The 56894-nt window shown below is 73.0% G+C and carries 50 protein-coding genes and 1 tRNA gene (1 of these 51 cut by a window edge); 38 read left to right on the top strand and 13 right to left on the bottom strand.

From position 1 onward, the window contains the following. From ACFY0I_RS37285 to ACFY0I_RS37250, 8 genes are all read left to right on the top strand, one after another. A protein-coding gene (locus ACFY0I_RS37285; protein WP_388904095.1) for a phosphoribosylanthranilate isomerase crosses the window boundary here: on the top strand, positions 1–503 show its 3' portion. Its footprint begins 184 nt before the window's first position; only the last 503 of its 687 coding nucleotides appear in the window; the start codon falls outside the window, past its left edge; its stop codon occupies positions 501–503. Between the two features lie 107 nt (positions 504–610). Continuing rightward, the gene (gene upp / locus ACFY0I_RS37280) at positions 611–1279 is read left to right on the top strand and encodes a uracil phosphoribosyltransferase (RefSeq protein WP_388904094.1); all 669 of its coding nucleotides are present in this window, start codon (positions 611–613) and stop codon (positions 1277–1279) included. Then, positions 1276–2217, top strand: a complete 942-nt coding sequence (locus ACFY0I_RS37275) for an EamA family transporter (protein WP_388904093.1) — start codon at positions 1276–1278, stop codon at positions 2215–2217. Before upp ends, ACFY0I_RS37275 begins: the two co-directional genes overlap by 4 nt. Positions 2218–2355: 138 nt before the next feature. Further along, positions 2356–2589, top strand: coding sequence for a tautomerase family protein (locus tag ACFY0I_RS37270; RefSeq protein WP_388904091.1), 234 nt, complete (start codon positions 2356–2358; stop codon positions 2587–2589). A 10-nt stretch (positions 2590–2599) separates the two neighbouring features. Next, positions 2600–3544 (top strand): pseudouridine-5'-phosphate glycosidase, encoded by a 945-nt coding sequence (locus ACFY0I_RS37265; protein WP_388904090.1) that lies wholly within the window; start codon positions 2600–2602, stop codon positions 3542–3544. Positions 3545–3614: 70 nt separating this feature from the next. After that, complete coding sequence (locus ACFY0I_RS37260; RefSeq protein ID WP_388904089.1) at positions 3615–4697, top strand: alkene reductase; 1083 nt, start codon at positions 3615–3617, stop codon at positions 4695–4697. 14 nt (positions 4698–4711) lie between these two features. Beyond that, the gene (locus tag ACFY0I_RS37255; RefSeq protein ID WP_281210119.1) at positions 4712–5653 is read left to right on the top strand and encodes a ribose-phosphate diphosphokinase; all 942 of its coding nucleotides are present in this window, start codon (positions 4712–4714) and stop codon (positions 5651–5653) included. Between the two features lie 306 nt (positions 5654–5959). Further along, positions 5960–9805, top strand: a complete 3846-nt coding sequence (locus tag ACFY0I_RS37250) for an amino acid adenylation domain-containing protein (protein ID WP_388904088.1) — start codon at positions 5960–5962, stop codon at positions 9803–9805. A gap of 124 nt (positions 9806–9929) precedes the next feature. Here the strand turns inward: ACFY0I_RS37250 and ACFY0I_RS37245 are convergent, their stop codons facing one another. Continuing rightward, positions 9930–11060: a hydrolase gene (locus tag ACFY0I_RS37245; RefSeq protein ID WP_388904087.1), complete on the bottom strand. Its 1131-nt coding sequence runs from the start codon at positions 11058–11060 to the stop codon at positions 9930–9932. Between the two features lie 291 nt (positions 11061–11351). On the opposite strand from ACFY0I_RS37245, the gene ACFY0I_RS37240 reads away from it, so the two are divergent. Continuing rightward, complete coding sequence (locus ACFY0I_RS37240) at positions 11352–11945, top strand: anthrone oxygenase family protein (RefSeq protein WP_388904086.1); 594 nt, start codon at positions 11352–11354, stop codon at positions 11943–11945. A 44-nt stretch (positions 11946–11989) separates the two neighbouring features. Here ACFY0I_RS37240 and ACFY0I_RS37235 read toward each other — a convergent pair whose 3' ends face one another. Then, positions 11990–12484, bottom strand: a complete 495-nt coding sequence (locus tag ACFY0I_RS37235) for a DUF1772 domain-containing protein (RefSeq protein WP_388904085.1) — start codon at positions 12482–12484, stop codon at positions 11990–11992. A gap of 216 nt (positions 12485–12700) precedes the next feature. Between ACFY0I_RS37235 and gdhA the strand changes: the two genes are divergently transcribed. The 4 genes from gdhA (at position 12701) to ACFY0I_RS37215 (ending at position 17287) form a co-directional block, all read left to right on the top strand. After that, complete coding sequence (gene gdhA, locus ACFY0I_RS37230) at positions 12701–14050, top strand: NADP-specific glutamate dehydrogenase (protein ID WP_388904084.1); 1350 nt, start codon at positions 12701–12703, stop codon at positions 14048–14050. An 81-nt stretch (positions 14051–14131) separates the two neighbouring features. Beyond that, positions 14132–15484, top strand: a complete 1353-nt coding sequence (locus ACFY0I_RS37225; protein ID WP_388904083.1) for an AMP-binding protein — start codon at positions 14132–14134, stop codon at positions 15482–15484. Further along, positions 15481–16266: a thioesterase II family protein gene (locus ACFY0I_RS37220; RefSeq protein WP_388904081.1), complete on the top strand. Its 786-nt coding sequence runs from the start codon at positions 15481–15483 to the stop codon at positions 16264–16266. Before ACFY0I_RS37225 ends, ACFY0I_RS37220 begins: the two co-directional genes overlap by 4 nt. Positions 16267–16369: 103 nt before the next feature. After that, positions 16370–17287 (top strand): DMT family transporter, encoded by a 918-nt coding sequence (locus ACFY0I_RS37215; RefSeq protein WP_388904080.1) that lies wholly within the window; start codon positions 16370–16372, stop codon positions 17285–17287. Between the two features lie 45 nt (positions 17288–17332). Here the strand turns inward: ACFY0I_RS37215 and ACFY0I_RS37210 are convergent, their stop codons facing one another. Beyond that, positions 17333–18013: a TetR/AcrR family transcriptional regulator gene (locus tag ACFY0I_RS37210; protein ID WP_388904079.1), complete on the bottom strand. Its 681-nt coding sequence runs from the start codon at positions 18011–18013 to the stop codon at positions 17333–17335. A 144-nt stretch (positions 18014–18157) separates the two neighbouring features. Between ACFY0I_RS37210 and ACFY0I_RS37205 the strand changes: the two genes are divergently transcribed. Beyond that, positions 18158–18676 carry a hypothetical protein gene (locus ACFY0I_RS37205; protein WP_388904077.1) on the top strand — a complete coding sequence of 173 codons (519 nt, stop codon included), beginning with the start codon at positions 18158–18160 and terminating at the stop codon, positions 18674–18676. 60 nt (positions 18677–18736) lie between these two features. Here ACFY0I_RS37205 and ACFY0I_RS37200 read toward each other — a convergent pair whose 3' ends face one another. Next, complete coding sequence (locus tag ACFY0I_RS37200; protein WP_362881055.1) at positions 18737–19594, bottom strand: LuxR C-terminal-related transcriptional regulator; 858 nt, start codon at positions 19592–19594, stop codon at positions 18737–18739. A 255-nt stretch (positions 19595–19849) separates the two neighbouring features. Here ACFY0I_RS37200 and ACFY0I_RS37195 point away from each other — a divergent pair, with 255 nt between their 5' ends. The 20 genes from ACFY0I_RS37195 to ACFY0I_RS37100 all read left to right on the top strand — a co-directional run bounded on the left by ACFY0I_RS37195 (position 19850) and on the right by ACFY0I_RS37100 (position 45503). After that, positions 19850–20140, top strand: a complete 291-nt coding sequence (locus ACFY0I_RS37195; RefSeq protein ID WP_388904076.1) for a hypothetical protein — start codon at positions 19850–19852, stop codon at positions 20138–20140. 75 nt (positions 20141–20215) lie between these two features. Then, positions 20216–21025, top strand: coding sequence for a thioesterase II family protein (locus ACFY0I_RS37190; protein WP_388904074.1), 810 nt, complete (start codon positions 20216–20218; stop codon positions 21023–21025). A gap of 42 nt (positions 21026–21067) precedes the next feature. Next, a complete protein-coding gene (locus tag ACFY0I_RS37185; protein WP_388904073.1) occupies positions 21068–21976 on the top strand; it encodes an isocitrate lyase/phosphoenolpyruvate mutase family protein in 909 nt (302 codons plus the stop codon). After that, on the top strand, positions 21973–23130 hold the full coding sequence (locus tag ACFY0I_RS37180) for a 3-oxoacyl-ACP synthase (protein WP_388904071.1): 1158 nt from the start codon (positions 21973–21975) through the stop codon (positions 23128–23130). The genes ACFY0I_RS37185 and ACFY0I_RS37180 overlap by 4 nt, the downstream gene beginning before the upstream one ends. Before the next feature lies 1 nt (position 23131). After that, entirely contained in the window at positions 23132–25489 is a 2358-nt protein-coding gene (locus tag ACFY0I_RS37175; protein ID WP_388904070.1) for an iron-containing redox enzyme family protein, read from the top strand. An 11-nt stretch (positions 25490–25500) separates the two neighbouring features. After that, positions 25501–26691 (top strand): acyl-CoA dehydrogenase family protein, encoded by a 1191-nt coding sequence (locus ACFY0I_RS37170; RefSeq protein WP_388904068.1) that lies wholly within the window; start codon positions 25501–25503, stop codon positions 26689–26691. Between the two features lie 74 nt (positions 26692–26765). Further along, a complete protein-coding gene (locus ACFY0I_RS37165; RefSeq protein WP_388904067.1) occupies positions 26766–27974 on the top strand; it encodes a cytochrome P450 in 1209 nt (402 codons plus the stop codon). Positions 27975–28074: 100 nt separating this feature from the next. Further along, positions 28075–29151 (top strand): saccharopine dehydrogenase, encoded by a 1077-nt coding sequence (locus ACFY0I_RS37160; protein ID WP_388904066.1) that lies wholly within the window; start codon positions 28075–28077, stop codon positions 29149–29151. After that, the gene (locus tag ACFY0I_RS37155; RefSeq protein ID WP_388904065.1) at positions 29141–30343 is read left to right on the top strand and encodes a saccharopine dehydrogenase C-terminal domain-containing protein; all 1203 of its coding nucleotides are present in this window, start codon (positions 29141–29143) and stop codon (positions 30341–30343) included. The genes ACFY0I_RS37160 and ACFY0I_RS37155 overlap by 11 nt, the downstream gene beginning before the upstream one ends. Beyond that, entirely contained in the window at positions 30340–31692 is a 1353-nt protein-coding gene (locus ACFY0I_RS37150) for an acetyl-CoA carboxylase biotin carboxylase subunit family protein (RefSeq protein ID WP_388904063.1), read from the top strand. Before ACFY0I_RS37155 ends, ACFY0I_RS37150 begins: the two co-directional genes overlap by 4 nt. Further along, on the top strand, positions 31682–32935 hold the full coding sequence (locus ACFY0I_RS37145; RefSeq protein ID WP_388904062.1) for an MFS transporter: 1254 nt from the start codon (positions 31682–31684) through the stop codon (positions 32933–32935). Before ACFY0I_RS37150 ends, ACFY0I_RS37145 begins: the two co-directional genes overlap by 11 nt. A gap of 68 nt (positions 32936–33003) precedes the next feature. Then, positions 33004–34332: a lysine N(6)-hydroxylase/L-ornithine N(5)-oxygenase family protein gene (locus ACFY0I_RS37140; protein ID WP_388904061.1), complete on the top strand. Its 1329-nt coding sequence runs from the start codon at positions 33004–33006 to the stop codon at positions 34330–34332. After that, on the top strand, positions 34332–35525 hold the full coding sequence (locus tag ACFY0I_RS37135; RefSeq protein ID WP_388904060.1) for an NAD(P)/FAD-dependent oxidoreductase: 1194 nt from the start codon (positions 34332–34334) through the stop codon (positions 35523–35525). Before ACFY0I_RS37140 ends, ACFY0I_RS37135 begins: the two co-directional genes overlap by 1 nt. After that, positions 35522–37822, top strand: a complete 2301-nt coding sequence (locus ACFY0I_RS37130; protein WP_388904059.1) for a class I tRNA ligase family protein — start codon at positions 35522–35524, stop codon at positions 37820–37822. Before ACFY0I_RS37135 ends, ACFY0I_RS37130 begins: the two co-directional genes overlap by 4 nt. Then, on the top strand, positions 37819–41136 hold the full coding sequence (locus ACFY0I_RS37125) for an amino acid adenylation domain-containing protein (protein WP_388904058.1): 3318 nt from the start codon (positions 37819–37821) through the stop codon (positions 41134–41136). Before ACFY0I_RS37130 ends, ACFY0I_RS37125 begins: the two co-directional genes overlap by 4 nt. Continuing rightward, entirely contained in the window at positions 41133–42779 is a 1647-nt protein-coding gene (locus tag ACFY0I_RS37120; RefSeq protein ID WP_388904057.1) for an AMP-binding protein, read from the top strand. The genes ACFY0I_RS37125 and ACFY0I_RS37120 overlap by 4 nt, the downstream gene beginning before the upstream one ends. Then, positions 42772–43044 (top strand): acyl carrier protein, encoded by a 273-nt coding sequence (locus ACFY0I_RS37115; protein ID WP_388904056.1) that lies wholly within the window; start codon positions 42772–42774, stop codon positions 43042–43044. The genes ACFY0I_RS37120 and ACFY0I_RS37115 overlap by 8 nt, the downstream gene beginning before the upstream one ends. Positions 43045–43047: 3 nt before the next feature. Continuing rightward, entirely contained in the window at positions 43048–43671 is a 624-nt protein-coding gene (locus ACFY0I_RS37110) for a GNAT family N-acetyltransferase (RefSeq protein WP_388904055.1), read from the top strand. Continuing rightward, entirely contained in the window at positions 43668–44723 is a 1056-nt protein-coding gene (locus ACFY0I_RS37105) for a C45 family autoproteolytic acyltransferase/hydolase (protein ID WP_388904054.1), read from the top strand. Before ACFY0I_RS37110 ends, ACFY0I_RS37105 begins: the two co-directional genes overlap by 4 nt. Positions 44724–44768: 45 nt before the next feature. Continuing rightward, a complete protein-coding gene (locus ACFY0I_RS37100) occupies positions 44769–45503 on the top strand; it encodes a 4'-phosphopantetheinyl transferase family protein (protein WP_388904053.1) in 735 nt (244 codons plus the stop codon). Here ACFY0I_RS37100 and serS read toward each other — a convergent pair. The 5 genes from serS to ACFY0I_RS37075 form a co-directional block, all read right to left on the bottom strand. Continuing rightward, a complete protein-coding gene (gene serS, locus ACFY0I_RS37095) occupies positions 45487–46794 on the bottom strand; it encodes a serine--tRNA ligase (protein ID WP_388904052.1) in 1308 nt (435 codons plus the stop codon). The genes ACFY0I_RS37100 and serS overlap by 17 nt on opposite strands. Before the next feature lie 135 nt (positions 46795–46929). After that, on the bottom strand, positions 46930–47913 hold the full coding sequence (locus ACFY0I_RS37090; protein ID WP_388904051.1) for a VlmB-like protein: 984 nt from the start codon (positions 47911–47913) through the stop codon (positions 46930–46932). After that, on the bottom strand, positions 47910–48530 hold the full coding sequence (locus ACFY0I_RS37085) for a flavin reductase family protein (protein WP_388904050.1): 621 nt from the start codon (positions 48528–48530) through the stop codon (positions 47910–47912). The genes ACFY0I_RS37090 and ACFY0I_RS37085 overlap by 4 nt, the downstream gene beginning before the upstream one ends. Further along, entirely contained in the window at positions 48527–49054 is a 528-nt protein-coding gene (locus ACFY0I_RS37080; RefSeq protein ID WP_388904049.1) for a hypothetical protein, read from the bottom strand. The genes ACFY0I_RS37085 and ACFY0I_RS37080 overlap by 4 nt, the downstream gene beginning before the upstream one ends. A 58-nt stretch (positions 49055–49112) precedes the next feature. Further along, the gene (locus tag ACFY0I_RS37075; protein WP_388904048.1) at positions 49113–50267 is read right to left on the bottom strand and encodes an acyl-CoA dehydrogenase family protein; all 1155 of its coding nucleotides are present in this window, start codon (positions 50265–50267) and stop codon (positions 49113–49115) included. 249 nt (positions 50268–50516) lie between these two features. Between ACFY0I_RS37075 and ACFY0I_RS37070 the strand changes: the two genes are divergently transcribed. Together ACFY0I_RS37070 and ACFY0I_RS37065 are read left to right on the top strand one after the other, a co-directional pair. Beyond that, positions 50517–51530, top strand: coding sequence for a bifunctional lysylphosphatidylglycerol flippase/synthetase MprF (locus ACFY0I_RS37070; protein ID WP_388904047.1), 1014 nt, complete (start codon positions 50517–50519; stop codon positions 51528–51530). 15 nt (positions 51531–51545) lie between these two features. Then, positions 51546–51734, top strand: coding sequence for a hypothetical protein (locus tag ACFY0I_RS37065; protein ID WP_388904046.1), 189 nt, complete (start codon positions 51546–51548; stop codon positions 51732–51734). A 135-nt stretch (positions 51735–51869) separates the two neighbouring features. Here ACFY0I_RS37065 and ACFY0I_RS37060 read toward each other — a convergent pair whose 3' ends face one another. From ACFY0I_RS37060 to ACFY0I_RS37050, 3 genes are all read right to left on the bottom strand, one after another. Further along, positions 51870–52577: a 2OG-Fe dioxygenase family protein gene (locus tag ACFY0I_RS37060; protein ID WP_388904044.1), complete on the bottom strand. Its 708-nt coding sequence runs from the start codon at positions 52575–52577 to the stop codon at positions 51870–51872. A 5-nt stretch (positions 52578–52582) separates the two neighbouring features. Then, the gene (locus ACFY0I_RS37055) at positions 52583–53674 is read right to left on the bottom strand and encodes an iron-containing redox enzyme family protein (RefSeq protein WP_388904042.1); all 1092 of its coding nucleotides are present in this window, start codon (positions 53672–53674) and stop codon (positions 52583–52585) included. A 238-nt stretch (positions 53675–53912) separates the two neighbouring features. Beyond that, a tRNA-OTHER gene (locus ACFY0I_RS37050) sits at positions 53913–54002 on the bottom strand. Between the two features lie 157 nt (positions 54003–54159). On the opposite strand from ACFY0I_RS37050, the gene ACFY0I_RS37045 reads away from it, so the two are divergent. Beyond that, entirely contained in the window at positions 54160–54540 is a 381-nt protein-coding gene (locus tag ACFY0I_RS37045) for a hypothetical protein (RefSeq protein WP_281207571.1), read from the top strand. A gap of 154 nt (positions 54541–54694) precedes the next feature. Here the strand turns inward: ACFY0I_RS37045 and ACFY0I_RS37040 are convergent, their stop codons facing one another. Continuing rightward, complete coding sequence (locus ACFY0I_RS37040; protein WP_388904040.1) at positions 54695–55051, bottom strand: nuclear transport factor 2 family protein; 357 nt, start codon at positions 55049–55051, stop codon at positions 54695–54697. Between the two features lie 161 nt (positions 55052–55212). Between ACFY0I_RS37040 and ACFY0I_RS37035 the strand changes: the two genes are divergently transcribed. Then, on the top strand, positions 55213–56613 hold the full coding sequence (locus ACFY0I_RS37035) for a pyridoxal phosphate-dependent decarboxylase family protein (RefSeq protein ID WP_388904039.1): 1401 nt from the start codon (positions 55213–55215) through the stop codon (positions 56611–56613). Positions 56614–56894: the final 281 nt, after the last annotated feature.

Here is a 56894-nt window from a genome sequence, read left to right as displayed (position 1 = left end):
TCCTCATCAGCTACCTGACGGACGCGGACGAGATCAGCGCGTTCACCACCCAGCTCGGTGTCAAGGCCGTGCAGCTGCACGGTGACGTGGAGCCGGAGCAGCTGCGCAAGCTCAAGGCCAACCGCCCCGACCTGTACGTGCTCAAGAGCCTGGTCGTGAAGGAGGACAACGCCGAGGAGCTGCTCCAGCTCGTCGACGACGTCGCCGAGTGGGTCGACATGTTCATCACCGACACCTTCAACCCGGCCACGGGTGCCAAGGGCGCCACCGGCCTCACCCACGACTGGAACGTCAGCGCGGAGCTCGTCCGCCGCTCGCCCAAGCCCCTGATGATGGCGGGCGGTCTGAGCCCGGAGAACGTCGCCGACGCGATCCGCTTCGTCAAGCCCGCCGCCGTCGACGCCCACAGCCTCCTGGAGGGCACCGACCGCCGCAAGGACCGGGCGAAGGTCGCGAAGTTCGTGGCCGAGTCGCGCCGCGCCTTCGCCGAGATCGCTTCCTGATCCCGGCACTTCCCCACCACGTGGCTGTGGCGGCCCGGGGGCCCTTCGCGGGGCCCCCGGGGCCGGGCCGCAGCCCGTCTCCACCGACCGACGAGAAGCAGGTTCTCATGGCGACCGGCCACCACAATGTCCACCCGCTGCCGCAGACCAACCAGCTGCGGGCCATGCACACGATCGTCCGTGACCGCGGTGCGTCCCGCGCGGACTTCGTGTTCTACTCCCGCCGCATCATCCGCCTCCTCCTGGAATCGGCGCTCGACCAGCTGCCGTTCGACAAGCACGAGGCGATCACGCCGGTCGGCGAGACCTACGACGGACTGAAGTTCGGCGCGAAGCTGTGCGCGGTGCCCGTGATCCGGGCGGGCGACTCCATGCTGGACGAGCTGCGCACCGTCGTGCCCGACGTCCGCGTCGGCAAGATCCTCATCCAGCGGGACAAGACCACCAAGCTCCCGCACCTCTTCTACAAGAACCTGCCGGACGACATCGCCGACCGGCACATCCTGCTCCTGGAGCCGATGCTCGCCACCGGCGGCAGCGCCAACGCGGCCATCGAGGTGCTGCTGGAGGCGGGGGTGCGCGAGGAGAACATCGTCTTCGTGAACTTCATCGCCGCGCCCGAGGGGATCGAGGCCGTGCACCGCGTGCACCCGGCCGTCAAGATCGTCACCTCCTCGGTCGAACAGCGCCTGAACGAGAACGCGTTCATGATCCCGGGCATCGGTGACTTCGGCGACCGCTACTTCGGCACGACCGACTCGGCCGTGGTCCGATGAGGAGCAGCCGCACGCTGACCGACTCCGCGCTCACCGCGCTCGCGCCGGCGATCTGGGGTTCGACCTACCTGGTCACCACCGAGTTCCTGCCGGCCGACCGACCGCTGCTGGCGTCGCTGCTGCGCGCCCTGCCCGCGGGCCTGATCCTGGTGCTGATCGGACGGACCCTGCCGCGCGGCATCTGGTGGTGGCGGGCCCTGGTCCTGGGCGTCCTGAACATCGGCGCCTTCTTCTACCTCCTGTTCGTGGCGGCCTACAACCTGCCCGGCGGCGTCGCGGCGCTGGTGATGTCCATCCAGCCGATGCTGGTGCTGCTGCTGGGCGCCCTGCTGCTGAAGGACAAGATCAAGCCGGTCCACGTGGCCGCCTGCGCGCTCGGCGCGGCCGGCGTGGCCCTGCTCGTCCTCCAGCCGAACGCGGGCCTCAACACGACGGGCGTCGTGGCCGGTCTGCTGGGCGCCGTCAGCATGGCCTCCGGCATCGTGCTCACCAAGCGTTGGGGTCGCCCCGAGGGCGTCGGCCTGCTGCCCTTCACGGGCTGGCAGCTGACCGTCGGCGGTCTGGTCCTGCTCCCGATCGCCCTGATCGGCGAGGGACTGCCCGACGAGATCACCGCCGAGAACCTCTGGGGCTTCGCCTACCTCGGCATCATCGGGGCCCTGTTCGCCTACGCCATCTGGTTCCGCGGCGTGCAGCGGCTCCCGGCCCTCGCCGTCTCGTTCCTGAGCTTCGCCTCGCCCCTGGCGGCCACCCTGCTCGGCTACTTCGTCCTCGACCAGGCGCTGTCGCCGCTCCAGATCGCCGGCGCCCTGACCGTGGTCGCGGCCGTCATCCTGGCCCAGCCCCGCGGCGGCAGGAGCAAGCCGGACCCGGAGCCGGAGCCCGAGCCGGGCACCGATACCACCCCGACCAACCCGCGGGAATCCGTACAGGCCTGACCGGCCTGCTTCCCGCGCCCGAGCTCCGCATCCGGCCTGCCCCCCGGGCCAGGACGCGGAGTGGTGGTGGCACACCGCGGTCTCCCCCGTCCGCGGTGTGCCACCCACCCCACGACGACCCGTGAGAGGACCGAGTCCGTGCCCCACATCCACGTCAGGCACTACCCGAGGAACTTCACGGCCGAACAGCTCAAGGAGATCGACGAGGCGGTCACCGCCGCCGTGACGCGCACCTTCGCCACCGGCGAGGACACCGTCTCGATCTCCCTGGAGCCGGTCACACCGGAGGACTGGGACGTCCAGGTCCTCGACGACATAGCGGCCCGCCGGGACCTGCTCCTCAAGGCGCCCGGTTACTGGAACGAGAGTTGAGAGAGCCCCGATGAGCGCAAGCAACGGCATCCCCGTCGTCTACACCGAGGAGGTCCGCGAGGCCCTCCACGAAGGCCGGGCCGTCGTCGCCCTCGAGAGCAACGTCATCACGCACGGCCTGCCCTACCCGGACAACGCGGCCACCGCCCGCAAGGTCGAGGACGCCGTACGAGCCGGCGGCGCCGTCCCGGCGACGATCTGCATCGAGGCCGGTGAGATCCGGGTCGGCATGTCGGAGGCCGACGTCGAGCGGTTCGCCTCCCTGCCGGGCATCCCCAAGGTGTCCAGCCGGGACATGCCCGTCGTACTCGCGCAGGGCGGCCTGGGCGCCACCACGGTGGCGACCTCCGTCGTGGCGGCAGAGCTCGCGGGGATCCCCTTCTTCTCGTCCGCCGGGATCGGCGGCGTGCACCGGGGCGCCCAGGAGACCTGGGACGTTTCCTCGGACCTCATCCAGTTCACCCGCTCCAAGGTCGCCGTCGTCTGCGCGGGCGCGAAGATGATCCTCGACCTCGGCCTGACGCTGGAGTACCTGGAGACGCAGTGCGTCCCCGTCGTCGCCTACCGCTCGGACGACTTCCCCGCCTTCTACTGCCGTACGAGCGGCCACCGGGCGCCCCACCGCCTGGACGACGAGGAGCAGATCGCCCGCGCCATCGAGGCCCACTGGGCGCTCGGCAACAACAGTTCCTTCCTCATCACCACCCCGGTCCGCGAGGAGGACGCCATCGACTCGGTCGAGGTCGACACGGCCATCCGGGCCGCCGTCGCCGAGGCCACCCGCGACGGGGTCTCCGGCCAGGGCATCACCAAGTACCTGATGCGCGCCGTGGACGCCGCCACCGACGGCCGTTCCGCCCGCGCCAACATGGCGGTCCTCGCCACCTGCGCCGAAGCGGCGGGCCGCCTCGCCGTCGCGCACTCCCGCCACCTCGCCGAGCGGGCGGGCGGCTGATCCGCCCCGCCCTCGCGGCGTTCGTCGTTCCACCTCCGCACCACGCGTTGACCCGAATCTGGAGAGTCACATGTCCGAGAAGCTGTTCGAGCCGGTCACTCTGGGGAAGCTGGCCCTGAGCAACCGAGTGGTCATGGCACCCATGTCCCGCAACCGCGCCACCGCCGAGGGCCTGGCCACCGAACTGATGGCCACCTACTACGGCCAGCGCGCCGGCGCGGGCCTCATCGTCACCGAGGGCGTCCAGCCCAGCGTCGTCGGTCAGGGCTTCAGCAACAGCCCGGGCCTGCACTCCCAGGCCCAGGTCGAGTCCTGGAAGCCCGTCACCGACGCCGTGCACGCCGCCGGCGGCAAGATCGTCGCGCAGCTCATGCACGCCGGTCGCATCGGCCACCCGGACCTGTACCCGAGCGGCCACCAGTCCGTCGCCCCGTCCGCGGTCACCGCGGCCGGTCAGGCCTACGGTCCCGCGGGCCCGCTGGACTACCCGGAGCCGCGCGCGCTGACGGTCGAGGAGATCGCCGAGGTCGTCAAGGAGTTCGCGGACGCCGCGCAGAACGCCGTCGACGCCGGCTTCGACGGGGTCGAGGTCCACGCGGGCAACGGCTTCCTGCTCCACCAGTTCCTGGCCGAGAACTCGAACCGGCGCACCGACCAGTACGGCGGCCCGATCGAGAACCGCATCCGCTTCGCGATCGAGGTGATCGAGGCGGTGTCCGAGCGCATCGGCGCCGACCGCGTCGGCGTGCGCATCTCGCCCGCCAACCCGTACAACGACATCGTCGAGGGCGACACCCGCGCGATCTACGAGGCGCTCGTCGCGGCCCTGCCGCCCATCGCCTTCATCCACCTCCTGGAGGGCGGCGACCGCGACCACACCGCCGCCCTGCGCGCCCAGTGGACCGGCACGATCATCCTGTGCCCGCACCCGGAGAACGGCGTCGCGGTGTCCGCGGCGATCGCCACCGAGGCGCTGGAGACCGGCGTCGGCTGCGCCATCGCCTTCGGCTCGGCGTTCATCGCCAACCCCGACCTGGTCGAGCGCCTGCGCACCGGCGCCCCGCTGGCCCAGGACGACACGACCAAGTGGTACGGCGGCGACCACACCGGCTACACCGACTACCCGACGCACGTCGCGGCCGGCGCGGCGTGAGCGACTCCGGGCAGATGCTGCTCTTCTCGGGGCGGGCGCACCCCGGGCTCGCCGAGGCCATCTCGGCCGAGCTCGGTACGACGCTCGTCCCGACGAAGGCGATCGACTTCGCCAACGGCGAGATCTACATCCGCTACCACGCCTCCGTGCGCGGCGCCGACTGCTTCGTGGTCCAGAGCCACACGGCGCCGATCAACAAGTCGATCATGGAACAGCTCATCATGATCGACGCGCTGAAGCGGGCCTCCGCCCGCAGCATCACGGTCATCCTGCCGTTCTACGGATACGCGCGGCAGGACCGCAAGCACAGCGGCCGGGAGCCCATCTCGGCCCGCCTGGTGGCGGACCTGCTCAAGACCGCCGGCGCGGACCGGATCCTGACGGTCGACCTGCACGCGGACCAGATCCAGGGCTTCTTCGACGGCCCCGTCGACCACCTCTTCGCCATGCCGGTCCTCGCGGACTACATCGGCGCCAAGGTGGACCGCGAGTCCCTCACGGTGGTCTCGCCCGACGCCGGCCGCGTGCGCGTGGCGGACGGCTGGTGCGACCGGCTGGGGGCGCCGCTCGCCATCGTCCACAAGCGGCGCGACAAGGACGTGGCCCACCAGGTCACGGCCCACGAGGTGGTCGGTGACGTCCGCGACCGGGTCTGCGTCCTGGTCGACGACATGATCGACACCGGCGGCACGATCTGTGCCGCGGCCGACGCCCTGTTCGCGCAGGGCGCGCGGGACGTCATCGTGGCGGCCACCCACGGCGTGCTCTCCGGGCCCGCCGCGGACCGCCTGAAGAACTCGCGCGTCAGCGAGTTCGTCTTCACGGACACCCTTCCGGTGCCCGGGGCCCTCGGACTGGACAAGGTCACCGTCCTGTCGATCGCCCCGCTCATCGCGAGCGCGTCCCGTGAGGTGTTCGAGAACGGATCGGTGACCCGGCTGTTGCAGGGCCGGTGACCGCCCGGACGGACGGGCCGACGGGGGCCCGTCCGTCCGTACGGGGAAACAGGCGCACCCGCCTGCCGATCCGCTCCCACCGGGCGCCGCGGCCACCGCCCGGCGCCCTCGCTCTTCGGTTTCTCCTCGCCGAGTCGCCACCTCGGCTTCTGACGGTTCACCGCACCGCGGCGTCCGCCTCGTGCGGAGGTCCCCCCACGATCGGTGAGCCGTCGCACCACCGGGCCCGCCGCAACGCCGGAGCCCGGTGGGCGCGGGCGTCCGAGCACGCCCGCTGTTCCACAACGGAAAGTAAGGAAGCGGGAAATGACTCTTCAGGAGACCAGCGTGCTCGAGCCCACCCTTCGAGGGACCAAGACGTTGCCAGGCCTGCTCGCCGAGCGGGTCGCCGAGCACCCGGACGCGACCGCCGTCATCTACCGTGACGACAAGCTCACCTACCGGGAGCTGGCCGCCAGGAGCTCAGGACTGGCCGACTACCTCAGACACCTCGGCGTCTCGGCGGACGACTGCGTCGGTCTCTTCGTCGAGCCCTCGCTCGACCTGATGATCGGCGCCTGGGGCATCCTGTCCGCCGGCGGCGCCTACCTGCCGCTGTCCCCGGAGTACCCGGAGGACCGGCTGCGCTACATGATCGAGAACAGCCAGGCGAAGATCATCCTGGTCCAGCAGCGCCTGGTGTCCCGGCTGCGCGAGCTGGCCCCGAAGGACGTCACCGTCATCACGCTGCGCGAGTCCGAGGCGTTCGTCGTCCCCGACGGGCTCCCGACGGCCGAGGCGACGGGCGCGCGCCCGGACAGCCTGGCCTACGTCATCTACACCTCCGGCAGCACCGGCAAGCCCAAGGGCGTGATGATCGAGCACGACTCGATCGTCAGCCAGCTCGGCTGGCTCCGCGAGGCACACGGCATCGACCGCTCCAAGGTCGTCCTGCAGAAGACCCCGATGAGCTTCGACGCCGCGCAGTGGGAGATCCTCTCCCCGGCCAACGGCACCACCGTCGTCATGGGCGCCCCCGGCGTCTACGCCGACCCCGAGGGCCTCATCGAGACCATCGTCAAGCACGGCGTGACCTCCCTCCAGTGCGTCCCGACGCTGCTCCAGGGCCTCATCGACACCGAGAAGTTCCCCACCTGCACCTCGCTGCAGCAGATCTTCAGCGGCGGCGAAGCCCTCTCGCGCATCCTGGCGACCCAGGCCACGCAGGAGATGCCGGGCCGCGCCCTGATCAACCTGTACGGGCCGACCGAGTGCACCATCAACTCGTCCTCGTACACCGTCGACCCGGCCGCCCTGGACGAGGGACCGCAGTCCATCTCCATCGGCAGCCCCGTCAACGGCACCGAGTACCACATCCTCGACAAGGACCTGTCGCCCATCGGCGTCGGCGAGATCGGCGAGCTGTACATATCCGGCGTCCAGCTGGCGCGCGGCTACCTGCACCGCCCCGACCTGACCGCCGAGCGCTTCCTGGAGGTCGAACTCACCGAGGGCGCCCCGCCCGTCCGCCTGTACAAGACGGGCGACCTGGGCCAGTGGAACCCGGACGGCACCGTGCAGTTCGCCGGCCGCGCCGACAACCAGGTCAAGCTGCGCGGCTACCGCGTCGAGCTGGACGAGATCTCCCTGGCGATCGAGAACCACGACTGGGTCCGCAACGCCGCCGTCATCGTGAAGAACGACGGCCGCACCGGCTTCCAGAACCTGATCGCCTGCGTCGAGCTGAGCGAGAAGGAAGCCGCCCTGATGGACCAGGGCAACCACGGCTCCCACCACGCCTCGAAGAAGAGCAAGCTCCAGGTCAAGGCGCAGCTGTCCAACCCGGGCCTGCGCGACGACTCGGAGCTGGCGGGACGCGCCACGTACGACCTGCCCGGCGCCCAGGCGACCCCGGAGCAGCGCAGCCGGGTGTTCGCCCGCAAGACGTATCGTTTCTTCGAGGGCGGCGCGGTCTCCGAGGCGTCCCTGCTGGAGCTGCTCGGCGCGCAGGTCGCCTCGGCCTACTCGCGCAAGGCCGCCGACCTGGCACCCGCCGAACTGGGCCAGATCCTGCGCTGGTTCGGCCAGTACGTCAGCGAGGAGCGACTGCTCCCCAAGTACGGCTACGCCTCGCCGGGCGCGCTGTACGCGACGCAGATGTACTTCGAGCTGGAGGGCGTCGCCGGGCTGAAGCCCGGTTACTACTACTACCAGCCGGTGCGTCACCAGCTGGTCCTCATCAGCGAGAAGGCTCCGACCGGCCGGCCCACCGCCCACATCCACTTCATGGGCAAGAAGGGCGGCATCGAGCCGGTCTACAAGAACAACATCCAGGAAGTCCTGGAGATCGAGACCGGTCACATCGTCGGCCTGTTCGAGCAGGTGCTGCCCGCCTACGGCCTCGACATCCGGGACCTGGCGTACGAGCCCGCCGTCCGCGAGCGCCTCGACGTGCCGGAGGAGGACTTCTACCTGGGCACCTTCGAGCTCGTCCCGCACGCCGGGCAGCGCGAGGACCACGCCGAGGTCTACCTCCAGACGCACGGCGGCAAGGTCGCGGGCCTGCCCGCCGGCCAGTACCGCTACGCCGACGGCGCGCTGACCCGCTTCTCCGACGACGTCGTCCTCAAGAAGCACGTCATCGCGATCAACCAGTCGGTCTTCGAGGCCGCCAGCTTCGGCATCACGGTCGTCAGCCGGGCCCCCGAGGCGTGGATGCACTACGTCACCCTCGGCAAGAAGCTCCAGCACCTGATGATGAACGGCCTCGGCCTCGGCTTCATGTCCTCCGGCTACAGCTCCAAGACCGGCAACCCGCTGCCCGCGGCCCGCCGGATGGACACCGTCCTGACGGAGCGCGGCGTGCCGAGCGGCCCGTCGTACTTCTTCGTCGGCGGTCGCGTCAGCGACGAGCAGCTCGGTCACGAGGGCATGCGCGAGGACACCGTCCACATGCGCGGCCCGGCGGAGATGATCCGCGACGACCTCGTCAGCTTCCTGCCGGACTACATGATCCCGAACCGGGTCGTGGTCTTCGACCGGCTGCCGCTGTCGGCCAACGGCAAGATCGACGGGAAGGCGCTGGCCGCCTCCGACCAGGTCAACGCCGAGCTCGTGGAGCGTCCCTTCGTCGCCCCGCGCACCGAGACCGAGAAGGAGATCGCGGAGGTCTGGGCGAAGTCCCTGCGCCGCGAGAGCGTCTCGGTCCAGGACGACTTCTTCGAGTCCGGCGGCAACTCGCTGATCGCCGTCGGCCTGATCCGCGAGCTCAACTCGCGCCTGGGCGTCTCCCTGCCGCTGCAGAGCGTCCTGGAGTCCCCGACGGTCGAGAAGCTCGCCCGGCGCCTGGAGCGCGAGGTCGCGCAGGAGTCCTCGCGCCTGGTGCGGCTGCACCAGGAGGGCACCGGGCGGCCGGTGCTGTGCTGGCCCGGTCTGGGCGGCTACCCGATGAACCTGCGCACCCTGGCCGGCGAGATCGGCCTGGGCCGCTCGTTCTACGGCATCCAGGCGCACGGGATCAACGAGGGCGAGAGCCCGTACGCGAGCATCGGCGAGATGGCCGCGGCCGACATCGCGGCCATCAAGGAGCTCCAGCCGAGCGGCCCCTACACCCTGTGGGGCTATTCCTTCGGTGCCCGGGTCGCCTTCGAGACCGCCTACCAGCTGGAGCAGGCGGGCGAGACGGTCGAGAACCTCTTCCTGATCGCCCCGGGCTCGCCGGCGGTGCGCGCCGAGAACGGCGCCCAGTACGGCCGGGAGGCCTCGTACGCCAACAAGGCGTACACGACCATCCTCTTCTCCGTGTTCACCGGCAGCATCAGCGGCCCGGACCTGGAGAAGTGCCTGGAGGTCGGCAAGGACGAGCAGTCCTTCGCCGAGTTCATCGGTGAGCTCAAGGGCATCGACGTCGACCTCGCGAAGCGCATCATCGACGTCGTGGGCCAGACGTACGAGTTCGAGTACTCGTTCCACGAGCTGGCGGAGCGCACCCTCACCGCGCCCGTGACCATCTTCAAGGCCCGCGGTGACGACTACTCGTTCATCGAGAACAGCAGCGGCTACTCGGCCACCCCGCCGACGGTCATCGACCTCGACGCCGACCACTACAGCCTGCTGCGCACGCCCGACATCGGCGAACTGGTGAAGCACATCCGCTACCTGCTCGGAGAGTAGGAACGCGGCGGTACGAAGAAGCGGCCGCCCCGCCGGATCCATCCGGCGGGGCGGCCGCTTTCGCGTCTCCCCTTCCGCTTCCCCTTCCGCGACCGCGCGGCGCGGACGGGCCGGCGGGGACGGGTCAGGGAGAGCAGAGCCCGTCGACGGGGTCCGCGAGGAGCGCCCCGTAGGCGTCGCCGACCGGATCGAAAGCCAGCGCGACGTGCCCGGACAGGCTGTGCACGTCGCGCCAGATGCGTTGCAACGGATGCCCGGCGAGCTGCGTCGCGCTGCCGACGGCGCGCTGCAACCGCTCCACGACGTCGACCAACTGCTCCACCGCGTACGCGCAATCGGCCGGGGTGCGCGCCAGCTCCAGTTCCGTGGCCCGCGGGGCGTCCGCGACCCGGGCCGCCCGCGCCAACAGCAGCCCGGCCGCGTCGACGGCGATCACGGCCCGGGCGAGGGACAGGCACAGCCGGCGGTCGGCACCGTCCTCGGAGCCCCCCGTGTCCGCGGCCCGTACGCGCAGGGCGGCCCGGGCCGCGCCGAGCGCGGGGGCGCCGAAGAGCAGCCCGCTCAGGAGCCGCAGCGGGGCCGTGTGGCAGCGGGCGTCGGAACCGACGCTGCGCCCCTCGAGCATGTCCCGCCGGGCGAAGCCGCGGTGCCCGGGCACGAAGACGTTGTCGGCGAGCAGGGTGTCGCTGGCCGTGCCGCGCATCCCGAACGAGGACCAGGTGTCGGCCACCTGGTAGTCCCGGCGGGGAAGGGCGAAGAACCACGGCACCTGACCGCCACCGGCCTGCGGCAGCCGGGCGCACACCAGGGCCCACTCCGAGAAGCCGACCGCGCTGGTGAAGTCCCACTCGCCGGTCACCCGCCAGCCACCCTTGACGGCGGTCGCGCTGCCCCGCGGCATCAGCGCGCCCACCACGGGGGTGTCCGCGCCCCCGGCCCACAGCTCCCGCTGTCCCGCTTCGGGGAGGAAGGCACCCATCCGACCGGCGCCCGCGATGACCGACGCGCACCAGGCGGTCGAGGTACACCCCTGGGACAGCACGTCGAGCGCGCCCAGCAGGCCGGTGGCGGAACCGGCGTCACCGCCCCAGCGGGTGGGTACGAATAGGCGGGCGAACCCGGCGTCGACGATGCCCTCGGTCACCGCGGGCGGCAGCACGCGCTCGGCGTCGGCCCGGTCCGCGTACCGGACCGCCACGGAGGCCAACCGCTGCGCCCTCGTGTACAGGTCTGCGTCCGACGTCCGGCTCGGCATCAGTGCCACTTCCTTGTTTCTCCGGGTTTCGCGCCAGGCATGTGGCATGGCGCCCAACCCTCCCCCCGCCGGATCCAGCACCGTTGGAAGTCCGCTCGACACGGCCCGGCCGACACCCGGGTGCCCCCACCGCGGGCCGGAACCCGCGGGACCGGTACCGGCCCTTCCGTTGCTGCGGGGACGGTCGTGTCCGGTGGGACGCTCCGATGCCCTGACAGGCGGGCCGCGCGGATGTCACGATCGGCTCCGCGCGCGGGTACGGGGCCCGCCGAATGCAGGTGAGGACGCGTCATGAATCCGGACAGAGCGGTACCGGGGCAGGATCCACACGGCCGGGCGACCGGGGAACCGGCCGCCGGTGGCGGTGCGCGGGCGGCCGGGGGCGGTGCACGGGCCGCCGGGATGCTGCTCGGTGTGGCGACGGTGCTCGTCGGCCTGATGGCCGGCCTGTTCTTCGCCTTCGACGTCTCCGTGATGCCGGGGCTCGCCCGCCTCGACGACGCCGCGTACGTCGCCGCCATGGACCGCTTCAACGCGGCCATCGACGGCAACGGCCTCTTCGGAAGCGCCTTCGTCCTGGCCCTGCTCACCACCGCCGCCGCGGCGCTGGTCTCCCTGCGCACGGGCCACCGTACGATCGCGCTCTGGGCGGGCGCGGCGGCCGTCGCCTACCTCGCCGTCCTCGTGATCACCTTCGCGGTGAACATCCCGCTGAACGGCGAGCTCGCGGACGCGACCGGCGCGGCGCGGTCCGCCGCCCCGGTGGTGGAGAAGTTCAAGGGGACCTGGGTGACCACGAACATCCTCCGCACCCTGCTGTCCACGCTGGCGCTCGTCGCCCTCGTCAGGGCCCTGCTGCTGCACGGCCGCGCCACGGCACGCTGACCGGGCCGGGACGGCCCCCGCACGGCGGGGGCCGTCCGCGGGGATCAGGCGCCGCCGTGCAGGACCAGCGCCCAGGCCAGCAGGCCGGTCGCGGCCGTGCACAGCAGGGTGCGCCAGACGTTCGCCCGCACCCACGGGCCCTCGAAGGCCCGCCGGACGGCGCTCGGGTCGGCGAGGCCGTCGGCCGGACCGGCCTGCGCCAGCGCGTTGTTGAGCGGGATGTTCACCACGCCGGTCACCACCATCGCCAGCACGTAGCAGACGAACGCCCCGATCAGCGGCCCCAGCGCCGCCCGCCCGTCGGCCGGGACGTGCAGGCCCACGGCGAGCCCGGTGAACAGCAGCGCCCCCAGATAGCCCAGCATGAACCAGCCATTGAGGATCGCCACGTTGATCCGCTGCATCACCTCGACCACGGTCCGGTCGCCGGTGGCCCGCAGGCCGGGCATCACGGCCACCGAGAACCCGTAGAAAAGGCCGCTGACCAGGCCCATGGTGATCGTCGCCGCGATCAGTGACGCGAACCGTGCCGTTTCCATTTCGATCTCCCCCGTACGTAGTCGAAATCCGGTCATCGAGCTGACGGACGCGGCCGATCCTACGGGCGGAGATCCACCGCGTCCCGGGAAAACCGATGAGCCGGTACCACCCGGTTTCAACCGATGGACACCGTTCGGCGCGCACAGGGGCACGGGGTACCCTCCGCTTCCGCGGGCCCGCACGCCCGCCTGCGAAGCCTGGAGAGGAAACAGACCGTGACCGAACCGAAGCACCGGCTGGACGCATTGCGGGCCGACATCGAGCGCCGCAACCCCGCCCAGCCCGAGTTCCACCAAGCCGTGCGCGAGGTCCTGGACACCCTGGCCCCGGTGTTCGCCGCACGTCCCGAGTACGCGGAAGCGGGCCTGGTGGAGCGGCTGGTCGAGCCCGAGCGGCAGATCATCTTCCGGGTGCCGTGGACGGACGACCGCGGCCGGGTCCACGTCAACCGCGGCTACCGCGTGGAGTTCAACAGCGCGCTCGGCCCCTACAAGGGCGGCCTCCGCTTCCACCCGTCGGTCGACATCGGCGTGGTGAAGTTCCTCGGCTTCGAGCAGATCTTCAAGAACGCCCTCACGGGCCTGGGCATCGGCGGCGGCAAGGGCGGCAGCGACTTCGACCCGCACGGCAAGTCGGACGCGGAGGTCATGCGCTTCTGTCAGTCGTTCATGACGGAGCTGTACCGCCACATCGGCGAGCACACGGACGTTCCGGCCGGTGACATCGGCGTCGGCGGTCGCGAGATCGGCTACCTCTTCGGCCAGTACCGGCGCATCACCAACCGCTGGGAGGCCGGCGTCCTGACCGGCAAGGGCACCGGATGGGGCGGCTCCGCGATCCGTCCGCAGGCCACCGGCTACGGCAGCGTCCTGTTCGCCGCCGAGATGCTCGCCGTCCGCGGCGAGTCCCTCGACGGCCTCACCGCCGTCGTCTCCGGCTCCGGCAACGTCGCCCTGTACACCATCGAAAAGCTCCAACAGCTCGGCGCCAACCCGCTGACCTGCTCGGACTCCCAGGGCTACGTCATCGACGACAAGGGCATCGACCTCCCGCTGCTGCGGCAGATCAAGGAGGTCGAGCGCGGGCGCGTCAGCGAGTACGCGCAGCGCCGAGGCTCTTCCGCCCGCTTCGTGCCGGGCGGTCGGGTCTGGGAGGTCCCCGCGGAGGTGGCCTTCCCGTCGGCCACCCAGAACGAACTCGGCGCCGACGACGCCCGCGCGCTCATCGCCGCCGGGGTCAAGGCCGTTTCGGAGGGCGCCAACATGCCCACCACCCCCGAGGCCGTCCACCTCTTCCAGGAGGCCGGCGTCGCCTTCGGACCCGGCAAGGCCGCCAACGCGGGCGGGGTCGCCGTCAGCGCCCTGGAGATGGCCCAGAACGCCGGTCGCACGGCGTGGGGCGCGGACCGGGTCGAGGAGGAACTCGCGGGCATCATGCGCGACATCCACGCCGTGGCGCACGAGACGGCCGAGCGGTACGGCGCCCCGGGCGACTACGTCACCGGCGCCAACATCGCCGGCTTCGAGCGGGTCGCCGACGCGATGCTCGCCCAGGGCGTGATCTGACGCCGCAAGCCCGGGCACCCCGGCCCGGACACCGGGCCGGGGGCCGTAGCCTGGTCTCCCACCACTGACAGGGAGCCATCCGTGTTGAGCGCGCTTGACGGGACGTACGGCGACCGGAAGGACGCGCTGAGCGTCGCCGGACGTACCGCCTCGTACGAGGAGTTGCTGGGCGCCGCGAGCGCCGTCGCCGCCGACGTGGCGGGTACGGCGGCGTTCGCGGTGACGGCGACGGCCTCGCTGGAGACCGTCGCGGCCACCGTCGGCGCCCTGCTCGCCGGAGTGCCGCTCGTACCGCTGCCGCCGGACGCCGGACCCGCCGAGCGCGAGCACATCCTGCGGGACTCGGGCGCCGTCGAACTCGACGTCGACTTCGCCCGTCGGGCCCCCGCCCGGTCCCTGCCGACCGTGCCCACCGCCGACCCCGCGCTCATCCTGTACACCTCCGGCACCACCGGGCCGCCCAAGGGCGTCGTACTGAGCGGCGCCGCGATCACCGCCGACCTCGACGCGCTCGCCGACGCCTGGCAGTGGACCGCCGAGGACACCCTCGTCCACGGGCTCCCCCTGTTCCACGTGCACGGCCTGGTCCTCGGCGTGCTCGGCGCGCTGCGCACCGGCAGCCGGCTCGTGCACACCGGCCGACCGACCCCGAGGGCCTACGCGGAGGCGGGCGGCAGCCTCTACTTCGGGGTGCCCACCGTCTGGTCCCGCATCGCCGCCGAACCGGAGGCCGCGGCCGCCCTGTCCGGGGCCCGCCTCCTCGTCTCGGGCAGCGCCGCCCTGCCGGCCCCCGTCTTCCGCGACCTGGAACGACTCACGGGGCACCGACCGGTGGAGCGGTACGGGATGACGGAGACGCTGATCACCCTCAGCGGCCGGGCGGGCGGCGAGGTCCACCCGGGTACGGTCGGCACCCCGCTGCCCGGCATCCGGACCCGCATCGTGGCCGAACCGGGCGCGGAGATCGGCGAACTCCAGCTGACCGGGCCCACGTTGTTCTCCGGCTACCTGGGCCGCCCGGAGGCCACCGCCGCGGCGTACACCGAGGACGGGTGGTTCCGCACGGGCGACATCGCCGCCGTCGACGGGACCGACGGGGTCCACCGGATCGTCGGTCGGGCCTCCATCGACATGATCAAGTCCGGCGGGTACCGGATCGGCGCCGGCGAGATCGAGAACGCGCTGCTCGACCACCCCCGGGTGAGCGAGGCGGCCGTGGTGGGCGTTCCCGACGCCGACCTCGGACAGCGGATCGTCGCGTTCGTCGTCGCCGAAGGGGTCACGGGCGGCGAACTCACCGACTTCGTCGCCGCGCACCTGTCGGTCCACAAACGACCGCGCGAAGTCCGGTTCATCGCAGCCGTACCGCGCAACGCCATGGGCAAACCGCAGAAGAAGCTCCTGCTGACGGACGACACCGGGGACCACGCATGACCATCGCCAAGACCACCAAGGACGTCCGCGCCACCGGCAGCCGGTGGATCCGCCGCTTCCACACCGCGGTGCGACCGCAGGACGCGCCCGTCCTCGTCGTGCTCCCGCACGCCGGCGGCAACGCCTCCTTCTACTTTCCGCTCTCCCGGGACCTGGCCCCGCACGCCGAAGTGCTCACCGTCCAGTACCCCGGACGCCAGGACCGCTTCGGCGAGCCGAGCCCCGAGACGGTGACGGGACTCGTCGACGAGGTCGAGCGGGCGCTCCTGCCCTGGCGGGAGCGGCCCCTGGTGCTCTTCGGGCACAGCATGGGCGCCGTCCTCGCCTTCGAACTGACCCGCCGGCTGGAGCGGGCGGGCGCGGCCCCGCGCGGGCTCGTCCTGTCCGGCCGCCGCTCCCCGCTGCTGCCCGAGGAGGCGGCCGTCCACATCGAGGGCGACGCCGCCCTCCTCGCCCGGCTGGGCGAACTCTCCGGCACCGACCCGCAGTTGCTTGCGGATCCGGACTTCCGGGAGCTGATCCTGCCGTCGCTGCGCAGCGACTACAAGGCGATCGAGACGTACCGCTACGAGCCGGGACCGCCTCTGAGCACCCCCGTCAGCGTGCTCTGCGGGCAGTCCGACCCGCGGGCGAGCCTGGCCGGGGCGATGGACTGGCGCCGGCTGACCGGAGCCGCCTTCACCTTCCGGTCGTTCCCCGGCGGGCACTTCTACCTCGCGGAGCAGCACGACGCGGTGGTCCGGGCCCTCACCGAGGACCTTTCGGTCTTCGCCGGCGCCTGACGGGCCGCGGCCGGGCCGACCGCGGCCCGGCGGCGGGCCCGGCCGGCCGGATCCCGCCGGAGATCATCTAGGCAGGGCCGGGGGGCGTCGGTACGTTGCTCGCATGGACCAAACGGCTGGCGATCCCAGAACCGATCATCGCGCCCTCATCGCGGCTTCCGTCACGGTCGTGCTGTGGGCCTCCGCATTCGTCTCCATCCGCGCCGCGGCCGAGCACTACGGGCCCGGGGCGCTCGCGCTGGGGCGGCTGCTGACAGCCTCGGTCGCGCTGGGCGTCGTACTCCTGATCAAGCGGGTGCCGCTGCCGCCGCGTCAGGCCTGGCCGGGGATCCTCGTCTCCGGCGTGCTCTGGTTCGGGTTGTACATGGTGACGCTGAACTGGGGCGAGCAGGAGGTCGACGCCGGCACCGCGGCGATGGTCGTCAACATCGGCCCCATCGTCATCGCCCTGCTCAGCGGCTGGCTGCTGAAGGAGGGTTTCCCGCCGATGCTGCTGGCCGGCATGGGCGTCTCCTTCGTCGGCGCGGCCGTCGTCGGCGTGTCCACCTCCAACGGCGGCTCCTCCTCGGTCCTCGGCGTGCTGCTCTGCCTGGTCGCCGCGCTCGCCTACGGGGCCGGGGTCGTCTCGCAGAAACCCGCGCTGCGCCACGCCACTCCGCTCCAGGTGACGACGTACGGCTGCTTCGTCGGGACGGTGTGCACCCTGCCCTTCGCCTGGCAGCTGATCTCCCAACTCCCCGAGGCGCCGCTCAGCGCCACCCTGAACATGGTCTACCTGGGCCTGTTCCCGACCGCCCTCGCCTTCACCACCTGGACGTACGCGCTGTCGCGCACCACCGCCGGGAAGATGGGCGCCACCACGTACGCGGTGCCCGCCGTGGTGGTGGTCATCGCCTGGTTCGCCCTGGACGAGGTCCCCGGCTGGCTGACCCTGCTGGGCGGGGCGATCTGCCTCGGCGGCGTCGCGGTCTCCCGCAGGCGGCCCGAGCCCGCCACCACGGAGGTCCCCGCGGGGAAGTGATTCCCTTGGTCCGGGCGGTCGTTCGGAGCGGGCGGCCGTCCGGTCTCAGTCGCGTCCGGTGAATTCGGCCTCCAGCCCGGCCAGCAGGATCCGGAGGCCGAACTCGAAGGTCTGCTCGGGCGCCGCCGCGTACGCGGTCGCCGCCGGGCCGTCGACGCGCGTGCGCAGCCGGGGGAACCGCATGGCGACCTCGGTCGCCTTGGCCACGGTCTCCCGGATCAACTCCTGCGGGTCGCCGCCGTCGCGCCCCAATCGCCGGGTCAGCGAGGCTTCCGCGGAAGCGCCGAGGGCGCTGCCGAGCACGTACGTGAAGACGGTGCCCGCCGCCCGGTCCGCCTCGGGGCCGGTGAACCCGGCCGCTTCGTAGACGGCGAGGCTCAGGTCGTCGTACCGGGCCTTGCCGGGGCCGTGGAAGAGGTACGAGCCGAAGGCCGGGACCAGCCACGCGTGCCGGCCCAGCATCGCGTGCAGGCCCAGCGCCATCGAGCCGGCCGCGGCGCGCCAGCCGACCGCCTCCGGGTCCGGCAGCTCGATCTCGTGCCACACGTGGTCGCCGGCGAGCAGGACCAGGTTGTCCTTGTTCTTGACGTGCCAGTAGACGGCCGTGGCCGCGGTGCCCAGGCGCTTGCCCAGGCTCCGCATGTTCAGGCCCTCCAGTCCCTCCTCGTCGAGCAGCTCGATCGCGGTCAGGACGATGTGCTCCTGCGTGAGCGTGTCGCGTGCCATGGCGCTCACGATAGGTCGCCGCCCCCGACTTGCACAAAGTTCAGCCCCAGTCTTGCACTTAGTTCAAGTCTCGACCTACAGTCTCCTTGAACTTAGTAAAAGTCGAACGCGGCGCCACCCGGCGCCGCTTGAGGGGGACTCACCATGAACGCGCTCGTCGCCACGCTCCAGCTGCTCGTCGCCGCCGCCTTCCTGAGCATCCCGGTCGTCCGGGCCCGCTACGGGGCGACCGCCATGGGGGCCGCGGAGGCGGAGCTGCGCCGCCAGGGCGTACGGCCGAGCGTCCTCACCGAGAACGGCATGCGCTTCGACGCCGGCGGCCACGAGACCTGGGCCCCCGTCTCCTTCGCCGCGATGATGGCGGCCGCGGCCGGGGTCAACCTCGGGGACCTCTCCTGGGCGCCGGTCCTGACCTACGTCCTCCAGTCGCTGATCCTGCTGGTCAACTGCGTGATCCTGTACAGCAACCTGACCGCCGTGCCCTCCGTGACGGCCGCCTTCGCCCGCAAGGGCGACGAGGAGCTGGCCCGCGTCGACGTCGCGGCCCTGCTCGAGGCCGCCGAGGACGGGTTCCCCGCCTGGGTGTGGGTCCTGCAGAACGCCCGCCACGTGGTCGTGTTCGGCGCCTCTATCGCGGCGATCGTCATCACCGCCCTGGTCTGAGGCCCCTACGGGCCGCGTCCCGGCCCGGCCCGCTGTGACCCGCCCCCGCCCGGGGGCGGGTCACAGCACGTACGTGGCCTCGTTGCGCCCCAGCAGGTAGCCGAGCTGCAACCGGTTGAGGGCGCCCATCTCCTGCTTGATGGCCGCGATGTGGGCCTGGAGGGAGCGCTCGCTGATCCCGATGCGGCGGGCGATCGCCTTGTCCGCGTAGCCCTCCACGAGCAGCCTGCTGATCGACTCCCGGATTGCCGGAACCACTTCGTCCGCCGCTTTCGCGGCGTGCAGCGGCACGAAGGGAAAGGGTTTCGCCCGGTCCCAGGCCTTGTCGAACGTGTCGCGGAGAAATCGTACGATCGTCGGTTCGGTAATGGAGATCGCCGTGGTACGGTCCTCGTTCGCCGAAATGAAGGCGATGTCGTCCACAATGATCAGCCGGTCGAAGAATTCCTCCAATGTGCGAACCTGGGCTCCGTATTCGGTAACCGCGCGGACATATTCCTTCGTCGCCTCGTCGAATCGCGTGGTGTGCTGATAGAGCGTCCGCATCGCGATCCCCGCCGAGATGTGCCGGCGCACGGATTCCAGCGCCTCCTTCAGCACCGCGCTCGGCCGCGCCCCGTCGGGCTGCGCGGTGAGGATGTCCCGCCGGACCGCGCCGAGGGCGTCGTTGATCGCGGTGGAGATGCTGCCCAGGCCGTGCAAGTAGCGGACCCCGGGGCCCACCACCACCTCGTCCGCGCCGGCCTCCACCGCCGCCGCGACGGCCGGTCGCGCGGCCTGCTGCGCGGCTTCCTGAGCCAACAGCCCGAGGTGCGTTGCGAGTTCCCGCAAGAACGCCTGCGGTTCCCCCGCCGCGGCCGCACACAGCGCTTCAGGTGCACCGCTCTGTGCGGTTTCGACGTATTTGACTACGTCCACGTGCCACCCCTGTCTGTCCGGTATGCAGCTGTTTGTAGCGGTCTGGACCCCGTCGGTTCCCGCAATGCGTAAACCGGAGCCATCGTAGGTCTACCTCGTCGTGACCCGGCAGGGGAGATTTGGTCTCACCGCAGGAACGAACACGCAGAAGGCGCCCGACGATCACCACCGCCGGAAACCGCCTCGGTTTGGCGTTCCTGGAATCGCCGAACACGAAACGACTTGAGGGGACTGGGCAAAATGGGGAAGAACCACATGGTGACTCGTCGGACCGGCCGCGTTTCGGGAATCCGTGGTCGCGTCGCACTCGCCGCCGCGGGCGTCGCCTTCGGCGTCGGCACGGTCGTCACCGGGATCGCCCAGGGCGCCCTCACCACCGACTCCGGTAGCCACCTGCGGCTCGGCGACGTCGGCTGGAACAACACGAACCCGCACGTGGTCGCCGGTGACGTGGGCTGGAACAACCCGCAGCCCGGCACGACCCCCCCGGCGCCGGCCACCACCACCCCGGCTCCCGGCCCCACCAACGACGTTGGCTGGAACTGACCGTCCGCCGCCGCCCCGTCCTGCACTGCGTCCCCTCCCGCCCCTGACCGACCGGCAAGAGAATGGCTGATCCTCGTGGTTGCCCCCTCCCCCTGGTTCCTGACCTCCGAGACCGCCGCCGCCGACGGTGCCACGGCCGCCACCCGCGTCTACTGCTTCCCGCACGCCGGCGGCAACCCCCGGACCTTCCTGGACTGGCAGGCCGACCTGGGAACGGACGCGCGGATCCTCGCCGTCTGCCCGCCCGGCCGGGGCCACCGCTTCCGTGAGCCGGCCCTCACCTCCGTCGCCGACCTCGCCGACGGCGCCGCCGCCGCCATCGCCCTCGCCCACGCCACCACCGACCGGCCCTTCCTGCTCTTCGGCCACAGCTTCGGCGCCGCCCTCGCCTTCGAGGTGGCCCGCCGGTTGGACGGCGTACGCGGCCTCGCCGGCCTCGTCGTCTCCGGATGCAGCGCCCCCAGCCTGCTGCCGACCCGCCGCGTCGTCGAAACCGCCCGCCTGGAGGGTCGGGCCTTCACCGAGGCCGTCGGCTTCTTCGGCGGACTGCCGCCCGAGGTCGTCGAGGACGAGGCCGTCCAGGAACTGCTCCTCCCGCCCCTGAAGGCCGACTTCCGGCTCGTCGCCGGCTACCGCTACCGGCCCGCCGCCCCGCTCGACGTCCCGGTCACCCTGCTCAACGGAACCGAGGACCCGCACGTCGACGCGGGCGCCCTGGACGCCTGGGCCCGCGAGTGCGCCACGCCGCCGCGACGGCACTGGGCCGACGGCGGCCACTTCTACTTCGAGGGCCGGCCGGACGCCGTCACCCGCGTACTGCGCCCGCTGGCCCGTGCGGCCGCGACCGCGACACCCGTCGGGGATGGGTACGTTGAGCTGATCTGAACCCGGCCGACGCACCCCGACAGCTCACCAGCGAGGACCCCCATGAACCACGCGGCTCCCTTCGACGCGCCCCTTTCCGAATCCCCGGCCGCCGCCCGGCTGCGGCGTGCCATCGCCTTCCGGGACCTGCACGAGGGCCCGCACCCCTTCGTCGTCCCCAACCCCTGGGACGCGGGATCCGCCCGCATCCTGGCCTCCTTCGGCTTCGCCGCGCTCGCCACCACCGGAGCCGGCCTCGCCCACAGCCTCGGCCGCCCCGACGGGGCGAACCGCGTCGGCCGCGCCGAGCTCCTCGCCAACGCCGCCGCGATCATCGAGGCCACCGACCTGCCCGTCACCGCCGACCTGGAGAGCGGCTTCGGCGAACGCCCCGAGGACGTCGCCGAGACCATCCGCCTCGCCGCCGCCGCCGGCCTCGTCGGCGGCTCCGTCGAGGACTCCACCGGCCGCGACGAGGACCCCGTACGCCCCCTGGAGGAGGCCGTCGAGCGCGTCGCCGCCGCCGTGGAGGCGGCGAAGGGGCTCGACTTCCCCTTCACCGTCACCGCCCGCGCCGAGAACTTCTTCCAGGGCCGCCCCGACCTCGACGACACCATCCGCCGCCTGCGGGCCTACGAGGCCGCCGGCGCCCACGTCCTCTACGCCCCGGCCCTGCCCGACGCGGACGCCATCCGCGCCGTCTGCTCGGCCGTCGACCGGCCCGTCAACGTCCTGATGGGCGGCGCCCTGCCGCTGTCCGTCGCCGAACTCGGCGCCCTCGGCGTACGCCGCGTCAGCACCGGCTCCGCACTGTCGCGCGCCGCCCTCGGCGCCCTCACCCGGGCCGCCCGCGAGATCAGCGAGCTCGGCACCTTCGGCTTCGGCGCGGACGCCCTCCCGTACGCCGAGGCCAACCAACTCCTGGCCGACCCCGCCCCGTCCGCCGACCGAGAGAGCGAACCGGCACCGTGAGCCTTCCGCACGCGTTACCCGCCCCCGTCACCGCCGGCACGGCGCCCGAGGCGCCCCCCGCCGCGCCCGCCGTCCACCTGTCCGCGCCCCGCTACGTGCTCGGCGAACTCCACGACGACCACACCTCCATCGAGGGACTCGCCGAGCGCGCCCGCCGGTTCGGCATGCCGCCCCGTGCCGAACTCTGGGGCTGGGGGAGCGTCCACCGCACCGCCAAGTGCCTGGAGACCCTGGCCGCGGAGACCGTCCGGGCCACCCTCGACGCGGCCCGCGTCGCCCCGTCGGACGTCGACTGCCTCATCCTGTGCTCCACCCGCTTCCCCGGCGGACCGCGCACCCACGGCACCTTCGTGGAGAACGTGCTGGCCGCCACGGGCCTCGGCGCCGCCGCCTTCATCGGACTCACCCTCGGCCGCTGCGCCAACCTCCTGGCGGGCATCCGCACGGCCCAAGCCTACGTCGCCGCGGGCATGTACCGCCGGGTCGTCGTCGTCACCGCCGACCGGGTCACCGACGAGTCCGTCCGCATGGACAACTTCGCCCTGTTCAGCGACGGCGCCGCGTCCTGCCTGGTCGCCGCCGCCCCGATCGGCCCGGACGCGTACGAGATCGTCGCCGGGGCCGGCGCGCAGGACCCGGCCGGCCTCGACTGGTCCAACGAGATCAGCTCCGACCTCGCCCGTGAGGTCAACGACCGGATCCTCGACGACGCCGGCATGAAGATCGGCGACATCCACGGGGTCCTGCACCCCAACCTCTACAAGCCGCTCGTCGTCCTCAAGGAACGCCAGGCCGGCTTCGGCCGCGACCAGCTCTTCCTCGACAACATCCCGCGCGTCGGCCACTGCTTCGCCGCCGACCCGCTGATCAACCTCGTCGACCGGGCCGCGGCCGGCGCCCTCAAGCCCCACGGGCACTACCTGCTGGCGTCCAGCGTCCCCGGCGTCCGCATCGGCGTCCTGCTGCGCCGGATGCCGCCGCCCGCCGGCGCCGCCCCTGCGCACGCCACCGCCCCTGCCCGCGCCGCCGCCCCTGCGCACGCCACCGCCCCTGCCCACGCCGCCACCGCCCCTGCCCGCGCCACCGCCCCTGCCCACGCCACCGCCGCCCCTGCCCGCGCCACCGCCATCTCCGCCCGACGGGAGGGCCGCTGACATGACCGCCGACACCACGGCCGACGCGACCACCGGCAGGGCCGCCCTCGCCGACACCGGGAGCGCCCCCGCCGACGACAGCTTCCTCGACCTGGCCCGCAGCTCCTTCGCGCCCGCCTTCCCGCTGCCCGACCTCACCACCTCGCTGCCCGCCGGCCCCTTCGAGGCCTCCCCGGCCGGCGCCGCCGAAGCGGCCCTCATCGCCGCCGCCCCGCCCGCCGACCTCTTCCGCCGGCTGCTCGCCGACCAGGAGGGCGAGGCCGCCCTGCTCGCCGCCCGTCGCGTCCTCGCCGCGTTCCTCGCCCCCGAGGGCGACCCCGCGGCCGACGACCCCCTCCCCGAGCCGGCCGACGCCGACGCGGTCGCCGCGTACGTCGGCGCCGCCCGCGCCGAACTCGCCGCCGTACTGGCCCCGTTGCGCGAGCACCCCGACCCCGAGGTCCGCGCCGCCGTGCTGCGCCAGCGCGCCCCGCTCACCCTGATCGGCGGCTGCTGGCTCGACACCGTCTCGCAGGCCGCGACCCAGCCCGCCGAGATCGTCGGCCGCCTCTTCGGCCAGCACTGGCTGCTCCAGGGCGAGGGCACCGCCGAGGCCGGCCTGCTGGGCCGCCGCCGGCGGGCGCTCGCCGGGCACGGGGTGTTCCTGCCCGCCGTCGAGGCCGCCGCCTTCCTCGACGCGGCCGGGGCGCGTCCCCTCACCGCCCTGCACGCGGCCTTCCACGTGGCCCTGTCCCGACTGCCCGCCTCCTTCCTCCCCGAGGTCGTCGGCGTGCACTACGCCACCCACGCCCTGGGCCTCGACGAACTCCTGATCGGCGGCGAGCCGATGCTCGCCGAGAGCGACGTACGCCCCGTCCTCGCCGAGTACCTGGCCCTCGCCGCGCAGTCGCCGACCGGCGCCGAGGACCGCCGCCGCGCCCTCGCGGCCGTACGCCTCGTCGTCCGCCTGGAACGCGAGCACACCGCGGCCCTCGCCGAGCTCGCCGCCTGGCACGAAGGGCTCTCCCTCGACGCCAAGGTGGCCCTGATCGTGCAGCGGCACGCCCCGCACGCGGGCCGCCAGCACCGCGCCGTCCGCCTCGGCACCCGCAAGCTGACCGACTGGCTCGACGACGGGCAGCTCGACCCGGCCGCCTTCGTCCGGGAGTTCCGCACCGCCCGCCAGTTGCGGCCCGGCCGCGACGGCGGACCCTGCCGGTTCCTGAAGTCCATCAAGTTCGGCGGCCCCATGTTCGGCATCTTCGACGAGCGCGAAGCGGCCGTCTTCGCGGCCTGGGCCCGGTCCGTCGCCGCCGGCGAACCCGCGGGCGCCGACCTCGTACCGCTCACCGCCGGGGACGAGCCCGCCCGCGCCTGGAGCGGACGCCTGGCCTCGGTCGAACCCGCCGACCTGGTGGTGCGCGAGCCCGACCCCACCCACGACCACCGCCGCTTCTTCCACCGCCTCGTCAACTTCGAGCGCCACCCGAACGTGCTGCCGGCCGCCCGGGCCCGCGCCGAGGCCGGACTCACCGACGCCGAGCTGCTGTTCGCGCACGGCGCCGGGGGAGTGCTCACCGACGCCTCGTACTTCGACTACACGCCCGAAGCCCTGATGGAGCGGGTCGAACGGATCTACCGGGACAAGCTCGTGGACCCGTACGAGCCGCTCACCGAGATCCCCCCGCGCGACGAGGTCGTCTTCGAGCAGTCCACGTACGCCCTGGGCAGCCTCATCGACGGCACCTGGGCCCACCGCGTCGGCAACCTCGGCCGCCGGCACCGGCGCGGCGACGACATGCTCTTCTCCATCTACGCCGACGAGATGGGTCGCGGCGACATGGCGAAGAACCACATCACGATCATCCACAAGGTGCTGGCCAGCATGGACATGGACCTGCCGCACATCCGGCAGGAAGCCTTCCTCCAGCAGGGGGACCTGCCGGACCACCTGTACGGCTTCTCGATCCACCAGATCTGCCTGTCGCTGTTCCCCGACACCCTCTACCACGAGATCCTCGGCTACAACCTGGGCATCGAGATGTTCGGCCTCGGCGCGATGCGGCTGCACGAGATCCAGAAACTGCGCCGGCACGGCCTCGACATCTCCTACGAAGAGGCCCACCTGTCCATCGACAACTTCTCGGCCGGCCACGCCCGCCAGTCCGCCGAGATCATCGTGGCCTTCCTCGACGACGTGCGCACCGCCTCCGGGGAGGAGGCCGTCCAGGGCGCGTGGCGCCGGATCTGGCGGGGCTACGCCTCCTTCGCGCACTTCGTCGAGCACGGCCTGGTGAAGCGCGTCCGCGCCGAGGCGACCACCGCAGCCGCTGCCGCAGCCGAGAACACCGCCCGGACCCCCGCCGACCTGGTCATCTGAGGAGCCTCGCCATGGAACTGACGACGAGTTTCGACCCCGAGGTCCTCGCCCTGCCCTTCTACGAGGACTCCCACCGCCGGCTCGCCGAGTCGGCCGGAGCCTGGTGCGACAGCAACCGGGTGCTGTGGGAGGAGATCCGCGCCCTGGACCCCGACGCCGCCGGACGCCGCCTCGTGCGCGCCCTCGGCGCGGCCGGTTGGCTCTCCGAGCTGGACCCGCGCGGCGCCCCCGTCAACGACTTCCGCGCGGTGTGCCTGCGCCGCGAGGCCCTCGCCTACGCCGAGGACCTCGCCGACTTCGCCTTCTCCATCCAGGCGCTCGCCGCGACCCCGCTGCTGCGCTTCGGCAGCGAGGCGCAGCGCCGCCGCTACCTGCCCGGGATGGCCGACGGCACCCTGATCGGGGCGTTCGCGGTCTCCGAGAAGGAAGCGGGCTCGGACGTCGCCTCGGTCGGACTGGAGGCGGTGCGCGCCGAGGACGGCTCGTACGTGCTCGACGGCCGCAAGGCGTGGATCGCCAACGGGACCATCGCCGACGTGTTCGTGGTCATCGCCCGCACCGGGCAGGGACCCGGACCACTGGGACTGTCCGCCTTCCTGGTGCCCGCGGACACCCCCGGGCTACGGGTCGAACGGATCGACGCCATCGCCCCGAGATCCTTCGCCCACCTCTCCTTCGAGCAGTGCCGGTTGCCCGCCGACGCGCTCCTGGGCCGGCCGGGCAAGGGCTTCGTGATCGCGGTGGACCTGCTGGAGCGGTTCCGCACCACCGTCGGCGCGGCGGCCCTCGGCTTCGCCCGGCGGGCCTTCGACACCGCCCTCGCCCACGTGCTGGGCCGGGAGGCGTACGGGGCCACCCTCTTCGACCTCCAGTTGGTCAAGGCCTCGCTCGCCGACATGGAGGTGCAGCTGAACGCGGCCGCGCTGCTGGTGGCGCGCGCCGCGTGGGAGACCGACCGGGGCAGCCGCCGGTTCGCCCGGCACTCCAACATCGCCAAGGTGCACGCCACCGAGGCCGCCCAGGGCGTCGTCGACTCCGCCGTGCAACTGCTCGGCGCGGCGGGCATCGTGCAGGGCGGCGTCACCGAGCGGCTCTACCGGCAGGTCCGGTCGCTGCGCATCTACGAGGGCACCTCCGAGGTGCTGAGGATGGCCATCGCGGGCTCCCTCGACATGCGTCGGGCGGCCCGCGCCGCCGCCTGACCCGGTGCCCGCTCCGGCGGCGCCGTCCGTACCAACCGCCTGACCCGTACCACCCGTTCAGCAAGGAGTCGGCAGTGAGCACCACGAGCCCCCGGGCCAGTACCGCCCGTCCCGTCAGCCCCGCCCGTCCCGTCAGCCCGGTCGAAGCGGTGAGCCTCCCGGACCCCTACCCCTTCTACGCGCACCTGGTGGCCGAGCGTCCCTTCGCCCGCGACGAGGCGCTCGGGGCCTGGGTCGCCGCCGACGCGGCCGCGGTGCGGGCGGTGTTGGGCAGCGAGGCGCTGCGGGTCCGGCCGCCGGCCGAGCCGGTCCCCGCCGGGATCGTCGGGACTCCCGCCGGCGAGGTCTTCGGGGACCTGGTGCGCATGACGGACGGTCCGGTCGCGGCCCGCCTGAAGGCGGTGGTGGCCGAGGCGCTGGCCCGCGCCGACACCGCCCGCGCGGCCCGATCGGCGGCCCGACACACCCGCGAGGTGCTGGCGGCGGGCGGCGAAGTCCCGTACGAGGAGCTGATGTTCGGGGTCCCGGCCCGGGTGGTCGCCGAGCTCGCCGGGCTGACGGAGGGGGCGGGTCGGGAGGCGGCCCGCGCGATCGGCGACTTCGTCCAGTGCATCCCCGCCTCCGCGACCCCCGCCCAGCAGCGGGCCGCCGCCACGGCTGCCGCCCGGCTGCGCGAACTGCTCACCCCGCCGCTGGAGGGGGCCCGCGCCGGCCGGTCGGCGCGGGCGGGCGACGCCCCCGCGTCCGGGTTGCTGTTCGAGCTGGTGAACGCCGCCGACCGGCACTCCTGGCCGCACCTTGCACCCCTGCTCTCCAACGCCGTCGGCTTCCTGTCGCAGACCTACGACGCCACCGCCGGCCTGATCGGCAACACCCTGGTCGCCCTGGCCCGGGGCGCCGCCGCGCCGGACACCCCGGGGGCCGTCGAAGCGCTCGTGCGCGAGGTGGTCCGGCACGACGCCCCGATCCAGAACACCCGCCGGTTCGCCGCCCGATCCTTCGTCCACGCCGGGTCCGAAGTGGAGCCCGGACAGCAGGTGCTGGTGGTGCTGGCAGCCGCCAACCGGGACCCGGCGGTCAACCCGGACCCCGACGCCCTGTCGCCCGGCCGGGTGAATCCGGCGGTCTTCACCTTCGGCGCGGCGGCCCACCGCTGCCCGGGGGAGGAGCTCGCCGTGGCCCTCGCCGGCGCGGTCGTCACCGAACTCCGCACGGCAGGCTTGAGCACCACCGCGACCCCCGCCTACCGCCCTCTGGCGAACGCCCGGATCCCGCTCCTCTAGCGCGCAGGTACTCCTCCCCCCAGGACGACGCCGCCCCCGTGACCGCGATCAAGGCCGGGAGTCGGTCACCTCCATGCCTTCAGACAGGACAAACAGCAACATGTCGGACACCATTCACCTCTGGATGCGGCACGAGGCCCGTGCCACCGAACGCCGCGCCCCCCTCACCCCCGAGGACGCCGGCCGCCTGGTGGCCGAGGGCATCCGCATCACCGTCGAGGAGTCGGACCAGCGGGTGTTCCCGCTCGCCGACTACGCCGCCGCCGGCTGCGCCACCGCCCCGACCGCCTCCTGGCACGAGCAGGCCCCCGACGACGCCTACGTCCTCGGCCTCAAGGAACTGCCCGCCGGACCCGACGCGCCCGCCCTGCGCCACCGGCACATCTACTTCGGCCACGCCTACAAGGGCCAGTCCGGAGCCCGCGAACTGCTCGCCCGCTTCACCGCCGGCGGCGGCGCCCTCCTCGACATGGAGTACCTCACCGACGGAGCCGGCCGCCGCGTGGCCGCGTTCGGCTACTGGGCCGGGTACGTCGGCGCCGCCCTCGCCGTCCTGCACCACCGCGGCGCCCTCACGACCCCGCTGCGCCCGACGGACCGGCCCGCCCTGGACGCCCTGCTCGCCTCCGGAGCCACCCCCGGCGACCCCACCACCGCCCTCGTGATCGGCGCGCTCGGCCGCAGCGGCCGCGGCGCGTGCGACGCGCTGACCACCGCCGGCCTGGACCCGACCCGCTGGGACCTGGCCGAGACCCACGACCTCGACCGCGCCGCCCTCCTCGGCCACGACCTGATGGTCAACACCGTCCTGACCACCACGCCCGTACCGCCGTTCCTGACCAAGGCCGACCTCGACGACCCCCGCCGCCGGCTCTCCCTCGTCTCCGACGTCACCTGCGACGTCACCTCCGACTGCAACGTCCTGCCGGTCTACGACGAGACCACCACCTGGACGGAGCCCGTCCGCGCCCTGCGCGCCGGCCCGGAGCGGCCCCTCGACCTGATCGCCATCGACAACCTGCCCTCGCTCCTGCCCGTCGAGGCCGCCACCGCGTTCTCCGCCGAACTCGCCCCCCAGCTCCTGCGCCTGGCCGCCCCGGCCGACGACGTCTGGGAGCGCGCCCTGCACACCTACCGGACGGCCGTCCGAGCCCAGGAGGATCCCCTTGTCCGCTGACCAACCCGCGACCGCCGCGCCCGCCGCGGCCGCGGCGTCCGGCACCGTCCACTGGATAGGCACCGGCCTGTCCACCGGCCGCTCCGGCCTCTCCCTCGTCTGCGAACGCGCCCGACGGGTGGTCCTGTGGGACCGCACCGCCGAGCGCGGCGCCGCCCGCCTCGCCGCCCTCGGCCTGGCGGGCCGCGCCGAGGTCCGCGCGTTCACCCCGGCCGCCCTGGCGGCCGGGGTGGGCCCCGGCGACGTCCTCGTCTCCATGCTCCCGGCCGGTGAACACGCCGAGCTGCTGCGCCTCGCCACCGACAAGGCCGCCCACTTCGCCTGCACCAGCTACGTCTCCCCGGAACTCGCCGCACTGGCCGGGGAGGCCGCCGACCGCACCCGTACCGTCGTGCTCACCGAGGCCGGACTCGACCCCGGCATCGACCACCTGCTGGCCCACGACCTGGTGGCACGGGGCCGCGCGGCCCTCGGGGAGATACCCGCGACCGCCGTGTTCACCTCCTACTGCGGAGGCGTACCGGCGGTCCCCAACCCCTTCCGCTACCGCTTCAGCTGGGCCCCGTACGGGGTCCTCGCCGCCCTCGGGTCCCCGGCCCGGCACATCGAGGCCGGCGCCGAGAGCACCGTCCCGCGGCCCTGGGAGGCCACCCGCTCCCTGACCCTGGCGGGCGAGGAGTTCGAGGCCTACCCGAACCGCGACAGCCTCCCCTTCGTCGCCCAGTACGGCATGCCGGACCACTGGCGGCTCGACACCTTCGTCCGCGGCACCCTGCGCAACGCCGGGTGGCACACCGCCTGGAAGGAGGTCTTCGACACCGTCTCCACCGGGGACCAGCGGGCCGTCCGGGCCCTGGCCGGCTCGCTCGCCGCCCGGTACCCCACCACCCCCGCCGACCGCGACCGCGTCGTGCTGTCCGTCGCACTCGAACTGCGCACCCCGGCGGGCCCGTCCTGGCGCGGCTCCCACCTGCTCGACCTGACCGGCGACGCCGAGGAATCCGCGATGGCCCGCTGCGTCTGCCTCCCCGTGGCCTACGGCGTCACCCGGATCCTGGCCGGCGCCCTCCCCGCCGGACTCAACCGCGCCGCCGCGCCCGGCGACACCGGCCGCTGGCTCGCCTTCCTCGGCGCCCACGGCCTGGGCGGCGCCCTCGAAGAAACCACCACCCCGTCAGGAGTCCCGGCATGACGCAGCCCGTCCGCCTCCCCGAAACCCCCGCACTGCCCGAGGCGTTCGTCCTCACCGGAGCCTTCCGCGTCGTCTGCCGCAACCCCCGCTACCTGGAGGAACTCGCCGCCCGCGGCCTGCGGATCCTGCTCATCACCCCCGACACCAACCGCGACGCCGTCCGTCGGGCCCGCAAGGACCCCGAGCACCCGGCGTCCCTGATCGACGAGATCGCCTACGTCGACGGCTCCCTCGACCTCGACGGCTCCTTCACCCCCGGCTTCGTCGCCGCCGCCCGCGCCTGGCGCGACCGCTACACCGTGCGCGGCGCGTACGCCGTCGGCGAGACCCTCGTCGAGCAGACCGGCCTGCTGTGCGACGCCCTGGGCCTGCCCGGACCGGGCCTGCGCGCCACCCGGGTGTGCCGCAGCAAGTACCTCCAGCGCTGGTACCTGGAGGAGTTCAGCCCCGCCACCCTCGTCCTGCCGCCCGGCGCCCGCGAGGACGCCGACCTGACCGCCCTGCGCTACCCGGTCGTCGCCAAGCCCGCCACCCGGCACTCCAGTTCGGGCGTCGTCGCCGTCGCGGACGCCGCCGAACTGCACGCCCTGCTGCCGCAGTACCCCGAGCACGAGACGCTGATGATCGAGGAGAAGGTGACCGGCCAGGAGTACTCGGTCGAGTCGCTGGTCCAGCACGGCGAACCGCTCTTCACCTCGGTGACCCGCAAGGAGACCACCGAGTCCGGGGACCGGACCTTCGTCGAGCTGGCCCACTCCGTCCCCAACGCCCGCACCGGCGAGGACGAGGTCCTGCTGGCGGCCAACCGCCGGATGCTGGCGGTGCTCGGCTTCCGCGACGGGATCGCCCACGCCGAGTGGCGCATCGGCGAGGACGGCGAACCCCGCCTGATGGAGGTCGCCGCCCGCACCCCCGGGGACGGCCTCGTCGCCCTCTACCACCTGGCCACCGGGCAGCCCCTGGAGCCCGAGATCGTCCGGATCGCCCTCGGAGAGGGCGCCGGCTACCCGCCGCCGCGCCGCTTCACCCGCCAGGTCTACCTGGAGCACGAGGCGGGCTGCCTCGCCGACGTGACCCTCGACTGGCCCGGCGTACGTCCCCAGTGGGTCGGCGAGGCCGGCACCTGGCCCGAGTGCGCGCCCGGCGAGCCCGGCGACGGGCCCGCGCTGCGCGCCCTGCTCGTCCTGAAGGAGGCCGGCGCCCGGCTCCAGCCGCTCGCCTGCTCCGACGACCGGGCGGTGACCTTCCTGATCGACGCGCCCACCCCGGACGGGCTCGACGCCCTGGAACGGGCCGTCCGGGCCGCCGTCACCGTCGTCGTCGACCCGGAGGACCCCGATGAGCACTGACGTCCGGCCCGCCGAAACGGAACGGGAAGCCGCTGCGCCGGCCCCGGCCCCCGGGGTGTGGATCACCTTCAAGGAGGCCCCGAGCGCGGTGAAGACCGTACTGGCCGGGGTGCTCGTCAACCGGCTCGGCGGCTTCCTGCACGTCTTCCTGGTCCTCTTCCTCACCGCCGAGGGCCACTCCAAGGGCCGCACCGTCATCGCGCTGGGCGTGTACGGGGCGGGGGCCGTCGTCGGCTCGCTCGTCGGCGGGACCCTCGCCGACCGGCTCGGCATCCGCGGCGCCACCGTCCTGTCCATGAGCAGCACCGCCGTGCTCACCGCCGCCCTGCTGTACCTGCCCGGCTTCCTGCCGCTGCTCGCCGCGATCGCCCTCGTCAGTCTGGGCGCCCAACTGTTCCGGCCGGCGTCGGCCACCCTCCTCGCCGAACGGACCGACGGCGACCGGCAGATCATGATCTTCGCGATGTACCGCTTCGGACTCAACGTCGGAGCGACCGCCGCGCCCCTGCTCGGCTACGCGCTCTACCACGCGGGCGGCCGGACGTACACGCTGCTGTTCTGGGGCGAGGCCGCCCTCGCCCTGGCCTTCGCGCTGGTGGCCCGCGCCACCCTGCCCGCCCGGACGAAGTCCGCGCCGGGCGCCGGGCGAGCGAGGGTCCCCGTGGGGACCGGCGGTTACGGCGCGGTCCTGCGCGACCGCCGCTACCTGCTCTACCTCGTCGCGGCGTTCTTCCACTCCGCCGTCTACATGCAGTACCTGTCCACCCTGCCGCTCTACATGGCGGAAGCCCGGATGGCGCTGTTCTGGTACACCTTCGCCGTCGCGCTCAACGGCGTCATCGTCATCGCCTTCGAGCTGCTGGTCACCAAGGTCTCGCAGCGCTGGCCCATGAAGATCACCATCGGCCTGGGCTTCGCCCTCGTCGGCGCCGGCGTCGCCTGCTACGGACTGCCGATCGGGCCGGCGGCCATCGTCATCGGCACGCTCGTCTGGTCCCTGGGCGAGATCCTCGGCGGCCCCGCCGTCTTCGCCTACCCGGCCAACGCCGGTCCCGAGGCGCTGCGTTCCCGCTACATCGGCAGCTTCCAGTTCGTCTTCGGCCTGGGCTCCGCCCTCGGCCCGATGGCCGGCACCTGGCTCTTCCTCCAGTTCGGCTCGCTGGTCTGGCCGCTGGTCGGCGCCGCCTCCCTGCTCGCCACCCTGTTCGGCCTGATCGCCGTCCGCACCCGCCCGGCCGCGTAGGCCCGGTGTCGCCACCCTCCCCCCTGCACCCACCTGCTGATCACCGATTCGAACGAGAGGTTCCGATCATGGGGCACGAGAGCTTCCGGCCCGGCACCAGGCACGTCCGCTGCCTCGGCGTCGGCGTGGGCCCGGCCAACCTGAGTCTGGCGTCGCTGCTGCACGGCAGGCCGGACGTACCCAATCTCTTCCTCGACCGCAAGGAGTCCTTCGGCTGGCACGACGGCCAGCAGATCCCGGGCACCACCCTCCAGGTCTCCCAGTTCAAGGACCTGGTCAGCCTCGCAGACCCGGCCAGCCCCTTCTCGTTCCTGGCGTACCTGCACGCCAAGGGCCGCGTCTACCACTTCCTCAACGCCCAGTTCGACGACGTGCCGCGCCTGGAGTTCCGCAACTACCTGGCGTGGGCCGGCCGCCGCAACGAGAACGTCGTCTTCGGCGAGGGCGTGCGCGCGGTCGCCTTCGACGACGACCGCCAGGTGTTCACCGTCGACACCGACCGCCGCACGGTCACCGCGGACAACGTCGTCGTCGGAGTCGGCAGCCGGCCCTGGGTGCCGCCGCAGGGGGCGGACCTCCTCGGCCCCACCCAGTTCCACGTCGCCGACTACCTGGGCTCGGCCCGCGACGTCGGCGGCAAGCGGGTCGTCGTCGTCGGCGGCGGCCAGTCCGGCGCCGAGGCCTTCCTCGACCTGATCTCCCGCAGCGGCTGGGAACTGCCCCGCCGCGTCTCGTGGATCTCCCGGCGGCCGAACTACCTCCCCATCGACGACTCGCCCTTCACCAACGACTACTACATGCCCAGCCACGCCGACTACTTCTACGGACTGCCCCGCGAACGCCGCGAGGCCATGAACTCCCGCAACCTCCTGACCAGCGACGGCATCTCCGAATCCACCCTGCGGGAGATCTACCAGAGCATCTACGTCCACCGGTTCGTCGAGGGCAACGAGGACCTGGTCGCCCTGCACCCGAGCCGCGAGGTCTTCGACGTCAGCCCCGGCCCGTTCGGCGGCTGGGAGGTCGGCGCCCGCCACACCGGCGAGCCCGACTCCGTGGAGAAGTTCGAGGCGGACATCGTCGTCTGGGCCACCGGCTACCGGCCCGCCGCCATGGACTTCCTCGCCCCCCTCGCCGACCGCCTGGAACGCGAGGGCGACGAACTGCGCGTCGACGAGGACTACGCCGTCCGCTGGGACGGCCCCGCCGACCGCCGCGTCTTCGTCCAGAACGGCGTCCGCGGCCAGCGCGGACTGGCCGACCCCAACCTCAGCCTCAACGCCTGGCGCAGCCGGCGCATCGCCGACCGGCTGTGCGGCGTACGCGGCGACGAGCAACTGTCCTCCTTCATCGAGTGGTCCTCCAAGGCGCCCCAGGACGAACGGTGGAGCGCCTGATGCCCGCCGACCGCGGCGCCGAACGCGCCGCCGAACCCGGCATACCCGCGACGGGCGCCGCGTCCCCCGCGCCCGCCGCGTCCCCCGGCGGGCCCGCACGCGCCCGTACCGACGTGGCCGTCGTCGGCGCCGGGATACTCGGCGTCCTCATCGCCCGTGAAGTCCTCGCCCGGGACCCCCGCGCCACCGTCACCGTCCTCGACCGCGACATGACCGGCTGCGGCGCCACCCGCCGGTCCGCCGGACTGCACTTCCCGCGCGGCGCGAACGAAACCGTCCGCACCCTCGCCGCCGAGAGCCAGCGCTTCTACGAGGACCTCCGCACCGCCCGCCCCGACCTGCCCATCCACCCGCTCGGGATGACGGTGATCGCACCCGAACGGGCCGAGGAGCACCTGCGCGAGGTCCACCTCCCCGAGGCCAAGCTCCGCTGGACCGCCGAACTGCCGGCCGTCGTCCCCGCCCTGCCCCGGGGTCACGGCGCCTGGGAGGGCGACGGCTGCCAGTACGCCGACGTCCACGCCCTGACCCAGCGCCTCGCCGCCGACCTGCGCCCCGCCGTCACCTTCCGGGAGGGCGTCGAGGTCACCGCGCTGGCCTCCGGCCCCGGCGGCACCCGCCTGACCCTGACCGGCGGCGCTTCCCTCGACGCCGACCACGTCGTCCTCGCCCCCGGGCCCTGGCTCGCCGCGCCCGCCTGGCGGGAGCTCGTCGCGCCCCTCGGCGCCCGCGTCAAGAAGATCGTCGCCCTGCACATCGACGTCCCCTGCGCCCCCGGCGACCGGGCCGTGGTCCTGCACACCGAGGACGCCTTCCTGCTGCCCCTGCACCACCGGGGCCACTGGCTGTTCAGCTACACCTGCCAGGAGTGGGACGTCGACCCCGACACCGTCGACCCCGCCCTCACCGCCGGCCACCTGCGCGACGCCCGCGCCCTGCTCACCCGCTACGCCCCGGGCCTGGCCGCGCACTGCCGGTCGGGCCGGGTCTTCTGCGACGCGTACGGGGCCGCCGGCACCCCGGTCGTCACCCCGCTGGACCCCTACGGCCGGCTCCTGTTCGCGGGCGCGGCCGGCGGCTCCGGCTACCGCCTCGCGCCGGCGCTCGCCGCCCGCGCCGCCGACCTGATCCCGTCCCTGCCGCCGCCCGCGTCCCTTCCGTCCCGCCCGTCCCCGCGAAAGGCCACGACATGATCATCGCCAGTTATGACGCCGACGTCCTGGAGCAGGCGTTCGGCATCGACATGAGCGGTGTGGAGGGCCTCGGCACACCCGCCGGCTGGGGCCGGATCGCACCCGGCCGGGCCACCGACCACCACCGCCACGACGAGACCGAACTGTTCGTGATCACCGCCGGGCAGGGGGAGTTCGTCATCGACGGCGAACGCCACCCGGCCGCCCCCGGCACCGTCGTCCTCTTCGAACCGTTCGAGTCCCACGTCCTGGAGAACACCGGCGGCCCCGACGCCGGCGACCTCGTCTTCTTCACCCAGTACTGGCGCGACGCCGAACGGGCCGCGACCTCCGCCGCGAACCCCGCCCGCAAGGGCTTCGGCGACCGGCCCGTCTTCGTCTTCTCCACCCCGCCCACCCCCAACGGGGACCTGCACCTCGGCCACCTCGGCGGCCCCTACCTCGGCGCCGACGCCTTCACCCGCTACCAGCGGATGAACGGCGCCGAGGCCTACCACCTCACCGGCAGCGACGACTACCAGAGCTACGTCCTCGGCGCCGCCCGCGCCGACGGCCGCACCCCCGCCGAGACCGCCGCGCACTACAGCGCCGAGATCGCCGAAACCCTGCGGCTGATGGACATCCCCCTCGACCAGTACACGGTCACCGACCAGGACCCCGGCTACCGCGAGGGCCTCCAGGACTTCTTCGGCCGCGTCGTCGCCTCCGGCGAGGTCGCCGTCACCGAACAGGACGCCCTGCACGACGCCACGACCGGCCAGTACCTCTACGAGGCCGACGTCAAGGGCGGCTGCCCCGGCTGCTCCCACCCGACCAACGGGAACATCTGCGAGGAGTGCGGCGAACCCAACACCGTCACCGACCTCACCGACCCGCGCTCCACCGTCTCCACCGCCGCGCCCCGCACCGCCGCGACCGCCCGCTGGACCCTGCCGCTGCACACCTTCGCCACCGAGGTCCGCGCCCACCACCGCACCGGCCGCGTCCCCGCCCGGCTCCGCGAGCTCGCCGACCGCCTCTTCCGCCGCCCCCGCGTGGACATCCCGCTGACCCACCCCTCCGACTGGGGCGTGGAACCCCGCGAGCCGGCCACCGAGGGCCAGGTCATCTGGGTCTGGCCCGAGATGAGCTACGGGTTCCTGCACGGCATCCAGTCCCTGGGCGCCCGCCTCGGCCGGTCCTGGCGGGCCGCCGAGCCGGCGCCCGACTGGAAGATCGTCCACTTCTTCGGCTACGACAACAGCTTCTACCACTCGGTGCTCTACCCGGTCCTGTACCGGCTCGCCTTCCCCGGCTGGAACCCCGACATCGACTACCACGTCAACGAGTTCTACCTCCTCGAAGGCGCCAAGTTCTCCACCAGCAGGCGGCACGCCATCTGGGGCAAGGACGTCCTCGGCCCCGACACCGTCGACGCCGTCCGCTACTTCCTCGCCGCCACCCGCCCCGAGGGCCTGCGCACCGACTACACGCGCGTCGCCTACGAGGCCGCCCTGAACGACACCCTCATCGGCGCCTGGCAGCACTGGCTCACCGACCTCGGCGCCCGCGTCGCCAAGCACCACGGAGGCCGCGCCCCCGACGCCGGCAACTGGACGCCCGAGCACTCCGCGTTCCTCGCCCGGCTCGGGACCCGCCTCGGCGCCGTCACCGCGGCCCTGGAGAACGACGCGTTCTCCCTCAACCAGGCCGCCGCCGAACTCGACGGCATCGTCCGCGACACCCTCCGTTTCGGCCGCGCCGAAGGCCTCCTCACCGACACCCCGGGATGGGAGGCGGAGAACCGCACCGCCGTCGCCCTGGAACTGGCGGCCGCCCGACTCCTCGCGCACGCCGCCGCCCCCGTCATGCCCCGCTTCGCCGGCCGGCTGGCCGCCGCCCTCGGCCAGGACGCTCCGAGCACCTGGCCCCGTACCGTCGAACTCCTCACCCCCGGCAGCGCCGTCGACCTCGCCGACGCCGTGTTCTTCCGGCCGTCGCCCGATGCCGAACCGGCTGCCGAACCCGCTGCCGAACAGGCCGCCGAACCCGCCCTGACGCCCTGGCTCACCCGGATCGCCCGTACCGTCCTGCGCCTCGGCGACGACGAGCCGATCGCCGACCGCACCCTGACCCAGCTCGCCGCCGGATCCCTCCAGGCCGTCACCGTCCAGTACCAGATCCTCGACGCCCTCGACGTCGACCTGTCCATGGACGAACTCCTGCACGGCGGCACCCTCACCGAACTCGCCGCCGTCATCGCCGAACGCGCCGAACCCGCCGCCGTCGCCGCCCTGACCTCGGGAGAGCCCCGATGAACCACCTCCAACTGCTGCGCGAAATGGGCCGACGCGGGCTGTCCGTCACCCTCACCGACGGCGACCTGCGCATCCAGGGCAACCGCGACCGGATGGACCCCGAGTTCATCGCCCGCCTCAAGGCGGCCAAGCCCGCCCTCGTCGCCCACCTCGCCCGGGAGGCCGAGCACGGCCCCGGCTTCCCCCTCACCCCCCTCCAACGCGGCTACTACGCGGGCCGCAGCGGAGTCTTCGAGGTGGGGGACGTCGCCAGCCACGTCTTCCACGAGATCGAGGGCCACTGGGACGTCGACCGACTCCGGAGCGCCCTCGCCGGCGTCGTCGCCGCGCACAGCGCCCTGCGCTCGCGCTTCCTGTCCGCGGACCGGCAGGTCACCGAACACGGCGACCACGGACCGCGCATCGGCGTCCTCGACCTGCGCGCCCACACCCCCCGCCAACAGGAACTCATCCGCGCCGAACTCCGCGAGATGCGCTCCCACCAGGTACTGCCCGCCGACCAGGCCCCACTGCTCACCGCCGACGTCACCCTCCTCGCCGACGACCGGATGGTCCTGCACGTCGGCCACGACGGCCTCGTGATGGACGGGATCAGCATGTTCCTGTTCTTCCGCGCCTGGTGGCACGCCTACCGCAGCCCCGCCGCCGACGCCCCCGAGGAGGTCCCCTGCGACGAACTCCCCTTCGAGGACTACGTCGCCGCCCTCGAAGCCGCCCGCGACCGGGCCCCCGCCCGCCGCTCCCGCGACTACTGGACGGCCCGCGCCGACGACCTCGCCCCCCACCCCGACCTGCCCCTGCGCACCAGCCCCGCCGCCCTGTCCGGCTCGCGGTTCACCCAACGCTCCGTCCGGCTGGACCGTACGGCCTGGACCGCGCTCAAGGAGCGGGCCGCCGAGGCCGGACTGACCCCCTCCGCCCTGCTGCTCGCCGCGTACGCCGAAACCCTCGCCACCTGGGGCGCCGGCGAACGCTTCACGCTCACCACCACCGTCGCCAACCGGCCGCCGATCCACCCCCGGATCTTCGAGGCCATCGGACCGTTCTCCGACACCCTCCTCGTCGAGGCCGCCACCGACCGGAGCCTGACCTTCGCCGAACGTGCCCGCGCCCTCCAACAACAGCTGCACACCGACATGGACCACCGCCACTTCTCCGGCATCGAGGTCCTCAGGGAACTGGCCCGCCGGCGCGGCGGACTGGCCGGCGCCCGCATGCCGTACACCTTCAACAGCGCCATCGGGCACGTCAGCAGCGAGGTCGACGGCTCGGCCCTGGAACTGTTCGGCAAGGAGGTCTTCTCCGTCAGCCAGACCCCCCAGGTATGGCTGAACGCCTTCGCCATGGAGCAGCACGGCGGGCTCGTCGTCCAACTCGACGGACTCGACGAACTGTTCTGCGAGGGCCTCCTCGACGACCTGGCGCACGGCTACACCACGCTCCTCGAAACCCTCGTCGACGCGCCGGCCTGGCAGCGCCACGGCTTCGACCTGCTGCCGCCCGCGCAACGCGCCCGCCGGCTCGCCGCGAACGACACGGCCGTCGCCCTGCCCGACGAGATGCTCGGCGACGCCATCGTGGCGCGGGCCGCCCGCACCCCCGGGGCGCCCGCGATCCTCACCGCCGACCGGACCGTCGGCTACGGCGAACTCCTGCACCGGGCCGCCACCGCCGCCGCTTGGCTGCGCGCCCACGGGGTGGGCCGGGGCGAACTCGTCGGCCTCGTCATGCGGCGCGGACCCGAGCAGATCATCGGCATCCTCGCCACCGTCCTCGCCGGAGCCGCCTACCTGCCCGTCGACGCGGGCCTGCCCGCCGCCCGGCAGGACTACATGCTCGCCGACGGCCGGGTGCGGTGCGTGCTCACCGACACCACCGCGCCCGACACCGGACTCCGCGCCTCCCTGCACACCCTCGACCTCACCGGCCCGGCCACCGGCCGCGCCGAGGTCCCCGACCGGCTGCCCGGCTCCCACCCCGACGACCTCGCGTACGTCCTCTACACCTCCGGCACCACCGGAGCCCCCAAGGGCGTCATGGTCACCCACCGCAACGTCACCAACGTCGTCGCCGACTGCCACACCCGCTTCCGCATCACCCCCGACGACCGCTTCTTCGCCATCAGCGCCTTCAACTTCGACCTCTCCGTCTGGGACGTCTTCGGCGCCCTGTCGGCGGGCGCGGCCCTCGTCATGCCCGACCAGGACAAGGCCGTCGACACCGCCCACTGGCTCGACCTGTGCCGACAGCACGGCGTCAGCGTGTGGAACTCCGTCCCCGCCATCGCCGGCCTGCTCCACGAGCAGGCCCGCACCGACGGCTCGCCGCCGCCCGCCCTGCGCCTCGTCATGATGAGCGGCGACCGGATCCCGCCCGAACTGCCCGCCGCCCTGCGCGTGATGACGCCCGGCCTGGAGGTGGTCTCCCTCGGTGGCCCCACCGAGACGACCATCTGGAACATCCTGCACCCCGTCGGCGAGGACGAGGACGGCAGCGAGTCCATCCCGTACGGGCGGCCCAACGCCAACAACCGCGCCTACGTCCTGGACCGGGACGGCCTCGACGCACCCGACTGGGTCACCGGGGAGATCGTCGCCGCCGGCACCGGCCTCGCCCGCGGCTACTGGGGCGACGAACAGCGCACCGCCGAACGGTTCTTCACCGACGACGTGCGCGGCGAACGCCTCTACCGCACCGGCGACCTCGGCCGGTACCTGCCCGACGGGAACATCCAGATCCTCGGCCGCAGCGACTTCCAGATCAAGATCAACGGATATCGCATCGAGGCCGGCGAGGTCGAGACCCGGCTCGCCGCCCTGGCCGACGTCACCCGGGCCGTCGTCGCCGCCCACGGCAACCGGCTCGTCGCCCACCTCGTCCCCGCCGGCTCCCACCGCCCGCACCTCGACGAGGTCCGTCGGGCGCTGCGCGCCGACCTGCCGGACTACATGCTGCCCGCGGCGGTGCTCTGGCACGGCTCGCTCCCGCTGACGAAGAACGGCAAGGTCGACCGTACGAAGCTGGCCGCGCTCGGCGCCGAGGACCCGACGGCCCCCGCCCCGCAGGCGGGTGGCAGCGCCCCCGCCAGCCAGGCCGAGAAGGTGCTCTGCGACATCTGGTCCACCGTCCTGCGGCGCCCGGACGTCGGCGCCCTCGACACCCTCGCCTCCCTCGGCGGCGACTCCATCGCGGCGGCCCGGATCCTGACCGCGGCCCGCAAACGGTTCGGCGTCACCCTCACCCTCGACCGGTTCGCCGAGGTCGACACCGTCCGCGCCATGGCCGCCGTGCTGCGCCCGGAGGTGCCCCGATGACCGGCGCGGCGCCCTCACCGGCGCCCGTACGCCCCGCGCCCGGCGGCGCACCGGGCGCCGGGCCCGACACGATCCGGCGGATCGTCGGCGGGCCGCCCGCCGCCGGCAGGATCTCCGTCGCCCGCCTCGACGGCACCCGCACGATCGAGCTGCGGGAGCTGTACGAACGCTCCGGCCGCCTCGCCCACCACCTGCGCGACGCCCACGGCATCGGCCCCGGCGACCGCATCGGGATCCTCGCCGCGAACAGCCTGGAGTGGGTCCTGCTCGACCTGGCCGCGCTGCGCCTCGGGGCGCAGACGGCCGGCCTGGAGCCCGGCAAGTTCACCCCGTCCGCCGAGCTGATGGACCGCTACGGCCTGCGCCTGCTGTACACCGACCGGGCCGCCCCGGCCGGGCCCGCCGAACCGTCCGCCGACCGCCCCGCCCAACCGTCCGCCGAGCAGCCCGCCCCGTGGCCGCCCGGCGTCCTCGGCACCGACCCGATCCTCGGCCTGACCGAGCCCGACGGCGCCCCGGACCGGCCCCTGCCCCCCGTCCACTGGGGGTTCCGCGACGTCACCACCATCAAGTTCACCTCCGGCAGCACCGGCGTCCCCAAGGGCCTCGGCGCCACCGCCGGCAGCATCGACAGTTCCCTCACCGCCGTCCAGGAGATCTTCGCGCACGGCCCCGGCGACGACCTGTTCGTCTTCCTCCCGCTCTCCCTGCTCCAACAGCGCTACTGGGTGTACTCCGCGCTGCTGCACGGCCACGACGTCACCCTCACCACCTACGAGGCCGCCTTCGCCACCCTGCGCCGCGTCCGTCCCACCGTCGTCATGGGCGTACCGGCCTTCTACGAGAGCGCCCGCCGGCAGATCGAGGGCCGGCTGCGCCGCTCCACCGGCCAGGACCCGCGCCGGGCCGCCCGGGCCCTGTTCGGCGACCGGATCCGCTACCTGTGGACCGGCTCCGCCCCCGCCTCCCCGGCCGTGCTCCGCTTCTTCACCGACGTCGGCCTGCCCCTCTTCGAGGGCTACGGCCTCAACGAGACCTGCATCGTCACCAAGAACCACCCCGGCGCCCACCGGGAGGGCAGCGTCGGCCGGGTGGTGCGCGGCAAGGAGGTGCTGATCGGCGAGGACGGCGTCATCAGCGTCCGCAGCACCCACCCCGTCAACAACCACTACGCGTACGCCCGCCCCGGCGACTCGGAGAAAGTGTTCGACGCCGAAGGAACCGTCCGCACCGGCGACCTCGGCCGGCTCGACGAGGACGGCTACCTGTTCGTGCGGGGCCGCGCCGACGACGTCATCGTCCTCGACAACGGCAAGAAGGTCATCGTCCGGCCCATCGAGGAACTGATGCGGGCCGACCCGGCCGTCGCCGAATGCGTCCTGTTCAGCCCCACCCAGACCGACCTCGTCGCCGTGGTGTCGCCGGCCGCGCTGCCCGCCGACCGCGCCGCCATCGCGGCCCGCCTCGCCGCCGTCAACGCCGCCACCGGCGCCGACGAGCGGATCAGCCGTGTCCTCGTCGCCGATCCGCCGTTCAGCATCGACAACGGCCTGCTGACCTCCCAGTACAAGCCCAAACGGCCCGCCATCGCGGCCGCCCACCACACCCCGCTGCACGACCAGGAGGCCGGAATCCATGCCTGACACCCAGCTCGTAGAAGAGGCCGCCCGCGCCCAGTTGTCCCTCGTCCTGATCCCCGAGGTCGAGCCCGAGGACATCGACCTCGACGCCGACATGGTCGCCGCCTACGGCCTGACCTCCCTCAACAAGGTCCTCTTCCTCACCGAGGTGTGCGAGGAGACCGAAGTGGACCTCGCCCACTTCACCGAGCACGACCTCGCCGTCATGCGTACGCTGCGCGACGTCACCGACGCCCTCACCCGCCACCACGCGACCACCGGAGCCTGAACCATGAGCTCGACCGACCACGCCTCCTGGACCGACCACGCCGCCACCGTCCTGGAGAACGACCGGGTGCGCCTCGCCCCGATCACCGAGGCGGACCGCGAGGGCATCCGGGCCGTCGCCATGGACCCGGCCATCTGGCGCTACTTCGTCGCCGCCGTCGAGACCGAGACCGACTTCGAGTCCTTCTTCGACGCCAACCTCGCCGACCACGCCGCCGGCCGCCGGGTCGTGTACGTGATCACCGACAAGGACAGCGGTCGCATCGCGGGCAGCATGAGCTTCGGCAACATGGCCGAGGCCGACCGCCGCCTGGAGATCGGCTGGTCCTGGCTCGGCCGGGACTTCCGCGGCCGCGGCGTCAACCACTGGGCCAAGGCCCTGCTGCTGGCCCACGCCTTCGAGGTGCTCGACGTCGAACGCGCCGAGTTCAAGACCGACGTCCTCAACGTCCAGGCCCGCCGCGGCCTCGCGAACATCGGCGCCACCGAGGAGGGCACCCTGCGCAGCTTCAACTACATGCCGGGCGGCCGCCGCCGCGACGCCGTCTTCTACAGCATCCTGCGCGCCGAGTGGCCTGCCGTCCGCGAGGCCCTCGCCCGCGGCCCGAAGAAGGCCGTACCGGCGTGAACACCGCCGACGGCATCACCTTCATACGGGCCGGCGGCACCCCCCGCGACATCGGCCGCGCCCACGGCCGGGCACTCGCCGCCCCCCTGCGGGCCTTCCTCGACGACGGCCTGGCCCGGCTGAACCACCTCACCGCCCGGCCCCTGACCCTGCCCGACCTGCTGCCGACCGTCTCCGCCCACCGGGCGGAGGTGGCGGCGGCCCTGCCCGACCTCGCCGAGGAGGTCGCGGGCCTCGCCGAGGGCGCCGGCATCGGCGAGGACGAGGCCTGGCTGCTCCAACTCCGCCGGGAGATCATGGGCTACTCCAAGGTCCCCACGGCCGGCGACTGCACCACCTGGGCCCGCACCACCATCGACGGCACCCCCGTCCTCGCCCAGACCGTCGACCTCAACGGGAACCTCGACAGCCACATCGCCGTCCTGGAGACCGCCCGCGCCGGCTCCCCCCGCCGCTCGCTGGTCCTCAGCTTCGCCGGGCTCCTCGGCTACCTCGGCCTCAACAGCGACGGCCTGGCCGTCGGCCTCAACCTGGTCCTCGGCGGCACCTGGCGCCCCGGCGTCCCCCCGTACCTCGCCATCCGCCACCTCCTGGACCACGCAGGCAGCGTCGACGAGGCCCTCAAGATCCTCGCCGGCCTGCCGCTGGCCAGCTCCCGCTCCCTCATGCTGTGCGACCCCGAACGGGCCCTGTACGTCGAACACCTCGACGGGGAACTGCGCGTACGGGAGGCCGGACCCGCCGGCCTCGCCCACACCAACCACTTCCTCCACCCGGACTTCGCCCCGGCCGACGAGCTGAACGTGTTCGCCCGCAACTCCTCGGTGCGCCGGCTGCGCGCGGCCACCGACGGGCTCGCCGCCCTGCGCGGCGACGCCGACGCCGAGGACCACTTCGCGCTGCTCGCGAAGGAGCCCCTGCGGGTCCCCGACCGCGGGGACATCCGGGCGGAGCGGACCGTCGCCGCGGTCGTCATGCACCCGGCCGCCGGCCGGCTCCACGTCCGCCCCGGCGACCCGGCGCTCTCCGCCACGCAGGTGTTCTCCCTGTAGGCCGCCCCTTCCGCGACGAAGGACCGTACCCATGGAAGGAGCACGATGGACGCATGGCTGGTCGACCTCGACCGGGTCGACCCCACCGACATCAGCGCGCACTATCCCGAGGGCCTCACCGAGGACGAGCTGCGCCGCGGCGCCGAGTTCGTCCACGCCCGGGCCGCCCACCGCTTCTACCGCGCCCGGCTCACCGTCCGCCGGCTGCTCGCCGAACGCCTCGGCATGCCCGCGTCCGAGTTGCGCATCCACTACGACCCGGCGGGCAAGCCGTACCTGCCCGACCGACCCGGCACGCACATCAGCTGGTCCCGCTCGGACGGGCTGCTGCTGCTCGGGGCCACCGAGACCGGACCGGTGGGAGTGGACGTGGAACTGGTCCGCCCGGCCGCCACCAACCTGGACGTGCTCACCTTCGTCTACCCCGGCGTACCGGCGAGCGCGACCCCGGAGACCTTCTTCCACGCCTGGACCCTGCTGGAGGCCGCGGTCAAGGCCACCGGCCGCGGCCTCACCGACGGCGCCCGGGAGGTCGACCTGGACTTCGGCCCCGACGGCGCCGTCACCCTGCGCGGGATCAACGGCCACGGCCCCGCGCCCTGGCACGGCCGGACCGAACTCCGGCCGACCCACCGGGACGCGCCCTGGGCGATGACCGCCTTCGTGTCACGGGACCTCGCCCCCGTCACGGTCCTGCCGTGGCCGGACCGGGAGCGCGACCGGGACCGGGACCGGGCCGCCGACCGGGGCCGGGGGGCCCTGCTCACGCGGCCCCGCTGAGCGCCCCCGTACCCGCCGGGCCGGCCGGCACGGCAGTACCGTCCGCGGCGATCGCGGTGAAACCCGTGTACGGAACCAGCGCGGGCGGCACGGTCACCGAGCCGTCCGCGCACTGGTACTGCTCCAGGATCGCGACGAGGGTCCGGCCGATCGGCAACGCCGAACCGTTCAGCGTCGCCGCGAAGGCCTTGCCGCCGTCCCGGTCGCGGACCCGGATGCCGGCCCTGCGCCCCTGGAAGTCCCCGCAGTCGGAGCACGAGGAGATCTCCCGGTAGGTGCCCTGGCCCGGCAGCCACACCTCGATGTCGTACGTCCGCCGGGCGGCGAACCCGAGGTCCCCGGCCCGCAGTTCCACCACCCGGTGCGCGAGCCCCAGCCGGCGCAGCGCGCTCTCCGCGTGCCCCACCAGCAGCTCCAGCTCCTCCTGCGACCGATCGGGCCGGCAGATCCGCACCAGCTCGACCTTCTCGAACTGGTGCAGCCGCACCAGCCCCCGGGTGTCCCGCCCGTACGAGCCCGCCTCCGCCCGGTAGCAGGGCGTGAACGCGGTGAGGGCCAGCGGGAGTTCGCCGTCCTGGAGGGTCTCCCCGCGGTACAGGTTGACCAGCGGCACCTCGGCCGTCGGGATCAACAGCAGCTCCCGGTCGGCGGCGTCCGTCGCGAACAGGTCGTCGGCGAACTTCGGCAGTTGCCCGGTGCCCGTCATCGACTCGCGGTTCACCAGGTGCGGCACGCCGTGCTCCACGTACCCGTGCTCCCCGGTGTGCAGGTCCAGCAGGAACGAGGCCAGCGCCCGCTCCAGCCGGGCTCCCGCGCCCCGGGTCACCGCGAAGCGCGAGCCCGAGAGCTTCGCGGCCCGCACCGGGTCGAGGATGCCGAGCCGGGTGCCGACGTCCACGTGGTCGCGCGGGGTGAACCCGAAGCCCGGAGGTTCCCCGAAGACCCGCCGCACCACGGGCGGATCCTGCTCGGTGCCGTCGGGGACGTCCGGGTGGGGCCGGTTGGGGACGGCCAGCAGCAACGCGTCCAAGGACTCCTGCGCCACCCGCAGCTCCTCCGACACCGACCGCAGGCGCTCCTTGGCCTCCTGGATCCGGGCGCGCCCGGCCGCGTCGGGCCGCACCCCGCTGCGGGCGGAGCGGTTCTGCTCGGCCCGCAGCTTGTCGCGTTCGGCGATGAGCAGGGAGCGCCGGTCGGTCAGCTCGCGCAGGGCGGCGCGGTCCAGGTGGTGTCCGCGGCGGGCCAGGTCGGCCCCGGCCGCGTCCTGCAACAGGGCGTGCGGGTCGTGCATGACGGCTCCTCGGTCCTCGGCGGTGACGCGTTGACGTGCGCGGTGACGCGTTGACGTGCGCGGTGACGCGCTGACGCACGTGATGACGCGGGTGACGTGCGCGGTGGCGCGGTGCCGGCGCCCGCCGTCACCGGCTCACCGCGGGTGGTTGCGGATGATGTCGACGGCCTCCGGGATGCCCATGTACGGCAGCCGCACCTCGGCCATGTCGTCGGTCCACTGCTCGGCGAGGTCGTAGCGCTGCTTCGGAGTGGTCTCCAGCAGCTTGCAGCCGGGGAAGACCTCGTACCCGTCGAGCAGTTCGGCGTGGGCGAACATGCCCTCCTGGAACAGCTCCTCGCGTTCCAGTACGAACTCCTCCGACGGCAGCTCGTCCCACAGCTGCCGGCCGCGCCGGATCAGCTCGATCAGCCGCGGCCGGTACGAGGGGTTGAGCGCCAGGTGCTCGCGCACGATGGAGCTGCCCACGGTCAGGTGGCGGATCTCGTCGATCGAGGCGCCGCGCGCGATCTCGGCGGCGGCCGGGTCCAGGAGCGTCCACTTGCGTTCGCTGAGCTCGGCGGCCGGCGCCAGCACCCCTTCGATGACGATCGTGAACACGGCGACCGCGCCGATGAAGTCGCCCTCGTCGCGGACCACGGTCGTCGCGAACTCGGCGATCGGGTTCAGCACCCGCCGCGTGTAGTCGACGCCCTGGTCCTCGATGAAGTCCAACAGCCCCGCCGCGGGCACCCCGAGGTCCACCAGGTGCTTGCGGAAGATCATCGCGTGCCGGGCCTCGTCGACGACCTGCGTGGCGAAGAACTCCTGCTCGACGACGCCCGGCGCGCCGATCACGTAGTGGGACAGCACCTCCACCGCACGGGACTCCGCCAGCGACCGGTTGCCCAGCTCCAGCACCAGCGCCCGGCGCAGCGGACCGTCCTCGCGCATGTGGTCGGGGGTGACGGCGTCGTGGCCGGCCTCGGCCCGCCCGCGCAGGGTGCCCTGGGCGACGGCCGACAGCCAGTAGCCGAGGTCGCACTCGTCGGCGGTCAGGGTCATCTCCTGCGCGCCGTCCAGCAGGTTGGGCGCGCGGTCCCAGTCGGCCTCGACGGGGATCTGCGGAACGGTGGTCATGACACCTCGCTGGGAGAGACGGAAACGGTGGAAGCGGCGGGAACGCCGGAAGGGGCGGTGCCGGACGCCGCGGGGGTGACGGCGGCGCTGTGCATGCGGCCGGCGAAGCTGAGCATGGGGGAGTTCACGGTGTGGCTGCCGCCCGTCACCTCGGCGAGGAGCATGTCGTGGTCGCCGACCTGGTGCCAGCCGAGGATCCGGCAGGCCATGTGCGCCAGGCTCCCGCCGAGCAGCGGAGCACCCGTGAGCGGGTCGGTGGACCAGTCGAAGCCCTCGAACTGGGCGTCCCCGAGAGGCCGCCCCGGGTTCGCGAACCGCCGCGCCACGTCGTTCTGCGCCGAGGACAGCACGTTCACCGAGAACCGGCCCGCCCTGCGCACCAGCGAGGCGAACGTCGACGTGGGCCGCAGGCAGGCCCCCAGCACCAGCGGGTCCCGCGACAGGGTCACCACCGCGCTCGCCGTGGTGCCGTGCCGGACCCCGCCCTGGCTGACGGTCAACACCGTCACGCCCGACGCCAACCGGCGCAGCGCCAGCCGGGCCGCCTCCGGATCCTCGTACCCTTCCGCGGACGCCGAACCCGAACGGTCCGTGAGCCAGGTCTGATAGCGGCTCACCGGTGTGCCCCGACCGCCGCGGCGGCGCCGGTGGCGGCGGCCTGCTCCTCGTAGGGCAGCGGCACCGGGCCGTCGGTGGCCGCACGACGCTTGAGCATCGCCGTGACCCGGTCGACCAGCGGCGTCGGCACCGGCTCGAAGGGCAACCCGAACGGCTTGAGGAAGTTGCCGAAGACGCCCCGGTCGCCGAACACGTGGAACGGCAGCGCCAACAGCGCCCACTCGGGTCCGATCAGCCACATCCACAGCACACCCACGAGGGCCACGCTGAGCAGGCTGTGCATCGTGTTGTACAGGACGTAGTACGCCTTGTGGATCCGCCCGTCGGGGCTGCGCCGGTAGGCGATGGCCCCCGGGATGTAGCCCAGCAGGTCGATGTAGAGGAACAGGCCGATCGCCGCGAACCACCGGATGTCCGTGAAGTGCCACAGGATCAGGCCGATCGTCACGGCGAAGGCGACCAGGTACTCGGCGCGGTGCAGGTTGAACGTGACCGGTGACTCGACCGGATTCTTGATGTCCATCAGGGGTGTCCTTCCGACAGGGCGACTGCGGGCGGGGCGGCTGGGGCGGGGCGGCTGATCAGGACAGCCGCAGGGGGCTGCCGGCGAAGTAGTCGGCCAGCTCCGCGGCCACGCTCGCGCGCGACGGCGGGTGGAAGGCCAGGGCACGGACCGCGCCCGCCAGGTACGCCACGTCCGCGGAACGGATGAACGCCATCCCGCCGAGCATCTCCACGGCCTGGTCGACGGCCGAGGCCAGCAGGTCCTGGGAGGCGTAGCGGGCGGTCAGCACCGCCGCCACCGCCTCGTCGCCCTCGGTGCCGTCCTCCAACGCCCGCGCCGCGCCCTCGACGAGGGCGACCGCGGCGTCCAGCCGGACCACCAACCGCGCCCGCTCGTCGGCACTGCCGCGACCGCCGGCCACCACCCGGGCGACGAGCTCCGAGGCGGCGCCCACGTAGGTGGCGGTGGCGAGCAGCTCGAACCAGGTGAACCCGGCCGTCTGCAGGTCGTCGAGCCGGTCGGCGTCCTCGGGGGTGCTGTGGATGACGAGGTCGGCCGGCACGTCGACGTCGGTGAACACGACCTCGTCGCTCTGCGCGGCCGCCAGCACGGGAGTCCCCCAGAACGGGCGGGTCGTGATGCCCGGCGACGACGCCGGAATGAGCATCAGCGCCAGCCCGGAGCGCCCGTCCTCGTCCGTCACCGCCACACTGGCCGTCAGCACGTCCATCGAACGGGACAGACTGCACGGCTTCTTCGACCCGTTGACCCGGTACCCGCCCGGGGTGCGCTCCGCGACGACCGACGGCGTCAGGATGTTCTGACTGGTGCGCCCCTCCGCCCAACCGGACGCCAGCAGCAGCCCGTCCGAGGCCACCGACGTCATCACCTTCAGCTGGCTCGGGGTGAGCCGGTCGGTGACCTCCGCCAGCCGGAACAGCATCGCGACCGTGAAGTGGTGCATCGTCGAGGCCACCCCCAACGACGGCGACGCCGCGGCCACGGCCCGCTGCACCCGCACCGCCTCCAACGGGCCCGCGGCCGCGCCCCCGTACGCGGCGGGCACGAGCAGCCCCGGACCGCCGCGCTCGCGGTACAGCTCCAGCACCGGGCTGTCCGCACTCTCCCGCGCCCCGCCCTCGGCGGCGGTCAGCGGCAGGTTCTCGAGCGCGTCGAGAAGACCTGGATGGAATTGCTCGCAGATCTCGCGCGCAGTCGTCAGGGAACGCATCGGCGTTTTCTCCTCGGGCTCTCTCGGAATTCTCCTCCGGACCGGTCGGGACATTCCCTGCGATCCGAAAGGCAATATTCGGAAAGAAGTGTTCCATCCACCGTCTGACTGAGGCCTGACACTCATCTGACCAGCGGTTTCAGCTGACTTCACCCTGACGGGCGGCTGACCGGGGACCCATCCGACACTTGTGGCGCCGCGCCACCCGTGCCATAAGTGGGGAAGTGCTCGCGGGAGAATGGATCTGAAATGACCGGAACGATTCTGGAGACGGATGTCGCCCTCGACGCCATCCGGCAGTACGCGGACGCCGGAAATCCGAGCGCGTATTTCGCCTTCAGTGACGGGAACAGCTACTTCCGGCTGCCGGACGAGCCCGGGATCATCGTCTACCGGCCCGTGGGCCGCTACCTGGTGCAGTTCGGCGGCCCCTTCGCCCCCTTCGCCCCGGCCGGCCCCGACGGCCCCCGCGCCCGGTTGCTGGCCGGCTTCACCGCCTTCGCCGCCGAACAGGGCCGCGAGATCGTGTCGGTGCAGCTCCAGGGCGCGGACGCCGACGTCTACGTCGACCAAGGCTTCACCGTGAACCAGATGGGCTCCTCCTACGCCGTCGACCTGGAGACCTTCACCCTGGCCGGCACCAAGTTCATGCAGCTCCGCAACAAGATCTCCCGGGCCCTGCGCAGCGGCCTGGAGATCCGAGAGGTCCCCTACGAGGACTGGGCCGACCGGATCGCCGCGCTCGACACCGCCTGGCTCACCACCAAGGGCGAGGGCGTCAAACCGCTGGAGTTCCTCGTCGGCCAGACCGGAGGCCGCTACCAGCCGCTGCGCCGGCTCTTCGCCGCCGTCCACGACGGCCGGCTGATCGGCTACGTCTCCTACGCGCCCGTCTACGGGCCGCAGCCCGGCTGGATGCACGACCTGAGCCGCCGGCAGCCCGACTCCCCGCCCGGGGTGATGGAGGCCCTCAACAAGGCGGCCATGGACGTGTTCACCGCCGAGGGAACCCGCTGGCTGCACTTCGGCTTCACCCCCTTCACCTCGCTGACGGCCCCCCAGTTCCCGGGCCACAGCCAGGGCTTCCACTGGTTCATGCGACACCTGTGGGAGCACGGCGCGCACATCTACCCGGCGCGCACGCAGCTGGAGTACAAGCAGAAGTGGGCGCCCTCCGCGGTGCTGCCGGAGTACATCGCCTTCCAGCACCGGGCCAGCCTGCCCGCGCTGGTCCACGTCTTCCGCGCCTGCAACGCGGTCTGAGAGGGAGGCTCCCCGATGCACCCGACGTCCCCGACGTCCCCGACCTCGCCCACGGACGAGGAGATCCAGGCCCAGGGCCTGCTCGTCGTCGAACAGTTCCAGGCCTGCGCGGCCGCCCCCGACGACCTGGCGGCGGCCCGCGCCAGTGACGAGGGCCTCGCCCGCCTCGACGCCCTGCTGCGGGAAGGAGCCGCCGCGTCCTGAGACCCGTACGTCCTCCCCGCCCGCGCCCCCGTACGGACTTCCGTGCGGGGGCGCGGCCGTGGCCGGACCCGGGACGCACGGAGGGCGGGGCGGTGGGGAACTCCCACCGCCCCGCCCTCCGTCGCGGTCCGGCCCTCAGCGCAGGGCCGGCCGGGTGCGCACCACGCTGCCGGTCGGTCCGCGCACCAGCATCGGGCGCCGCCGCAGGGCCGGGCCGGGCGCCGCCTCCACCGGCCCGGAGGCCGGGGACAGGTGCGCGACCAGGAGGTCCTGGACCACCGGCCCGCCGGCCGCGGCCAGCAGCTCGTGCCGGTCGTCGACGACGGCCCGTCGGTCCAGCAGGATCCCCTGCCCGGGCGCGGGGGCCGCCTCCACGAGCGGCCCGACGCGACCGGGACCGTACAGCCGGGAGCGCAGGCTCCCCGTACCCTCGCGGCCGACCACCGCCACCAGGCCGAACGCGCAGCCGTCCGGCCTCGGCCCGGGCGGCTCGACCCGCACCGCCTCCCCGGCGGGGGCGACGGTGCGGACCCGGTGCAGGTCGATCAGCCAGTCCGCGTGGATGTCGAGCCACGGCCCGCTGAGCGTCGACCGCAACAGGGCCGACAGCCCCGCCGCGAGCCGCCGCTCCGCGAGGTCCCGTACGGGGCTCGCGGGTCCTGCGGCCGGGGCGCAGGGGACGTACTGGAACAGCCAGTCGTCGTCGGCCGTCCAGGACATCCGCAGCCGCAGGGGCCGCCGCGGGAGGTCCCCGAAGCCGGCGGCGACCACCGCGGGCACGGGCGGCAGCCCGGTGAGGGCGAACCCGTGCTCGCGCAGCGCGTGCCCGCTCGGCGACGCCACGGCCGTCAGCCCGCGGCGACGGGAGTGCGCTCGGCGGACAGCCGCGCCAGTTCGAGGCGCTCGTCGAGGTGGCGGGCGGAGGAGTTGGCCCGCCACAGGGCGCCGCGGGCGATGCCCCGACGCATGTAGGGGGTGTCGGCGCTCGGGATGACCACGTTGTGGAACCAGCCCGCCGCGTGCTGCGAGTCGATGGTGATGTGCAGCCGGTGGTACGTGATGCCGACCTCGGGCAGCCCGAGCCGCTCCCAGGCCCGGACGACGTTGCGGAACCGGTCGGGGGCCAGCCACTCCGTCATCCCGAGGAAGCCGACCGCCTCCGGGTACAGGTGGCGGTAGCGGCAGAGCAGCACCGCGAGGTTGCCCGAGTGCAGGTCGGTGGTGGTCATGGCGGCTTCCAGGTCCTCGGCGCGGACGTCGAAGACCTCGTAGATCTTGTTGAACAGATGGGTGTGCACGGCCTCGGGGTCGCCGTTGCCCATCTCGTCCCAGTAGTTGCCGGCGATCTCCATCTTGCTCGCGCCGGCCGTGCCGATCTGCATCATCGCGAGGAAGTCGTCGAAGCGGCCGTCGATCAGCGACTCCTGGATGACGTACGTGCGCAGGTCCTCGCTGCGCGCCTCGCGGTTGATGAAGTCGGTGTAGTAGGGGTGCTTGAAGGCGCGGTGCTTGCGGACGAGGCCCTTGAGCCAGGACAGGAACTGCTTGGGTTCGGTCGGTGCGGACTCCAGCAGCCCGGGTTCGAGGTGGGTGTCCTCGGTGGTGAGGGTGGCGTGCTCCAACAGGCGGGTGACCTCGTGGAGCAGTACGGAGCCCTCGGCGGTCGGCCGCGACGGTATCTGCATCACCGTCTGGTAGATCCGCGACAGCAGGAGTTGTTGCTGGTAGTGGGCGTCGTCCCGGTCGGGGCCGGCCACCGCGGCGGCGTTCATCCGGGTGACCGCCTCCACGACGCGGCCCCGTTCGCCGAGGAACTTGGCGTCGATCTCGTCGGCGTCCACGGTCAGCCAGGACGAGACCTCCTCGACGAGCGCTGCGGCGTCGGTCCTGCGGATCGCGGGACCGGTGTGGTTGTCGGTGCTGGGCAACTGCGTCTCCATGTCTCTCAAGGTCGCTCGGGAAACGACGCCTGGTCGGGTCGCGCGGGGGTGGTGAGGGAATCGGATCCGTCGACGCGGACCCGCGGGCGGATCGGCTGGATACACGTCCTCGCTCCGCGGGTCCGGGCGGGAGGGGCGCCGGAGGGGGCCCGGGCCGGTGCGGCGGGGGCCCCTCATGCCAAAGACACGCGCACCCCTTGGTTCGGATCGGGATGCGCGTGCCTGGGATGAGCACCTGCGGAGAGGGCAGGATTCGAACCTGCGTGGGCAGAGCCCGTCCGGCGAGTAACCCCACCGGACCCCATTCGGCCGCTTTGGGAACCTCTCCAACGGCCTTTCTCTGCACTCAGCTTGGCACGCCGTCGCTGACACGGCGCTGATGGATTTCTGAGACCCGAATTCGGGGACGGTCAGGGGCCCATCAGTGGCCGCTGGGATAGTGAAGGGCGATCGAGCCACTTCACCAGATACCCCCGGGAGTTCCCGTGAGCGCCGAGACCGCAAAAATCGCCGTATCGCGTCTCTACAACGACGAGAACGGCGAATCGCATTTCATCGACGAGACGCTGGAGGTGACCGCCGTCAATTTCGCCCCGCCCGCGCCGCCGATCTTCGTCTCCGAGGGCGTGCCGGCCAAGCAGGCCGTCTACCTCTTCCTGCCGGCCGGGTACGTGGGCGACTTCCACCCCGCGCCGCGCCGCCAGATCATGACCCTGATCAGCGGTCTTCTGGAGTGCGGGGTCAGTGACGGCACCTGGCGGACCTTCACCCCGGGCAACACCCAGCTCGTCGAGGACACCCAGGGCAAGGGGCACGCCACCAAGGCCCTCCAGGACTGCGTGATGATCGTCTCGCAGCTCGACTGAGCGGGGGCGCGCCCGCGACGGCGTCAGCACAACGGGAAAAGGGGGGCCCGGGCCGATCGGCCCGGGCCCCCCTTTCGGTTGACGCGCTCGTTCTGCTCGTTGCTCGTTCTCCGCGCGTATCGCGCGCGTGCCGCGCTCGTACCGCGCCCCGGGATCAGCCCTTGACGTAGCCGAAGCTCTCGGCGATCAGACCGTTCTCCAGCCGGGTCACGTTGACGCCGCGGACGAAGTCCTTCGGGCCGGAGCCCCAGCGCAGCGTCCAGCGGCAGACCGCGCGCTCACCCGCGACCCAGACCTCCTCCACCTCGAACGTGGCCTGCGCGTTCGACGCGATCGAGGACCAGAACCGCAGACATTCGTCGTATCCGACGTGCTTCGAACCGTCCGGGGCGGGTCCGGAGTTCTCCAGCCGGCAGTTCTCGGCGAGGAGGTCCTTCAACAGGCCCGGGTCGTGCTGCTGGAATGCCTGGTTGAACTGGTCGATAACCTTGCGTGTCTGCTCGTCGGACATTGGTACTCCTCATGTCTCATGGCTCACCGCGGTGTGGCCCGCCGGTCGGAACGGGTCGCAAGGAAAGTAATACAGTCCAACGGGCCGCGCAGTCCAAGTAACCGGATGTTCCGGCCATTTGAGTCAGTCGCACGTCAGTACCCGCCACCTACGTTCGTAGTATGACCACAGCAGACAGTGCGCCTCTCGCATTGGCCTATCAGCAGGCCATCGAATACCTGACGGGTCTCGCCGATCGGCCGGTGGGTGCCACTGCCGGCTCCGAACAATTGCTGAAAATGTTCGGTGGCCCGCTGCCCGCCGGCCCGGCCGAGGCCACCGACACCATCGAACTCCTCGGCCGGGCCGTCGCCGAGGGCGGCATCCCGACCGCCAACGGACCCCGCTACTTCGGCTACGTCACCGGCGGCACCCTGCCCGTGGCCATCGCCACCGACTGGCTCGTCTCCGCCTGGGACCAGACCGCCAGCCTCTACAACCTCTCCCCGGCCATCGCCGTCGCCGAGGACGTCGCCGCGCAGTGGGTCCTCGAACTCCTGGGCCTGCCCGCACACGCCTCCGTCGGGTTCCCGACCGGCTGCACCATGGCCCACCTGACCTCCCTCGCCGCCGCCCGCCACAAACTCCTCGCGGAGGCGGGCTGGGACGTCGAACGCGACGGCCTGGGCGGCGCCCCGGACATCGCCATCGTCGCCGGCGCCCAGCACCACATGACCATCGACCTCGCCGCCCGCTACCTCGGCTTCGGCACGGCACGCATCCGCAACGTCCCCGTCGACGACAAGGGCCGGATGGTCCCCGCCGAACTGGCACGCACCCTCGCGGGCCTCGACGGGCCGGTCATCGTCTGCGCGCAGATCGGCGACGTCAACTCCGGCGCCGTCGATCCCGTCGGCGAGATCTGCGACATCGCGCACCGGCACGGCGCCTGGGTCCACGTCGACGGCGCCTTCGGCCTGTGGGCCGCGGCCAGCCCCCGCCTGCGGCCCCTCGTCGAGGGCGTGGAACGCGCGGACTCCTGGGCGCTGGACGCCCACAAGTGGCTCAACGTCCCCTACGACTGCGGCATCGTCGTCATCGCCCACCCCGAGGCCCACCGGGCGGCCATGCTCAACGAACGGGCCGGTTACCTGCCGCCCGGCACCGACGGCGAACGCGACGCCATCGAGTGGGTCCCCGACTTCTCCCGGCGCGCCCGCAGCCTGCCCGTCTGGGCCGCGCTGCGCTCCCTGGGCCGCTCCGGCGTCGCCGACCTCGTCGAACGCTGCTGCTCCCACACCCACCGGTTCGCCGAGCGGCTGACCGGCGTGCCCGGAGTCGAGCTCCTCAACGACGTCGTCCTGAACCAACTGCTGGTCCGCTTCGGCGACGACGACGCGGTCACCCGCGCCGTCATCGCCCGCATCCAGCGCAGCGGCGTGTGCTGGTTCGGCGGCACCGTGTGGGAGGGCCGGGCCGCGATGCGGGTGTCCGTCGTCAACTGGCGCACCACCGAGGAGGACGTGGACCGCAGCGTCGAGGTGATCCGCGAGGCCCTGACCGCCGAACTCACCGCGACCTGACACCCTGGCGCAACCCGTCGGAACCCGCCCGACGCACCCCTTCCCACGCACTCCGTCGTCAGCACCTCGACGCGACCCATCGGAAGCGCCCACGCCCAGGCCGGGCCCGCCACCGCGGGCCCGGCCCGCGGCGTTCCCGGGGCCTCCGTACGCGCACGGCGGGGCGGGGCCGCGGGGGGGGCCCCCCGGGGCCCCCCGGCCCCCCCCGGGGGGGGGGCGCCCCCCCCGGGGCCCCCCCGGGGGGGCGGGGGCCCCAGGCCCGCCGGGGGTCCCCGGGGCCC

It is taken from the genome of Streptomyces sp. NPDC001568, assembly GCF_042893755.1.
In the GTDB taxonomy this organism is placed as follows: domain Bacteria; phylum Actinomycetota; class Actinomycetes; order Streptomycetales; family Streptomycetaceae; genus Streptomyces.
Note: the sequence above shows the minus strand (reverse complement) of the source record. Positions and strands in the feature narration are given on the sequence as shown.

Excerpts from the sequence above, each read along its gene's own strand:
- ACFY0I_RS37215 (WP_388904080.1), top strand. The coding sequence starts at position 16,370 with ATGGACCAAACGGCTGGCGATCCCAGAACCGATCATCGCGCCCTCATC.
- ACFY0I_RS37275 (WP_388904093.1), top strand. The coding sequence starts at position 1,276 with ATGAGGAGCAGCCGCACGCTGACCGACTCCGCGCTCACCGCGCTCGCG.
- ACFY0I_RS37145 (WP_388904062.1), top strand. The coding sequence starts at position 31,682 with ATGAGCACTGACGTCCGGCCCGCCGAAACGGAACGGGAAGCCGCTGCG.
- ACFY0I_RS37040 (WP_388904040.1), bottom strand. The coding sequence starts at position 55,051 with ATGTCCGACGAGCAGACACGCAAGGTTATCGACCAGTTCAACCAGGCA.
- ACFY0I_RS37195 (WP_388904076.1), top strand. The coding sequence starts at position 19,850 with ATGGTGACTCGTCGGACCGGCCGCGTTTCGGGAATCCGTGGTCGCGTC.
- ACFY0I_RS37135 (WP_388904060.1), top strand. The coding sequence starts at position 34,332 with ATGCCCGCCGACCGCGGCGCCGAACGCGCCGCCGAACCCGGCATACCC.
- ACFY0I_RS37250 (WP_388904088.1), top strand. The coding sequence starts at position 5,960 with ATGACTCTTCAGGAGACCAGCGTGCTCGAGCCCACCCTTCGAGGGACC.
- ACFY0I_RS37130 (WP_388904059.1), top strand. The coding sequence starts at position 35,522 with ATGATCATCGCCAGTTATGACGCCGACGTCCTGGAGCAGGCGTTCGGC.
- ACFY0I_RS37080 (WP_388904049.1), bottom strand. The coding sequence starts at position 49,054 with ATGGACATCAAGAATCCGGTCGAGTCACCGGTCACGTTCAACCTGCAC.
- serS (WP_388904052.1), bottom strand. The coding sequence starts at position 46,794 with ATGCACGACCCGCACGCCCTGTTGCAGGACGCGGCCGGGGCCGACCTG.
- ACFY0I_RS37140 (WP_388904061.1), top strand. The coding sequence starts at position 33,004 with ATGGGGCACGAGAGCTTCCGGCCCGGCACCAGGCACGTCCGCTGCCTC.
- ACFY0I_RS37035 (WP_388904039.1), top strand. The coding sequence starts at position 55,213 with ATGACCACAGCAGACAGTGCGCCTCTCGCATTGGCCTATCAGCAGGCC.
- ACFY0I_RS37185 (WP_388904073.1), top strand. The coding sequence starts at position 21,068 with ATGAACCACGCGGCTCCCTTCGACGCGCCCCTTTCCGAATCCCCGGCC.
- ACFY0I_RS37090 (WP_388904051.1), bottom strand. The coding sequence starts at position 47,913 with ATGACCACCGTTCCGCAGATCCCCGTCGAGGCCGACTGGGACCGCGCG.
- ACFY0I_RS37150 (WP_388904063.1), top strand. The coding sequence starts at position 30,340 with ATGACGCAGCCCGTCCGCCTCCCCGAAACCCCCGCACTGCCCGAGGCG.
- ACFY0I_RS37110 (WP_388904055.1), top strand. The coding sequence starts at position 43,048 with ATGAGCTCGACCGACCACGCCTCCTGGACCGACCACGCCGCCACCGTC.
- ACFY0I_RS37175 (WP_388904070.1), top strand. The coding sequence starts at position 23,132 with ATGACCGCCGACACCACGGCCGACGCGACCACCGGCAGGGCCGCCCTC.
- ACFY0I_RS37265 (WP_388904090.1), top strand. The coding sequence starts at position 2,600 with ATGAGCGCAAGCAACGGCATCCCCGTCGTCTACACCGAGGAGGTCCGC.
- ACFY0I_RS37120 (WP_388904057.1), top strand. The coding sequence starts at position 41,133 with ATGACCGGCGCGGCGCCCTCACCGGCGCCCGTACGCCCCGCGCCCGGC.
- ACFY0I_RS37115 (WP_388904056.1), top strand. The coding sequence starts at position 42,772 with ATGCCTGACACCCAGCTCGTAGAAGAGGCCGCCCGCGCCCAGTTGTCC.
- ACFY0I_RS37070 (WP_388904047.1), top strand. The coding sequence starts at position 50,517 with ATGACCGGAACGATTCTGGAGACGGATGTCGCCCTCGACGCCATCCGG.
- ACFY0I_RS37235 (WP_388904085.1), bottom strand. The coding sequence starts at position 12,484 with ATGGAAACGGCACGGTTCGCGTCACTGATCGCGGCGACGATCACCATG.
- ACFY0I_RS37255 (WP_281210119.1), top strand. The coding sequence starts at position 4,712 with ATGCTGCTCTTCTCGGGGCGGGCGCACCCCGGGCTCGCCGAGGCCATC.
- upp (WP_388904094.1), top strand. The coding sequence starts at position 611 with ATGGCGACCGGCCACCACAATGTCCACCCGCTGCCGCAGACCAACCAG.
- ACFY0I_RS37100 (WP_388904053.1), top strand. The coding sequence starts at position 44,769 with ATGGACGCATGGCTGGTCGACCTCGACCGGGTCGACCCCACCGACATC.
- ACFY0I_RS37245 (WP_388904087.1), bottom strand. The coding sequence starts at position 11,060 with ATGCCGAGCCGGACGTCGGACGCAGACCTGTACACGAGGGCGCAGCGG.
- ACFY0I_RS37125 (WP_388904058.1), top strand. The coding sequence starts at position 37,819 with ATGAACCACCTCCAACTGCTGCGCGAAATGGGCCGACGCGGGCTGTCC.
- ACFY0I_RS37075 (WP_388904048.1), bottom strand. The coding sequence starts at position 50,267 with ATGCGTTCCCTGACGACTGCGCGCGAGATCTGCGAGCAATTCCATCCA.
- ACFY0I_RS37055 (WP_388904042.1), bottom strand. The coding sequence starts at position 53,674 with ATGGAGACGCAGTTGCCCAGCACCGACAACCACACCGGTCCCGCGATC.
- ACFY0I_RS37205 (WP_388904077.1), top strand. The coding sequence starts at position 18,158 with ATGAACGCGCTCGTCGCCACGCTCCAGCTGCTCGTCGCCGCCGCCTTC.
- ACFY0I_RS37160 (WP_388904066.1), top strand. The coding sequence starts at position 28,075 with ATGTCGGACACCATTCACCTCTGGATGCGGCACGAGGCCCGTGCCACC.
- ACFY0I_RS37240 (WP_388904086.1), top strand. The coding sequence starts at position 11,352 with ATGAATCCGGACAGAGCGGTACCGGGGCAGGATCCACACGGCCGGGCG.
- ACFY0I_RS37210 (WP_388904079.1), bottom strand. The coding sequence starts at position 18,013 with ATGGCACGCGACACGCTCACGCAGGAGCACATCGTCCTGACCGCGATC.
- ACFY0I_RS37220 (WP_388904081.1), top strand. The coding sequence starts at position 15,481 with ATGACCATCGCCAAGACCACCAAGGACGTCCGCGCCACCGGCAGCCGG.
- ACFY0I_RS37065 (WP_388904046.1), top strand. The coding sequence starts at position 51,546 with ATGCACCCGACGTCCCCGACGTCCCCGACCTCGCCCACGGACGAGGAG.
- ACFY0I_RS37170 (WP_388904068.1), top strand. The coding sequence starts at position 25,501 with ATGGAACTGACGACGAGTTTCGACCCCGAGGTCCTCGCCCTGCCCTTC.
- ACFY0I_RS37260 (WP_388904089.1), top strand. The coding sequence starts at position 3,615 with ATGTCCGAGAAGCTGTTCGAGCCGGTCACTCTGGGGAAGCTGGCCCTG.